Below are 46422 nucleotides of genomic sequence, written 5' to 3'. Positions count from 1 at the left end.
TCGCGCAGCGCGGCGGCGTCCCAGTCGGTGCCCAGGTACTGGAAGTTGAAGGCCTGGTGCAGCTCGTCGGGGCGGACGTAGTTGGCGGTGCGCTGGACGGTGGGGGTCCAGGCCTCGGCGACGCCGATCCGCTGTCCCGGGTACTCGTCGAGGATCTTGCGCCAGCTGCGGTAGATCTCGTGCACGCCGTCCTGGTCGAAGAACGGCATGACGTCGTTGCCGAGCAGCTTGAGCTGGTCGGCGCCGCCGAGGTCGGGCAGGCCGGGGGCCTTGACCAGGCCGTGGGCGACGTCGATGCGGAAGCCGTCCACGCCCATGTCGAGCCAGAACCGCAGGATCGAGCGGAACTCGTCGGCGACGGCCGGGTTCTCCCAGTTGAAGTCGGGCTGCTGCGGGGCGAACAGGTGCAGGTACCAGTCGCCGGGGGTTCCGTCCGGGTTCTGGGTGCGGGTCCAGGCCGGGCCGCCGAAGATGGACTCCCAGTCGTTGGGCGGCAGTTCGCCCTGCGCGCCCTTGCCGGGGCGGAAGTGGTAGCGCTCGCGCAGCGGCGAGCCGGGGCCCTCGCGCAGCGCGCGCTGGAACCACTCGTGCTGGTCCGAGGAGTGGTTGGGCACGAGGTCGACGATGATCCGCAGGCCCAGGCCGTGGGCGTCGCGGATCAGCGCGTCCGCGTCCAGCAGGGTGCCGAACATCGGGTCCACCGCGCGGTAGTCGGCGACGTCGTAGCCGGCGTCCGCCTGCGGCGAGGCGTAGAACGGCGAGAGCCAGACCGCGTCCACGCCGAGGTCGCGCAGGTAGGGCAGACGGCTGCGGATACCGGGCAGGTCACCCATGCCGTCGCCGTTGGAGTCGGCGAAACTGCGCGGGTACACCTGGTAGATGACCGCGTCCCGCCACCAGCCTCTGGACGCGCTGACGTTCGCCTCGTGAGCGGTGTCGGCGGCAGGCCGGGAGGTGTCGGCCAGGTTCTGGGTCATGGACGGTATCCCTTGGGGACTAGAGGAGAGCGGAAGGCGCCGGGACGTGGAGGCGCGGGACGACGTGGTGGCGCGCTGCGCCGCGGCGGCGCGCCACGACTTGGAGGCGCTACGACTTGGAGGCACCGGCGGTCAGGCCGGTGACCAGGTGGCGCTGCACCAGGTAGAAGAAGGCCGCGGACGGGATCGCGATCAGTACGGCGGTCGCGGCCATCAGGTTCCACTGGGCGTCGTGCTCGCTGACGAAGGTCTGGAGTCCTACGGCCAACGTGTACTTGTCGGAGCTGAGCATGAAGGTGGAGGCGAACGGCACCTCGGCCCAGTAGGTGAGGAAGGAGTAGAAGGCGGCCACCGCCAGGCCCGGGCGGGCGAGCGGCAGCACCAGCCGCCAGAAGGTGCCGAACGGGGAGAGCCCGTCGACCCGGCCGGCCTCGTCGATCTCCACCGGGATGGTGTCGAAGTAGCCCTTCAGCAGCCAGGCGCAGTACGGCACCGTGGTGGTCGAGTAGACCAGGATCAGGCCGGTGTAGCTGTCCAGCAGGCCGAGTTCGGAGAGCATCGTGTACATCGGCACGATCAGCACCGCGATCGGGAACATCTGGGTGACCAGCAGCGACCACATCAGCGGCTTGTGCCCGGGGAACTTCATCCGGGAGACGGCGTAGCCGGTGGTGGCGGCGACCAGCACGCCGAACACGGTGGTGACGCCGGAGACCAGCACGGCGTTGCCGAACCAGGTGAAGAAGTCGGTGTCGGACAGCACGTGCTGGTAGTTCGACAGCGTGAGCTTGTCGAGGATCTGCCCGGGGTGGAGGTAGTCGGTCTTGTCCGGGCCGAGCGAGACGAACAGGATCCACGCGACCGGGAACAGCGCGATCAGGCCGGCCAGGATCAGGGTGCCGTGGGACAGCGCCCGGGCCAGCGGGCTGCGCTCGCCGCGGCGGCGGACCCCGGCGGGCCGGGCGGCCGGGGCCGGCGCCGTCGCACGGGCCGGGAGTTCGGTGGTGGTGCTCATCGGGGTTACCTGCCTTCGTGGGTCAACTGGGTCCGGGGCCTCAGCCGTTGGCCTGCTCGTTGCGGGCGAGCCAGCGCCGGTAGAAGGCGGTGAAGACGATCAGGATGGACAGCAGGATCACGCCGTAGGCGGCGGACTGCGCGTAGTCCCGGGGGATCTGGCCGAAGCCGAGCCGGTACGCCCAGGTGACCAGCAGCTGGGCGTCGGGGGCGCCGGTGCCGAACAGCAGGAAGATCACGTTGAACTGGTTGAACGTCCAGATCACGCCGAGCAGCACGACGGTGGAGGAGACGGAGCGCAGCCCGGGCAGGGTGACGAACCGGAAGCGCTGCCAGGCGGAGGCGCCGTCCATCTCGGCGGCCTCGTACAGCTCGGCCGGGATCGACTGGAGGCCGCCGAGCAGCGAGATCATCATGAACGGCACGCCGGCCCAGGTGTTCACCATGATCGCGGCCGCCTTCTGCGCCCACGGCTCGGTGAGCCAGCCCGGCTCGGGCAGGTGCAGGAAGGAGAGGACGCTGTTGACGACGCCGCCGTCGGCGAGCATCAGGCGCCAGGAGAACACGGTGACGAAGGTCGGTACGGCCCACGGCAGGATGAGCAGCATCCGGTAGGCGGCGCGGCCGCGGAGCTTCTGGTTGAGCAGCAGGGCGAGGCCGAGGCCGAGGGTGTAGTGCAGGAAGACGCAGACGGCCGTCCAGACGATGGTCCAGACGAAGTGCGACCAGAAGCGGTCGTACGAGCCGGGGCCCCACAGGATGTCGGCGTAGTTGTGGAAGCCGACGAACTCGTAGCTCGCCGGGATCTCGTTGACGCCGATCTTGCGGGCCACGTTGAGGCTGTTGGCGTCGGTGAGGGTGAGCCAGACGCCCTCGACGAGCGGGTAGATCACCAGCGCGCCGAGCACCAGCACGACCGGGGCGATCATGGCGTAGGCGTACCAGTGCTTGGCGTAGGAGCGCTTGACGCGTTCCAGCAGGCCCGGACGCTGCTCGCGCTCCCGGCTGCCCTTGCCGGTGGCGCCATGCACGGCGACTGACATCGTTCACACCTTCTCGGGGGGAATTCTCGGGGGGAGCCGACGGCCCGGCCCGCCGGGGGACAGGTGACAGGTGGCGACGGGCAGCGCTGCTGCTCGTCCGCCGTCATCCGTCGGTCGGCGGGCCGGACACAGGGACTACTTGGCGAAGCCCGGCAGGAGCTTGGCGTAGTCGGTGGAGACGGTGTTCAGCGCGTCCTGGGTGCTCGTGCCCTGGACGGCCTTGCCCAGGTTGGTGCCGAGCGAGGCGAACAGCGAGCTGTACTCGGGCAGTTCGGGGCGCGGCTTGGCGCTGCTCAGCACGGTCTGGAAGCCGGCGATGCCCGGGTCGGCCTTGACGTCGGCGGTGAAGGCGTCGGAGCGGGTGGGCAGGGTGGAGTTCTTCTGCGCGATGAACGCCTGGCTCTCGGCCGAGGTCATGAAGGCGGCGAACTTCTCGGCGGCGGCCTTGTGGGCCTTGTCCGCGCCGGCGTAGACCGAGATGTTGTGGCCGCCGGTGGGGGCGCCGCCCTTGCCGGCGGAGCCGCTCGGGACGGCCGCGATGCCGAGGTTGTTCTTGTCGGCGAAGGCGGAGCCCTTGTAGATGTTGGTGATCTCCCAGGGGCCCTGGATGATCGCCGCGACCTTGCCGCTGTTGAAGGCGTCCATCATGTGCGCGTAGGCGTCGGTGGTGACGTCGGCCTTGGCGGTGCCGGGCGCGGTGAACATCGACTTGTAGGTCTCGACGGCCTTGACGGCCTCCGGCGAGGCGACGGTGATCTTCTTGCCGGCGGCGTCGACGGTGTCGGTGCCCTCGCCGAACAGGAACGGCATCGCGTAGTAGCCGTCCGCGGCCTTCAGCCAGAAGCCGTCCACGCCGGCCTTCTCCTTGACGGCGGCGGCGTCGGCCTTCAGCTCGTCCCAGGTCTTCGGCGCCTCGGTGATGCCGGCCTTGGTGAACAGCTCCTTGTTGTAGAGCAGGCCGAGGGTGTCGGTCACCAGCGGCACGCCGTACAGCTTGCCCTCGTACTTGGCCTGCTGGATCAGGCTCGGCTGGAAGGCGGAGGTGTCGGCGACGGCCGGGGTGCCGTCCAGCGGCTCCAGGTAGCCGGCCTTGGCGAAGGCGGCGGTCCAGCCGACCTCGGAGCGGAACACGTCCGGAGCGCCCTTGGCCCCCATGGCGGTCTGGAGCTTGTTCTGCGCCTGGTCGAACGGCACGTTGACGAAGTCGACCTTGACGTTCGGGTTGGCGGCCTCGAACTTCTTGACGAGCTCCTGGTAGTTCGGCGCCTCGTTGGTGGCGTTCGACGTGTCCCAGTACGTGAGGGTGACCGGCCCGTCGGCCTTGCCGTCGGAGCTGGAGCCGCTGCTGCTACAGGCAGCCATCGAGACCGCGAGGGCCACAACGAGGGCAGAGGCCGCGATGCCACGCCGCATGAGAACTCCTTGGGAGGGTGGGGGTGCCCGAGATGTTCGGAGACAGGCGCATAATGGCTGCCTCGTGCCGACCGCACCGTTGCTGCCGTCGGGCTCGGGAAGGAAGTTAACAGCGGCGCAAGAGGGACGGAAAGTCCTTGCAGAAAGTTTCTGCAAGAAACAGCGATCGTTACGCCCGCGTGTCCTGGACGTTGCCGCACGGTAGTTGACAGCGACACCGATTGCCCCGCTTCGCCCGATTCCCCCCTCCACCAGCCGGCCGACGGAACCACCGTGCGTGGCCGGAAGCGGTCTGCAGCAGACTGGACGCATGCGAATCAGAGCCGTCACCAGGGACGAACTTCCACTGCTCGCCGAGCTGGAGCGGGCCGCCGGCGCGCCCTTCGCCGCGATCGGCATGCCGGAGATCGCCGAGGACGAGCCCCCGGCCCCGGAAGAGCTGGCGCACTACCTGGAGCGGGGCGTCGCCCTGCTCGCCGAGGCCCCCGACGGAAGCGTCGCCGCCTACCTGCTGGCAGAGCCGGTGGACGGCGCGCTGCACATCGAGCAGGTCTCCGTGCACCCCGACCACGCCCGCCAGGGCATCGGCCGGGCGCTGATCGAGCACCTCGCCGACGCCACCGACGCCCCCGCGCTCACCCTCACCACCTTCGCCGAGGTCCCCTGGAACGCCCCCTACTACGCCCGCTGCGGCTTCCGCCCGCTGGCCCGGGAGGAACTCACCCCCGGCCTGCGCGAGATCCGCCGCAAGGAGGCCGAGCACGGCCTGGACCGCTGGCCCCGGCTCTGCATGCGCCGGGACCTGGACAAGGTGTAGGGCTAGTTGGTCCCCAGCCGGAGCACCGTCGTCGAGCGGAACTCCTCCCCCGGACGCAGCTCCGTGCTGGGGAACGCCGGGTGGTGCGGGGAGTCCGGGAAGTGCTGGGTCTCCAGCGCGATCCCGGCGAACGGCCCGTACGGGACGCCGCTCGCACCGGTGACCGCGCCCTGGAACTTGTTCGCCGTGTAGACCTGGATGCCCGGCTCGGTGGTCAGCACCTCCAGGGTGCGGCCGCTGACCGGGTCCTCCAGCAGCGCGGCCCGCGCCGGGCCGCCGTCCGCCGGCCGGGCCCGCAGCACCCAGTTGTGGTCGTAGCCGCCGGGCCCGGTCAGCTGGGGGTGCTCGTCGTGCACCGACTTGCCGATCGGGGTGGCCACCGTGAAGTCGAACGGCGTGCCGCCCACCGGCTCGGTCCGGCCGTACGGGATCTGCCGCTCGTCGGCCGGCGTGTACTCGTCGGCGTCCAGGGTGAGCAGGTGGCCGAGGACGTCACCGCTGCCCTCACCCGCGAGGTTGAAGTACGCGTGGTTGGTCAGGTTGACGACGGTCGGCCTGCTGGTGACGGCGCGGTAGGCGATCACCAGCTCGCCCGAGGCGTCCAGGGTGTAGGTGACGGTGACGTCCAGCGCGCCCGGGAAGCCCTGGTCCCCGTCCGGACTGTGCAGCGCCAGCCGCACCCCGCCCTCGACCGGCTCGGCCGCCCACATCCGGTGCGCGAAGCCGTCCGGGCCGCCGTGGATGGTCATGCCGCCGCCGGTCGGGGCGAGCTGGTGCTCCTCGCCGTCGAGGGTGACCGACGAGCGGTCGATCCGGTTGGCGTACCGGCCCACCACCGTGCCGTAGTGCCGGGCCGGGCCGAGGATCTCGGACAACCGGTCGGTGGCGAGCAGCAGTTGGGCGGAGCGGCCGGAGCGGTCCGGTGCGCTCAGGGTGTGCAGGGTCGCGCCGAGGGTGAGCACGCTCGCCTCGTACGGACCGGCCGTGAGCGTCCAGCGCCCGATCGCGGCACCGGCGCCCGAGGGCTCCAGGGGTTCCTGCCGCACGCTGGTGGCCTCGCTCGCCATTGGCCTGCTCCTCACTGGCGGCCGCGTCGCACCGCGGGCGCCCGGTTCCGGGTCCGTCGAGGGGGCGCCGCGGCGGCCCCGTGTTCGTCAGCCTAGCGACGGCGGCGGCAGCAGGGGCGCTTCCGCGAACCTGCGCGCCGCCCTCCTCCCCCGGGCGCCCTTCACGACCGCCGAGCGCCCGAGGCCGCACCCGGCGCCCGGCCCTGCACGCCGACGTCTGCCGATGTGCCCGGCATCCGACGCTGCGCCCGGCGACGACAGGCCCAGGAGCCAGGCCTAGTCGTCCAGGTCCTCCGGCGGGCCCGCGTCCTCCCGCTGTTGCTGCTGCGGCAGCCCGAGCGCCGAGGCCAGGCCGTCCGGGCCGCTGCCCGCCTTGCGGTAGACCGCCGCCAGCCGGCGGTTGACCAGGCCGATCGGCACTCCGAGCTCGTCGGCGATCCGCTGCGGCGGCACGCCCTGCACGGCCCGCTTGGCGACCTCCCACTCCGCGCTGCTGAGCGTGTCGATGGTCTCCCCGAAGTCGCGCAGTCCCAGCCGGTTGGGCCGCAGGCCGTAGTTGGCCAGCTCCCGCCGGGCCCGGTCGACCAGCCCCTCCGCGGAACAGTGCTGGGCCAGCTCGATGCCCTGGTACAGGTACTCCTGGGCGTCGTCCAGGCGTCCGACCCGGCGCAGCGCGGCGCCGAGGTCGACCAGTGCGACGGCGTGCTCGTAACCGGCCGGCGACTGCCCGAGGTACGCCACGGCGTCCTCCAGCAGTTCGACCGCCGCCTGGCCGTCCTCGATCCGGGCCTGCAGGCGCAGCGCGCTGCCGATCGCCGAGGCGGTGCCGAAGGCGCGGGCGTCCCGGACCGCCTGCTGGGCGTAGTCGCGGGCGCGCTCGGGCTCGTCGCTCGCGATCGCGATGCCGAGGTGGCCGGCCCAGGGCGCCCAGACGGTGTTGTGCCAGCCCCGCGCCCCCAGTTGGGCGCCGGCCTCGGTGAGCGCGGCGGCCGCGCCCGCGTACTTGTCCTTGGCGACCAGCAGCTTGCCGTACAGCGAGGCCGCGTCCGGCAGCACCATGGCCGTCGAGTGGTACGGCGGGTGGAAGCCGAAGTCGTTGGCCAGGTCCCAGGCCTCGTCGACCCGGCCGCGGGCGATCAGGGTGTCGACCAGCACGCCGATCGCGTCCCAGGCCAGCGGCAGCTTGTCCCCGATCCGCTGGGAGATGCGGTACGCCCGGCGCAGGAAGTCCTCGGCCTCGGCCAGCAGGCCGCGGCGGAACCGGGCCAGGCCCATCAGGAAGTAGGCGAAGCCCCGGTGGGCGCCGCTCCAACCGGCGATCTCGAACTGGATGATGGCGTCCGCGGCCAGCCGTTCGGCCTGGGCGATGCGGTCGTTGTAGATGTACGTCAGGCCGAGCATCGAGGGCAGTTCGAAGCCCCAGGTGGTGTCGGTCCAGCCGAGGCCCTTGGGCAGTCGGCCGCCGTCCAGGACCTCGTCGGCGAGCGCGAGCGCGTCGGCGGAGGGGGCCCCGCGCAGGGTGAGGTCCCAGGCGCGCATGGCGAGCACGGCCCGGTCGGCCGCCTCCCGCCCGCGCAGGCTCCGGCACATCTCGCCGAGCCGGGCGGAGCGGCCGGGGCCGTCCTCCTCGGACTTGCGGAAGGCGTGCCACATGAACGAGGCCGCCTGGAGCCGCTGGCGCCCGGCCGGGTCGGCCGTCTCCCGGGCCGCTTTCTCGCAGACCAGGGCGGCCTGGCCCAGTTCTCCGCTGTGGGCGAGCACCTCGGAGAGCCGGAAGGTGGCGTCCACGCGCAGTTCGGGGCGCAGCGGCACCTCGTCGGGGTCGAGGGCCAGCTTGAGCTGGTTGACGGTGGCCACCGGGTCGGTGAGCAGGGCGGAGCAGCCGAGTTCGTACAGCACCTCGGCCTTGACCTCGTCGGCGGGCGGTTCGTTGAGCGCGCGGTGCAGACAGCGCTGGGCGGCTTCGGGGGCGCCGATCAGCTGGTGTTCGACGGCGGCGCGGCGCAGCTTCTTGACGATCCGGTCGTCGCCCTCGCCGGAGTGGGTCTCGACCAGGTGGCGCGAGGCGGCGAGCAGGCCGAGTCCGGCGTTCTCGATCTCGGCCGCGGCGATGCCGTGCATGCCGAGGCGGGTGGCGTCCGGCATGGTGTTGTAGATGGAGCTGGCGATCAGCGGGTGGACGAACTCCAGGTTCCCGTTGGGGCTCTGGGTCAGCACGCGCTGCTTGCGCAGCTGCTTGATGGAGTCGCGGGCGCCCTCGGTGCTCTGGGTGGAGATCCGGGTGGCGAGGTCGACCCGGATGTCGGTGCCCAGCATCGCGCAGGCCCAGGCGAAGCGCAGGGTGCTGGCGCCGAGCCGGTCCAGCCAGCTCTTGAGGGTCATCCCGGTGGCGTCGACGGCGAGTTCGCGCAGCTGCCGGGAGTTCTCCTCGACCGGTTCGAGCTCCTGGTCGCGGACCTGGTCGAGCAGGGCGTTGGCCTCGAACGGGTTGCCGTTGACGACGTTCCAGAACTCGTAGCAGAAGGCGTCCTCGGCCTTGTCGCCGAGTTCGGCGCGGATCATGTCGGTGACGGAGCTGAGGGTGAGCCGGTTGAGTTCGTGCTTGCGGCCCTTGAGGAGGAGGACGTCCCGGCGGAATTCGTGGGTCTCGGTGGGCCAGTCGTTCTCGTCCTCGCGGAAGGCGAAGACGAGCAGGACGGGAAGTTCACTCGATCGGATGGCGAACTTGGTCAGCCAGGAGAGTGACTCCCCGTCCGCCCAGTGCAGGTCGTCGACGATCATCACCATCGGCGCGCGGCGGGGTGCGAGCTGGGTGATGACGTAGTCGAGGCCGTCGCGCACGCCCTGCGGGTCGAGGCGGCGGGCTCCGGCCTTGGGCTGCTTGAGGCCCATGGCCGGTCCGACGACCTCCTCCCAGGTACCCATGACCTGGCTGAACACCTCGGGCCGGAGGTCGCTCAGTACGGGCTGGAGCAGCTGGCGCAGGACGTGGTACGGCTCCTTGAACTGCCGTTCACCGCCTCGGGCGAACAGCACGGTGGCGCCGTCGCGGAGCTTGGCGAGCCGCCGGACCTCGTGGAGCAGGCTGGTCTTGCCGATGCCGGGGCGACCGGAGAAGGTGAGCAGGTCACCGATCTCGGTGCCGCCGGCGGCGAATCCGCGGCAGAGCCGGTCGACGGCGGCCTCCACCGAGCGCAGTTCGGCGTCGCGATCGCGCAGCCGGACCCGGGGCGCGGTGCCGTCGCCGTCCCGGACGGAACCAGAACCCGCCCGAATTGCGTTCTCCTGCTCGGTCACCGTCGCGCCTCCGCCTCGCCCACTCGCGTCACAGCTCCATCACTGCGTGGAGCCGAGGGTAGCGCCGCTCGGGCCTCCCCGTGGGGCATTCGTGCAGGCTGGGGCGGACGGTGAGGGTTTGGAGGGCCTGCCACGGGCAATTGCCTTACATCCCTAACGTCCGATCATTACATCAGATACCCTACGGCCTTCGAGGCGCAGATGATCTTGCGAAAACCACCGCCCCCGTTCGCGTCTCGCCGCGTCAACTCCCCCCACCGACAGTGCTCGAACAAAAAGCGCCCCCACCCTCCGCTGCACCGGGAGTCCGATGTCTGACGACACCTCACTTCAGATTCCGTTCCCGCACCGCCGCAGTCCGCACGGACCGCGCGCCACCGCACTGCACAGAGACTGGCTGATCCGCCACCCGCTGCTGCCCGACGCCGACCACCCCGGCTACGCGCACTGGGAGGTGGTGGACCTCGCCGCGCTCGGCTACCCGGACGCCGGCCCGGACGAACTCGCCCTGGCCGCCGACCTGATGGGGTTCTACTTCCTCTTCGACGACCAGTTCGACGGCCCGCTCGGCCGCTGCCCCACCGAGGTCGCTCCGATCTGCGAACGCCTGATCGCCGTCCTGCACGGCGCCCGCCCCGACCAGGGATCCGCGGTCGAGACCGCGTTCGCCGACCTGTGGAACCGCAGCGTGCAGGGCATGCCGGCCCGCTGGCAGGCCCGCGCCGCCTACAACTGGGAGTACTACCTGGCCAGTCACCCGGCCGAGGCGGCCGGGCGGATCTCCACCCGGCCGCCGGACCGGGACGGCTACCTGGAGCTCCGTCGGGGCACCGCGGCGATGGAGACCATCTTCGACATGGTCGAACGCCTGGGCCAGTTCGAGGTCCCGGCCGCCGTGCTGCACCACCCGGTGCTGCGCCAACTCCGCCAGCTGGCCGCCGACATACCGTCACTCAGCAACGACGTGCGCTCCTACCCGCTGGAGGCACCGCGCGGGGACGTGAACAACCTGGTCATGATCGTCCAGCGGGAGCGGCGCTGCTCGGCCGAGGAGGCCTGCGCGGCGGTCATCGCCGAGGCCCAGCTGATGGTCGACCGGTGCGCCGAGCTGCGCGACCGACTCCCGGACGTCCACCGCGAGTTGGGCCTCTCCCGGATCGAACGGACGATCGCCGAGCGGTACGCGGACGGGCTGCTCACCTGGCTGGCCGGCTACCTCAGCTGGGAAGCCCGCACCGGCCGCTACCACGCGGTCTGACCGGAGCGCGCCCGGATCCGCGCGCCCGGGCGCGCGGTGGCGCGCCCGGAGAGTGCTGCCCCGGCCACGCGGCGGCGTGCGGCGGCACGCCGCCGGGCGGATCCGGCCGACGCACGTCAGCGTGCGGCGGCACGCCGCGGGAACGCGGCGGGAACGCGCGCCCCGCAGGGATCCGGTCCGGGGCACCCGCGGTAGTCGACCGGGACACCCGCGGCGGTCCGCTCCGGGCGTCCGGCGGCGCGCCCCCGAGACGGCGGGAAAGGCACCCTCCGTACGAGGACGGCGTACGGACCGTAGCCGCGCCCGGCGCCCGACGGCTATCGTGCTCGGCGGCGGGCGCCCCCACGGGCGCCGGTCCGATTGCGTGTCCGACCCCTCCCGCCGGCCCACCCCCTGACCGGGCGGTCCGGCGCGCCGCCCGTGGCCCCGGCCGTACCGGGTGGCGCCCGACGCAGCGAGGAGACACCGAGCATGACGGTCTACCAGCCCCCCGGCACCCCCGGCAGCATCGTCGCCTACCGCTCCCGGTACGAGCACTGGATCGGCGGCGGATGGACGCCCCCGGTGCGCGGCGAGTACTTCGGCAACCCGACCCCGGTCACCGGCGAGGTGTTCACCGAGGTCGCCCGCGGCACCGCCGAGGACATCGAGGCCGCCCTGGACGCGGCCCACGCCGCCGCCCCCGCCTGGGGCCGCACCTCCGCCGCCGAGCGGGCGCAGGTCCTGCTGCGGATCGCCGACCGGATCGAGGCCAACCTGGAGCAACTGGCCGTCGCGGAGAGCTGGGAGAACGGCAAGCCGGTGCGCGAGACGCTGGCCGCCGACCTCCCGCTCGCCGTCGACCACCTGCGCTACTTCGCCGGTGCGCTGCGCGCCCAGGAGGGCGGCATCTCCCAGCTGGACGAGGACACCGTGGCGTACCACTTCCACGAGCCGCTGGGCGTGGTCGGCCAGATCATCCCGTGGAACTTCCCGATCCTGATGGCGGTCTGGAAGCTCGCCCCGGCGCTCGCGGCCGGCAACGCGGTGGTGCTCAAGCCCGCCGAGCAGACCCCGGCCTCGGTGCTGCTGCTCGCCGAGCTGACCGCCGACCTGCTGCCGCCCGGCGTGGTCAACATCGTCACCGGCTTCGGCGAGGAGGCCGGCGCCCCGCTCGCCGCCAGCCCCCGGGTCCGCAAGCTCTCCTTCACCGGCGAGACCACCACCGGCCGGCTGATCGCCCGCGCGGCGGCCGACAACCTGATCCCGGTCACCCTGGAGCTCGGCGGCAAGAGCCCCAACCTGTTCTTCGCGGACGTCGCCGCCGCCCCGGACGCCTTCTACGACAAGGCCGTCGAGGGCTTCGCGATGTTCGCCCTCAACCAGGGCGAGGTCTGCACCTGCCCCAGCCGCGCGCTGATCGACTCCGCGGTCTACGAGCGGCTGCTCGCCGACGGCCTGGAGCGGGTGCGGGCGATGCGCCAGGGCGACCCGCTGGACACCGAGACCCAGATCGGCGCCCAGGCCAGTGTCGAGCAGCTGAAGAAGATCCTCTCCTACTTCGAGATCGGCCGGGACGAGGGCGCCAAGGTCCTGGTGGGCGGCGAGCGGGCCGACCTCGGCGGCGCGCTGGCCGGCGGGTACTACGTGACGCCGACGGTCTTCGAGGGCGACAACTCGATGCGGGTCTTCCAGGAGGAGATCTTCGGCCCGGTCGTCTCGGTCACCCGCTTCGACGGCTTCGACCAGGCCGTCGCCCTCGCCAACGACACCCAGTACGGGCTCGGCGCGGGCGTCTGGACCCGGGACCTGAACACCGCCCACCGGGCCGGACGCGCCATCCAGGCCGGCCGGGTCTGGACGAACTGCTACCACGCCTATCCGGCACACGCGGCCTTCGGCGGCTACAAGAACTCCGGCATCGGGCGGGAGAACCACAAGTCGCTGCTGGAGCACTACCAGCAGACCAAGAACCTGCTGGTCAGCTACTCGCCCGACGCGGTCGGCTTCTTCTAGGCCCGGCTCCGGGCGGCTGCTCCGGGCCCCGGCTGCGGGCGGCTGCCCCGGGCTCCGACTCCAGGCCCGGCTCCGGGCCTGCTCCAGGCGCTGAAAGCGGAGCGGGAGGCCCACCCGGACCTCCCGCTCCTCGCCACTCCCCGTGGCGGGCTCCGGGGCGATTCGCCTGTTCCAGGGATCAAAGCACATGAATGCGGCCAATTCGCCGACGCGCCGCCGACATGCCCGGACGGCCCGCGCGAAAGCCGTAGACAGGACTCCCCGACCCTCACCTCATCCGGGAGTCCCGCGTGACCATCGCCCCCGCGAAACTCAGCGACCCGACCGTCCGCACCTTCGTCACCGCGATCAACGCGGGCGACCGCGAGGCCTTTTTCGCGCTGCTCACCCCGGACGCGACGATGTCCGACGACGGTTCCGAGCGCGACCTGGCGGACTGGGTCGACCGGGAGATCTTCGGCCCGAACGGCCGGATCGCCGTCCAGACCGAGTCGAACGGCGGCCACGGGCTGGTCGCCGAGTTCACCAACGACACCTGGGGCACGATGCGCACCACCTGGCGCTTCACCGTCGACGGCGGGAGGATCAGCCGCTTCGAGACCGGCCAGGCCTGAACTGTTCGAGACCGGCCGGGCCCGAGCTACCGGTCCAGGCCCAGGCACCCCCGCACCGCGCGGATCAGGTTCCGCGAGCGGATGTCCCCGGTGACGCCCGGCTGCATGCCGTTGGTGACGTAGCCGAAGCCCAGCCCGAGATCGGGGTCGGCGAAGCCCAGCGAACCGCCCCGGCCCGGGTGGCCGAAGCTCGCCGGGGACGCCATCGGCGCGGTCGGGCCGTGCCGCCAGAAGCCCAGGCCGAAGGTGGAGTTGACGATCAGCACCCGGTCCGGCCCGCTCACCGCCGGCTCGACCGCGCGCGCCAGCACCTCGGGGCCGAGCAGCGGCGGCAGCAGCGCGCCGGAGCCGTCCGGGCGGTCGGCCGCGCCGATCAGCGCCGCGTAGAACCGGGCCAGCGACCTGGCGGTGCCGATGCCACCGCCACCGGGGATCTCGGAGGCCTGCACCGCCGGGTCGTTGAGGTCCACACTGGGGCGCACCGAGGCGAAGGACCGGGCGGTCAGCGAGGCCGGGTCCTGGTAGGCGTCCCGGACGGCCTGCTTGGGTCGCAGCCGCAGCCCGTTCGGGCCGGTCCTGGCGGCCTCCGGGGCCGGCAGGTCGACCAGCTTGCCGACCCGGGACGCCGCGCCGGCTGGCAGCCCGATCCAGAGGTCCAGCCCGAGCGGCCGGGCGACCTCCTCGGCGAAGTACTGGCCTATCGTCCGGTCGCTCACCCGCCGCACCACCTCACCGACCAACCAGCCGAAGGTGTACGGGTGGTAGCCGTGCCCGGTGCCGGGTTCCCAGGCCGGCGCCTGGGCCGCGACGGCGGCCGCCGCCCGCTCCCAGGTGAGCACGTCCTCCAGCCGCAGCGGCACGTCCAGCGCGGGCACCCCGGCCTGGTGCGACAGCAGCCAGCTCACCGGCATCCGGCCCTTGCCGGCCGCCGCGAACTCCGGCCAGTAGGAGGCCGCCGGGGCGTCCAGGTCGAGCAGGCCGCGTTCGGCCAGCAGCAGCGCGGTGGTCGCGGTCAGGCCCTTGGTGACCGAGCGCAGCACCTGCGCGGTGTCCGCCGTCCACGGCACCGCGGGCGCCGGCCGGCCGCCGACCTCCGGCCGGGCGTCGCCGCCCCAGAGGTCGACCACCTTGCGGCCGCGCACGTACAGGGCGAAGGCCGCGCCGAGTTCGCCGTAGTCGGTGAAGTTCCGTGCGAAGGCCGCCCGCACGGGCTCGAACCCTTGGGCCGTCTCGCCCCAGATCTCCACCACTGCGCGCCGTCCTCGACCAGTTCCGCTTCGTCTCGTGCCACTCGTGTTCGCCATCGATCTTCTTCGATCGAATCCGTTCGAACCAAGCCCCGAAACCCTAACCTGTCCCCCATGACCAACCCTGCCGAGGAACTGCTGGACATCGTCGACGAGCACGACCGCGTGGTCGGGACCGCCCTGCGCGGCGAGGTGTACCGGCGCGGACTCACCCACCGCTGCGTCTTCATCCTGGTCCGCGACCCGGCCGGGCGGATCTTCGTCCACCGCCGCACCGACACCAAGCTGTTCGCCCCCGGCGCGTACGACATGTTCGTCGGCGGCGTGGTCGGCTCGGGCGAGACCTATCCCGAGGCCGCCGTCCGCGAGGCCGAGGAGGAGCTCGGCGTCCACGGCATCGCCCCGCGCCCCCTGTTCAAGTTCCTCTTCGAGCAGGACCGGCTCTCCTGGTGGTGCGACCTGTACGAGGCCGAGTGGGACGGCCCGGTCTCCCCCCAGGAGTCCGAGGTCGCCTGGCACGCCTGGCTCACCCCCGCCGAACTCGCCGACCGCCTCACCCGCGACACCTTCGTCCCCGACGGCCTCGAGGCCTACCGCCGTTACCTGGCCCTCCGGTCCGGGTAGGCCCCTCCCCCGCCGATCACTCCGGGGTCCGCGACCTCGGGCTTCGCGGCCCGCCGCGGCCCGGGCCGCGGCGGGCCCCTGGCTCCACCGGAGGGCCCCCGACGAACTAGGGTGGCGCGCATGGCCTCCCGTACGCCGCCTTCGACGGCCGACCGCGCAGCACGGACCCCCGCATCCGCCCGGGCGGCGGGCGAGAAGCCGCGGCGGCGGCTGAGCGTGGACGAGCGGCGGGAGCAACTGATCGCCGTGGCGCTGGAGCTGTTCAGCCGGCGGCCGCCGGAGGAGGTGTCGATCGACGACATCGCCGCCGCCGCGGGCGCCTCCCGGCCGCTGGTGTACCACTACTTCCCCGGCAAGCAGGCGCTGTACGAGGAATCGCTGCGGCGGGCCGGGCAGGAGCTGTCGGCCCGGTTCGAGGAGCCCCTGGAGGGGCCGCTCTCGGAGCGGATGCACCGGGTGATGGGCCGCTACCTGGACTTCGTGCAGAGCCACGGGCCGGGCTTCGCCGCGCTGCTGCGCGGCGGCTCGGTGGCGGCCAGCGCGGACACCACGGCGGTGATCGACGAGGTACGTCGGGCCGCCCAGGAGCAGATCCTGACCCACCTGGCGATCCCCGCGCCGAGCATCGGGCTGCGGCTGACCGTCCGGGCCTGGATCGCCAACGCCGAGATCACCTCGCTGGAGTGGCTGGCCGACCGCTCGGTACCGCTGGAGGAGCTCCAGCTGCACCTGGTGCAGGAGTTCGTCGCGGCGCTCACCCTCACCGCCGCCCGTGAGCCGGCCCTCGCCACCGAACTGGCCTCCTTCCTGGCCGACGAGCACCCGGACGGCCCGACCGGACGCCTGGTGCGGGACTTCGCGGGGCTGTTCGCCGTACCGGGGATCGTCGAGGCGGTCACCGCGCTCGCCGCCGGCGAGCCTTCCGGCGGGTCCGCGCAGGCCGCCGGGGCCGCCGGGGCCGCTGCCGAGTGACCAGGGCGGTCGACGGGGCGGTCACCGAGCGGTCGTCCGAGCGCCGCCGAAGTCATCGCCGTGGCAGGCGTCCGAGTGATCATCGGGTGATCCTGCGGTTCGGCCAGGACGGTGGGCTCTGATAGGAATGAGCCGGGATCTGACGGTACGCCGCCGCGGCCGGGCCGGTCCCACCCGAACCACCGACGGCAGACGGAGCAGAGCGGGGGGCTCACCAGGTGACCCAGGACGTCCAGTTCAGCGTGGAGGCCAACCCCTTCGCGGCAGCGGAGCAGGTCTGCGCGACCCTCGGCACCCTCACCGACGCCCTCTTCGACGAGCACACCTCGCGGCACCCGGCGGCCTCGCTGAGCGCCCTGCGGGCGGTCGAACACCCCGCCGCCGAGGAGCTGTTCAGCCTGCCGCTGGCCCCCAACGGCCCGGTGCACACCGCGCTCGACCGGCTCGGCACGGTGACCACCGCGGGCACCGCCCGACCGGGCACCGGCGCGCGGCTCACCGACCGGGTGGTCGCCGCGCTCCAGGCCCGGTACGGCGGCGGCGCGGTGCGCGGTGCCATCGCCGACCGGGGCACCACGTCGGCCGCGCTGTTCCAGCTCCCGGTCACCGGCGAGTTCGCCGACGCCAAGCTGCGTCCGCCGTTCGCCCCCGCGCTGGCCGCGCTGGCGGCCGGGCAACAGACCCGGCAGCCGGTCGAACTGCCCACCGGCGCGGGCGCCGAGGTCCGGCTGGTCGTGCCGCCCGGGTTCCACGCGCTGACCTCCCCGGGCGGTCCGCCCGGCGTCTCCGCCCGTGCCGTGCCCCCGCTGCCCGAGGGCGCGGGGCAGGGCGACGGCGCCGCCCCGGCGACCGTGGCGGCCGCCGAGGAGCTGTCCCGGCACCTGGCCGAGGTCGCCGAGGAACTGTTCAGCGCCACCGGCCCGGAGCCGCGGCGCGACTTCGCGGTGGTCTCCGCCACCCTGTCCGACCTGATCCGCGACGCGGGCGTCGTGTACGCCGGGGTCTGCGCCCTGGAACAGGACGACCGCGCCTCGGACGCCGCCCTCGTCGTCTCGCTCGCCCGGCACCCGCTGCCGATCACCGCGCTCGCCACCGAACTGGCCACCGTCCGGCGGCACGCCGAGGTGTGGACCGTCCTGCTGCCGGCCGGGCCGGCCGCCGTCCTGGTCGAGGGCCGGACCGTCCCGGTGCCCGGGCCGCTGGCCGCCGACGGGCAGCGGCGCTGGGTGGTCACCTCGGCCGTCCAGGCCTTCGTACCGCTGCCGGACGGCGGGACGGTGCTGTGCGCCCAGCTCTGCACGGCGCGGCCGGAGGACTGGGAGCTGTACACCGAGGCGTTCGCGGAGCTGCTGAAGAGCATCCAGTTCGGCTGGGACGGCGTGCCGGCCCCGGGCACCGCCGCGACCGCCGTTCCGGTCGCCCCGCCGAGCACCGTCCCGGCCCAGGCCCCCGCTCCGGCCCCGACTCCGCCTCCCGCGCCGACGCAGGCTCCGGCCGCCGTCGAGGAGGACCCGGAGGAGGTGCCGGTGCACCTGCGCGGCACTCCGGTACGGATACCGCCCGCCGACTTCAACCCCTTCGCCCCGGTCGCCGAGGTCCCCGCCGCCGAGGTGCCCGCCGCCGGTGGGGACGACACGGTGCCGGACGCCGCGGACGGCCCCAAGGGCACCCCGGTGATGGTCCCGCCGCCGGACTTCAACCCCTTCTCCATGGAGGGCATCCCGGACGTACCGGGCGACGTGCCCGCGGCCCAGCCCGCCGCGGCCGCTCCGGTCGCCGACCCGTTCGGCACCACGGTCGCGGCCGAGCAGAAGGCCGACCCGTTCGGCACCACCCTGCCCGCGCAGGGCCCGGCCGTCCCGCCGCCGCCCTCGACCCCGCCCGCCATCCCGGCCCAGGCCCCGGCCCCGGCCCCGGCCGTCGCAGCGGAAGCGGCGGCGCAGGGTTCGGAGCAGCAGGGGGACGCGCAGGAGCCGGCCCCGGTCAAGGGCACGCCGGTGATGGTCCCGCCGCCGGACTTCAACCCCTTCTCCATGGAGGGCATCCCGGACCTGCCGGCGGACGAGCCGGAGTCGGCGGACGAAGCGGAGGCCGAGCCGGCGACCCGCCCGTTCGGCTGAGCCGGAGTCGGGGAGCAGCTGACGTACCGAGGCGGCGGCGAACATATGACAGATGACAGCTGACAGATTTCAGCGAACGAAATCTGAAATCTGTTACCTGTCATCTGTTATCTGTTCGCTGTCAGCTGTCAGCCGTCAGCCGTTCCCTGCCACTTCTTCGCCGCGCCCCGCCGCCCCACCGCCCCGCTGCTCGATCAACAGCCCGATCCCGTCCAGCATCCGCGCCATCCCGAACTCGAACAGCGCCTCCAGACCCAGGTCGATCTCCGGCCCCCGGTTCAGCGCGTCGAACATCGGGAAGCGCTCCGGATCCGCCATCAGCCGCTCGTGGTCCTCGTCCTCCACCCGGTCCATCCACTCCTCCGCGGACAGCCCGCTGTCCTGCTCGGCCTGCGCCTCCCGCTCGAAGTGGACGGCCAGCCCGCACACGAACGCCGCCAGGGCGACGGACGCCTGGGCCATCTCCTCCCAGCTCAGCCCCCGCCCCGCCAGGACGGCGATCGACCGCTCGGTGTGCGCCGCGGCGTCCGGGGCCAGCACCGGCCGGGTGAAGGACATCGTGGAGGCCAGCCACGGGTGCCGCCGGTAGATCCGCCACTGCACGCGCGCGACCGTTTCCAGCCCCTCCCGCCAGTCCGACGGCGGCGGCTCGGGCAGCGGCTGCTCGCCGAACGCCACGTCCATCATGAGCCGCAACAGCTCGTCCTTGCCGGGCACATGACGGTAGAGCGACATCGTCGCGACGCCGAGGTCGGTCGCGACCCGGCGCATCGACAGCGCCGCCAGCCCCTCCTGGTCGGCCACCCGGACGGCCGTCGCCACGATCCGCTCCCGGGTGAGGTCGGGCTCACCGCCCGCCCGGACCCGCCGCGCCACGGTCGGCTCCGACGCCCGCGGCGGCACCCGCTGGGCTTCCCGGGACCGGGCGGCCGCCGGAGCCGGATTCCCGGCCACCACCGTGCCCACCCCGGGGACGGCCCGCACCAGCCCCTCCTCCCGGAGCCGGTTCAGCACCTTGGTCGCGGTGGCCATCGCGACGCCCCACTCCTGGGTGATCCGCCGGGTGGACGGTACCCGCGCCCCCGGGGCCAACTCCCCTGCCGCGATGCGCCGTCGGAGCTCGGCCGCGATCCGCTCCGAGGGACTCCCGCTCCCAGTCACCAACCCCACCGCCCACTTACCGCTCAACTACCCCAGCGCCGACGGAAGTTGAGACCAATCCAGCCAACGACCGCCCACCGCCGCCGGGTTCGACCGCGATCCGGTCGAACCCGACCCGATCCGGGTCCGCCCTCAGCCCGCCCGCCGGGCCAGGTGCACCACGTCCGGCACCCCCCGGGCCACCGGGACCTCGTGGGTCACCACGTCCGAGAACCCCACCGCCCGCAGCGCCTCCTCGAAGGCCGGCGACGGCTGCGCACTCCACACCGCCAGTACACCGCCCGACCGCAACCGGTGCCACAGCACCGCGAGCCCGTCCGCGCCGTACAGCCCGTCGTTGGACTCGGTGACGGTCCAGTCCGGCCCGTTGTCGATGTCCAGGCACAGCGCGTCGTAGCGCTCGCCGTCCGCCGCCGCGAGGTACTCCAGCAGGTCGGTGTGGAGCACGTCGACCCGCTCGTCGTCCAGCGCACCGCCGGAGAAGGCGCCGAGCGGGCCGGTCCGGTGCCAGTCGATGATCGCGGTCTCCCGCTCGACGACGGCGATCCGCCCCCAGCGCGGCTCGGCCGCCGCGTACGCCAGCGAGAAGCCGACCCCCAGGCCGCCGATCAGCACCGACGGCCGCTCGGCCGGGCCGGCCCCGCCGCCCCGGCCGCCCGTACGGTCCAGCTCGTCCAGCGCCGCCTGGATCAGCAGCCGCTCCGAGCGCCCGTCGGCGGTGTCCATCAGGAAGCAGCCGTTGGCGATGATCTCGAAGTCCTGACCGCGTTGCCGGAGCACCACCTCGCCGTACGGGCCTTCCCGTCGGTCCAGCGTGACGACGGCCTCCTGGCCGTCGCGTTCGGGCAGTGCGGTGATCATCCGTCCTCCATGGCGGACTCGGGCGAACTCGGGCGAACTCGGCTGTGCGGCCACCCCCGTATGGGCGGGCACCCCCGTACGGCCGGGCACCCGCCCGACAATAGCCGAGTCCGCCATCCGGTCCGTCAGGTCGTGACCAGCACCCCCGCGTAGGAGACGCCCGCGACGACCACCCAGGATCCGAGCCCGAGCAGGGCGATCCGCCCGCCGGTACGGGCCATGGTCGGCAGGTGCACCGCACTGCCGAGGCCGAACAGCGCCGCGGCCAGCAACAGTCCCTGGGCGTCCGCGGCCAGGGAGAGCGCCCGCTCGGGCAGCACCCCGGTGGTCCGCACGACGATCATCGCGAGGAACCCCGCCACGAACAGCGGCACGATCGGCGGACGGCTGCCGGTCTTCACCGGCTTCCCGCCCGGCACCGCACCCGCCCCCGCACCCGCACCCGCGGCCCCCGCCGGAACCCCCACCGGTACCTCCGCCGAAGCCTCCAGCCGAGCCGCCCGCAGGTTCCGCCGCACCGCCACCGCCACCCCCGCGACCAGCGGCGCCAGCAGCACCACGCGCATCAGCTTGACCAGCACCGCCTCCCGCAGCGCCCCGGCCCCGCCGGTCTGCGCGGTGGCGACCACCTGCCCGACGTCGTGCACGCTCGCCCCGACCCAGCGCCCGAACTCCAGCTCGCCGAGCCCCAGCGGCTGCTGGAGCAGCGGCAGCACGGCGATCGCCAGCGTCCCGCACAGGGTGACCAGCGCCACCGAGGCCGCGACGTCCTCCTCCTCGCTGCCCGCCGCCTGGCTGACCGCGCCGATCGCCGAGGCCCCGCAGATCGAGTAGCCGGTGGCGACCAGCAGCGGCTGGTCCCCGGGCAGGCCGAGCCGCCGCCCCAGCCAGAGCGTGCCCGCGAAGGTGGCCGCGACCACCGCGAGCACCATGGCGACGGTGGCCCAGCCGAGGCCGAGCACGTCGTCCAGGCTGAGCTTGAGCCCGAGCAGGACGATCCCGAGCCGCATCAGCCGCTTCCCGGCCGTGGACAGCCCCGGCCGGGCGATCCCGCGGACCACCGGGCGCAGCCCGGGCAGGTGGGCCGCCACCATGCCGAGCACGACGGCGGCCGTGAGCTCGGGCACGGCCGGCACCAGAGCGTGGACGCCGAACGCGGCGGCCACCCCGAGGGCCGCGAGCAGCAGCCCGGGGGCGTCCCCGGGCATCGGGGGCAGGGAGCGGGTACGGGCGGCGCGGTGCCGGAGGGTCAGTGCCACGCCGCGCTCACTGCTGCCGGTCGGCGGGCAGCCGGTAGACCCGCCGGATGCTGGTGCCGAGCCGCGAGACGTCCGCGCCGTAGACGTGGATGGAGATCGCCGTGCTGCTACAGGAGTTGCGCACCAGGTGGATGTCGCCGGGCGGGGCGAAGGCGGCGACGGTGCCGGCCGGGCCGACCACGTGCTCGGTCTCGACCAGCCGGGCGGTGGGGCCGTCGGAGACCAGCCGGTAGCGGGTCTCGCTCTCCTGCCCCTGGTGGACGCCGGCCACGCACCACGAGACGTGGTCGTGGATCGGGGTCTGCTGCCCGGGCAGCCAGACCAGGGCGACGACGGAGAAGCTGCCGTCCTCCTCGGCGTGCAGGACGTGCTGGCGGTAGCGCTGGGGGTCGCCCTCGCGATGGACGGGGGCGAGCAGCGCGTCGGGCCCGTCCTGGTCCGCGTGCAGGTACGGGGCGAGGCGCTCGCCGACCAGGTAGGCGGTGAGCTCCGGCGGGAGCCCGCGGTCCACGACGGCGCGGATCTCACTGATCAGCGCGGTCATCCGCTCGGTGAGCCGGTCGCTGCCGACCGTGGCTGAGAGTGTCATTCCATCAGGTTCGGACCTACCGACCTATCAGGTCCAAGGAGGGTTCGTAAGCAACCTCCCCACTAACGCTTATAGGTCAGCGCCAGAGGCCGGCCCTCATCGGTCAGCGGTCAGCGGTCAGCGGTCGACGGTCAGCGGTCGTCGGTCAGCACCCGACCCGGCTCGCCGCCGCCTGCCGCAGGTGGTCCAGCACCAGCCCGGTGGCCGGGATCCGGCGGTGCTCGCTCAGCACGTACGCGCTCACCTGCCGCCGCAGGTGCGGTTCGGCGGCCCGCCCGGTGACCTTGCGGTGGCACATGAAGGAGAGCACCAGCGCCGGCATCAGCGCGATCCCGACCCCGGCGGCGACCAGCGACTGCACCGCGAGGTTGTCGTCCGTGGAGAACACGATGTCCGGCGCGAAGCCCTCCTCCGCGCAGACGTGCAGCAGGTTGGCCCGGCAGCGCGGACAGCCCGCGATCCAGCGTTCGCCGCCGAGGTCGGCCAGCCGGACGGCGTGCCGCCGGCCGAGCGGGTGCCCGACCGGCAGCAGCACCGTGAGCAGGTCCTCCATCAGCGGGATCTCGTCCAGGCCCTCCGGCACCTCGGTGGTCCCGCCCGGGTAGCGGAAGGCCAGCGCGATGTCGCACTCCCCGCGCAGCAACCGCTGGACGGAGTCCGGCGGCTCGGCCTCCAGCAGCTCGACCCGCACGCCGGGGTGCTCGGCCAGCAACCGGGCCATCGCCTGGGGGATCAGGGTGGCGTTGGCGCTGGGGAAGGCGCAGACCCGCACCCGTCCGGCGCGCAGCCGGGCGAGCGCGGCGAGCTGCTGCTGGGCGGCGGACATGCTGCCGAGGATCAGCTCGGCGTGCCGGGAGAGCGCCTCACCGGCCTCGGTGAGGCGCAGTCCGCGCCCCGCCCGGGTGAAGAGCGGGACGCCGACGGTGCGTTCGAGCGCCTTCATCTGCTGGGTGATGGCGGGCTGGGTGTAGCCGAGCTCGCGGGCGGCGGCCGAGTAGGAGCCGGCCCGGACCACCTCGTGGAACGTCCTGATGTGCCGCGAATCGAACACCGGTTCCATGATCCCTCCCGTCGGCACACCCTCGACAGCCCGGCGCCGACTCCGCGTCGGCCCCGCCCGGGCGCCCGAGAATCATAAGAGGAATTTGGAGGTACCGACCCCGACCCCACCCGCACCTATGGTTCAGCCTCGAACCGTCCTTCTCATCCCTGCGCCGACGGCGGCAGTCCCATCGACACCCCGGCCTCGGCCACCGGCGCCCCGCCGCGCACGCTCGGGCTGCGCCGGCTGCGCCACTCCACGAAGCGGGCGAGCCAGGAGAGCAGCAGACACATGCCGATGTAGATCGGCGCGATCACGATCACCACCGGGATGAACGGCAGGTCGTAGTCCAGGTTGGTGGCGATCAGCTTGCCCGCGTGCAGGAACTCCTCGTAGGTGATCAGGAAGCCCAGCGAGGTGTCCTTGAGCGCGACCACCAGCTGGCTGATGATGGCCGGCAGCATCGCCCGGACGGCCTGCGGCACCAGGACGTACGTCATCACCTGGGTCTTGCGCATGCCCAGCGCGTACGCCGCCTCCCGCTGCCCCTTGGGCACCGCGAGCACGCCGGCCCGGAACACCTCGGCCAGCACCGAGCCGTTGTAGAACACCAGCCCGGCCACCAGCGCCCAGAGCGGCTGCACCTTGAGCGCGACGAAGATGAAGAAGATCATCACCAGCAGCGGCATGGCCCGGAAGAACTCCACCACCAGCGTGGCGAGCCAGCGCACCACCCGGTGGTCGGAGAGCCGCCCGGCCGCGAACAGCGCGCCGAAGGGCAGCGCGAACAGCACCGCCCAGCCGAAGGCCTTCAGCGTGTTGCCGAGCCCGCGCAGCAGCAGGTCCTGCACGCCCCGGTACTCGAAGGGCTGCCACTTGGCGTACGTGAACTGGTGGGTGTGGAACAGCATGTAGATCACCCAGCCGATCAGCGCCGCGATCAGCAGCAGCGCGATCCCGCCGTACAGCCGGTGCCGGGAGAGCGCCTTCGGGCCGGGGATGTCGTACAGCGCCGAGGATTCAACGGTCATCGGGACACCGCCACTCGTCGTTCCAGCAGGTTGAAGACGGCGCTGAGGGCCAGGGTGATGATCAGGTAGCCGACGGCGATCCAGACGAAGGTCCAGATGATGCTGTAGCCGAGTTCGTTGATGGTCCGGTAGGTGCCCAGCAGCTCGGTGACGCTGAACGACCCGGCGATCGCGGTGTTCTTCGCCAGCGCGATCATCACACTGCCGAGCGGCGCCACCACCGAGCGGTACGCCTGCGGCAGCACCACCAGGCTCATCGTCTGCCCGAAGCTCATGCCGAGGCTGCGGGCCGCCTCGCCCTGCCCGGTCGGCACCGTGTTGATGCCCGAGCGCATCGACTCGCAGACGAAGGCCGAGGTGTAGCAGCCGAGCGCGAGCACGGCGAAGGTGTAGAAGGGCAGCGTGATGTCGAACCGGGGCAGGCCCAGCACCACGATGAAGAACAGCAGGGTCAGCGGCGTGTTGCGCAGCACCGTCACCCAGAGGGTGCCGAACACCCGCAGCGGCTTCACCGGCGAGACCCGGAAGCCCGCGATCAGCACGCCCAGCACCAGCGACAGCACGGCGCTCACCGCGAACAGCGAGAGCGTGCCGAGGAAGCCGTCCCAGTAGGTCGACCAGTTGTCGGTCAGCGTTTTCACGGCGCGGCCCTCTCAGTACCGGTCGATCTGCGGCGGGGTCGGCGCCGGCTCCCCGGAGAGGCCGAGGGTCGCCTCGAAGGCCTTCTGCCAGTCGCCGTTCCGGATGTGGTGCTCCAGTGCGTCGTTGATCGCACCGCGCAGCACGGTGTCGTTCTTCGGCACCCCGATCCCGTACGGCTCGGTCGAGAACAGCGGGCCGACCACCTTGAGCTCGTCCGGCGCCTTGGCCGCGAAGCCGAGCAGGATCGCGTTGTCCGTGGTCACCGCGTCGACCTGGCCGGTGATCAGGTTGTCCACGCAGGCCGAGTAGGTGTCGTAGCCGATCAACTTGGCCTTCGGGTACTTCGACTGGATGCGCTGGTACGGCGTCGATCCGGCCGCCGAGCAGACCTTCTTGCCGTCCAGGTCCCCCGGGCCGTGGATGGTGGTGTTGTTCTTGCGCACCAGCAGCGACTGCCCGGCGACGAAGTACGGGCCGGCGAAGCCGACCAGCTTCTTCCGGTTGTCGTTGATGGTGTAGGTGCCGACGTAGTAGTCCACCTGGCCGTTCTGCAGGGCGGTCTCGCGGTTGGCCGAGGCGATGGTCTTGAACTGGATCCGGTCCGGCGGGAAGCCCAGCGAGGCGCCCACCATCCTGGCGATCTCGATGTCGAAGCCGGAGTACTCGCCGGTGGCCGGGTTCTTCTGGCCCAGGTACGGCTGGTCCTCCTTGGCGCCGACCACCAGGTGGCCCCGGCTGCGGGCGGCGTCCAGGGTCGGCGAGCCGGTGATCGCGGCGGCGTCCTGCACCTGGTAGGCGGGCAGGGCGCTGGGCTGCGGGCCCTTGGGCGGCGGCGTGCCGGGCTTGCCGCAGCCCGCCGCCAGCGCGGTGAGCAGCAGGGCGGTGGCGAGCAGTCGCCTCCCCGCCCGCACGACCGTCCGCGCCCCGGGCCGCGCCCCGGTCTTCGTCACGGGTACCGGCCCGGGCCTCGCCAGGGACGTCGTCGTCTCAGGGTTCACGGCGCCGCCTCAGTGCTTCAGGATCTTGGACAGGAAGTCCTTGGCGCGATCGCTCTCGGGGGCGCTGAAGAAGTCCTCCGGAGCGCGGTCCTCGACGATCCGGCCGTCGGCCATGAACACCACCCGGTTCGCGGAGGCCCGGGCGAAGCCCATCTCGTGGGTGACCACGACCATCGTCATGCCCTCGCTCGCGAGCTGGCGCATGACGTCCAGCACCTCGTTGATCATCTCCGGGTCGAGCGCCGAGGTGGGCTCGTCGAACAGCAGCGCCTTGGGCTCCATCGCCAGCGCGCGGGCGATCGCGACCCGCTGCTGCTGACCGCCGGAGAGCTGCGCCGGGTACTTGGCGGCCTGGTCGGCCAGGCCCACCCGCTCCAGCAGGGCGCGGGACTTGGCGTCCGCCTCCGCCCTGGGCCGGCCGCGCACCTTGATCTGCGCCAGCGAGACGTTCTGCAGCACGGTCTTGTGCGCGAACAGGTTGAAGGACTGGAACACCATGCCGACCTCGGCGCGAAGCCTGGCCAGGCCCTTGCCCTCCGCCGGCAGCGGCTGGCCGTCGATCAGGATGCTGCCGTTCTCGATCGGCTCCAGCCGGTTGATCGCCCGGCACAGGGTGGACTTGCCGGAGCCGGACGGGCCGATGACCACGACGACCTCACCGCGCCCCACCGTCAGCTCGATGTCCCGCAGCACGTGCAGGTCCCCGAAGTGCTTGTTGACCCCGCGCACCTCGATCAGCGGGGTGAAGGGCGAGGCGCCGGTCGGCGCCGGCCCGGGGGCGGTGGTCACCTGTCGCGCCGTCCCTTCAGCAGCCAGCCCAGGACGGCGCCCGCGATCAGCGTGGCCAGCAGCGCGATCCAGAGCGGCGCGGTGACGGTGAAGACCCAGAACTGGATCTTGACCTTGTCGAGGTTGGCGAACAGGAACCACACGGCGAGGACGACGATGGCGCCGATCCCGATGTAGCGCGTGGGAATCCCGCCGATCTCACCGCGCGAGGAGCGGGACGAACCGTCTGAAATCTTGGTCACCGGAGCAGTCTGCGGGCCGAAAGGCCGTTTTGCCCGGTTACGCGCCCTTCCGGGCCAGGGAGTAACCCGTACGGGGTAATCGGCCCCCGTACGGGTTTGAGACCTCCGCGGCGCGGGCGGTCCACTACCCCTCGTCCCGCCAGGACCGCCAGAGCGCCGCGTACGGGCCGCCCGCCGCGACCAGGTCCGGGTGGCTGCCGTACTCGCTGATCCGCCCGCCCTCGACCACCGCGATCACGTCCGCGTCGTGCGCGGTGTGCAGCCGGTGGGCGATGGCGATGACCGTCCGGCCCTCCAGCACCCGGGACAGCGAGCGCTCCAGGTGGCGGGCGGCCCGCGGGTCCAGCAGCGAGGTGGCCTCGTCCAGCACCAGGGTGTGCGGGTCGGCCAGCACCAGCCGGGCCAGCGCCAGCTGCTGGGCCTGCGGCGGCGTCAGCGAGGTGCCGCCGGAGCCGACCTCGGTGTCCAGGCCCTCCGACAGGGCGTCCACCCAGCCCCCGGCGTCCACCGCGTCCAGCGCGGCCCGCAGCTCGGTGTCGTCCGCGCCGGGCGCGGCCAGCCTCAGGTTGTCCCGCAGCGTGCCGACGAAGACGTGGTGCTCCTGGTTCACCAGGGCGACCTCCGCGCGCACCCGCTCGGCCGGCATCCGCGCCAGCGCCGCCCCGCCGAGGGTCACGCTGCCGCGGCCGGGGGTGTAGATCCCGGCCAGCAGCCGGCCGAGGGTGGACTTGCCCGCGCCGGACGGACCGACCAGCGCGACCCGGCTGCCCGGGGCGACGTCCAGGCTGATCCCGTGCAGCACGTCGGCGCCCTCGCGGTAGCCGAACCGGACGTCCTTCGCCTCCACCCGACGGCCGTCCGGCCGGGCGGACTCGTCGCCCTCGTGCTCGGGCACCTCGCGCACGCCGACCAGCCGGGCCAGCGAGGCCTGGCCGATCTGCAGCTCGTCGTACCAGCGCAGGATCAGGTCCACCGGGCCGGTCAGCATCTGCGCGTAGAGCACGCCGGTGGTCAACTGGCCCACGGTGATCCAGCCCTGGACGGTGAACAGCCCGCCGAGCACCATGGTGGCGAGCACCGCCGCGGTGTAGACCGCGTCGATGGTCGGGAACCAGACCGAGCGCAGCCACAGTGTGTACCGCTCCCAGGCCAGCCACTCGCGCAGCTTGCGGTCGGTCAGCCGGACCCGCTGGTCGCCCAGCCGCAGCGCCTCGACCGTCCGCCCGGCGTCCACCGTCTCGGCCAGCGCGTTGCTCACCGCCGCGTACCCGGCCGACTCGCTGCGGTAGGACTGCGGCGCGCGCCGGAAGTACCAGCGGGAGCTGACCAGCAGCAGCGGCAGCCCGACCAGCGAGGTCAGCGCGAGCAGCGGCGAGGTGACCAGCAGCGCACCGAGCACCAGCAGCAACGACACCACGGCGACGGCGAGTTCGGGGACCGCCTCGCGCACCGACTTGTCCAGCCGGTCGACGTCGGTGGTGCCCCGGGAGACCAGGTCCCCGGTGCCGGCCCGCTCCAGCACACCGGTCGGCAGGGCCACCGAGCGGACCAGGAAGTCCTCGCGCAGGTCGGCCAGCACCCGCTCGCCGAGCACCGCGCCGCGCATCCGCGACCAGCCGGTGAACGCCGCCTGCGCCACCAGTGCCAGCAGGTACCAGGCGACCGCCACCGCGATGGTGGACCCGGCGGTGCCGGTGGCCAGCGACTCGACCAGGCGGCCGAGCACCCAGGGGCCGACCAGCCCGGCCACCGTGGCCGTCGAGTGCAGTGACACCACCTCGGAGAACCCGGCGCGGTGCCGCCGCGCGAGCAGCAGCAGGTACTCGCGCACGGCGGCCGGGGAGCCGACCGGCAGGGTGGCGGCCGGTTCCCGTTCCTCCTGGACCGGAGGCCTCATGACGTACTCCTCGCGTGCGTGGCAGGGAAGTTGACGGCGGTCCTCATACGGCCTCACCCACCGGACGGGCCGCTTCCCCGTCGCGGGTCACCACGGCCCGGTAGGCCGGCTCGGTCCGCATCAGTTCGCGGTGCCGCCCGGCGGCGGCCACCCGGCCCTCCTGCAGCAGCACCACCCGGTCCGCCCGGTCGAGCAGCAGCGGGCTGGTCGCGAACACCACGGTGGTGCGGCCCGCCCGGACGTCCCGCAGCCCGGAGGCGATCCTCGACTCGGTGTGGGCGTCCACCGCGCTGGTGGGCTCGTCCAGGACCAGCACCGGCGGGTCCGCCAGCAGGGCCCGCGCCAGGGCGAGCCGCTGGCGCTGCCCGCCGGAGAGCGAGCGTCCGCGCTCGGTGATCCGGGCGCGCATCGGGTCTCCCCCGCACTCCGGCGACCCGTCCACCAGGGCCTCCAGCACGTCCTCGGACCGGGCCGCCGCCAGCGCCTCGGCGGCCGGGACCCGCCCCGAGGAGGGGATGTCGAACAGCTCGGCCAGCGTGCCGGAGAGCAGCACCGGCTCCTTGTCGTGGACCAGCACCGCCGCCCTGGCCTCGGCCAGCGCAACCGCGTCCAGCTCCGTGCCGCCGAGCCGCACCGAGGCCTGCGCCCGTTCGCCGTCGGCCAGCGGGACGTGGCCGCCGAGCCGCTCGGCCAGCGCTCCGGCGAAGTCCGGGTCCCCGCAGACCACCGCGGTCAGCTCGCCGGCCCGCGCGGTCAGCCCGCTCGCCGGGTCGTGCAGGTCCGCCTTGTCCGGCCTGGTCAGCGAGGCCTCGGCCGCGCCGACGGTCCGGGTGAGCGAGAGCACCCGCACGGCCCGCCCGGCGGAGACCCGGGCCACGCTCCAGGCGTGCGCCGCCTCGCCCAGGATGCGCAGCGGAGCGGCCAGGAAGGCCGTCGCGCCGTACACCGCGATCAGGGTGCCGACGGCGAGCTCGCCGGAGGCCACCAGCCGGGCGCCGTACCAGGTCACCCCGACCACGAACAGGCCGGGCAGCAGCACCTGCTGCGCCTGCATCAGCGACCAGATCCGGGCCGAGCGGACGGCCGCCGCCCGGACCTTCTGGGAGGCCGCGCGGTACCGCTCCAGGAACAGTTCCTCACCGCCGATGCCGCGCAGCACGCGCAGCCCGGCGACCGTGTCGGCCGCCAGTTCGGTGGCCTTGCCGCCCAGGGTGCGCTGCTGCTCGTAGCGCCGCTCGAACGGCCCGATCAGCGGCCAGACCGAGGCGGCCAGCACCGGGACGCCGAGCAGCACCCCGGTCCCGAGCACCGGATCGACCAGCAGCACCGCCAGGCTGACCGCCAGCCAGACGACCACCGCGGACCGGACCCGGGCGACCAGTTCGACGTACCAGCCGATCCGTTCGACGTCCCCGCTGCCGACCGCGACGACCTCGCCGGTGGCGATCCGGCGGGACAGGCCGGCCCCGAGGTGCGAGGCCTGCCGGGCCACCAACTGCCGCACGTGGGTGGCCGCGTGGATCCAGTTCCAGACGGCCTGACGGTGCGCCAGCACGGTGCCGAGCGCGGCGCCCGCGCCCAGCAGGACCAGGAGCCCGCCGGCCCGCCAGATCCCGCCGGCATCACCGTCCACGGCGGCCTGCACGCCGAAGCCGAGCGGCACCGGCAGGGCGGCCTGGCACCCCATCTCGATCAGCGTCCAGACGGTGGCGAGCAGCTGCCCGCGCCGCTGGCTGCGCTGGAGCCAGCGCAGGAAGGCCAGGGGTGAGGAGAGGTCGGGACTGCCGGGATCGGCCAGCGGCAGGGGGGTGAGCAGCATGACACTCCGATACGGGCGGTGCGCGGGTGCGGGAGGGCGGGCGCACAGGGGTACGGGGGAGCTACGGGAGTACGGGGGAACAGGGCGCACGGAACGCCTCGACGACGTGCGCACAGCACGGGCGGAAGCCGAACGGCGGGACGGCGGCGGGACGGCCCGAGCCGACGGGCGAAGGACGCGCGGCGCGTCAGCACGGCGGCGGCGCGGCTTCGGTGACGCGTCCGGAGAGATACCGGACGGGGATGGGACGGGCACGAATGGCCCGGGAGTCAGGAGGTCATGGCCGCGAGCCTGCCAACCTCCACGTGATCCACGCAACAGGTTTTTCGCCGCGGCCCGCCCCGCGACCGGTCCGCCGGATCCGCACGCCCCCGTACGCCCCCCGCACGCCGGATCCGCACGCCCCCTGCGTACCGGACCCCCACGCTCCGCGCACATCCCGCCGCACGTCCCTCACCAGGGCGGTCTCCGGCCCGCCGGCCCGCCGGCCGCCGCCGACCGGGCAAACCCCCGCAAAGCTTCACCCAGGATTCGCCCGTTCGGCGGGAACAATCACACCGGGACACCAGTTGCCCCCACTGGAACCACAGGACAATCAGGAGGGCACCCCTTCCCGTGAGCACCATCCCCACCGTCACCCTCAACGACGGCGCGCAGATCCCGCAGCTCGGCTTCGGCGTATGGCAGGTCCCGGACGCCGAGGCCACCCCGGCCGTCCGCGCCGCGATCGAGGCGGGCTACCGCTCCATCGACACCGCGGCCGTCTACGAGAACGAGGCCGGCACCGGTGCGGCGATCGCCGAGGCGCTGGCCGGCGGCGTGGCCCGTGCGGACCTCTACGTCACCACCAAGCTGTGGAACTCGGGCACCCGCGACTGGTCCGGCGCGCAGGGCCGCGACGCGGTGCTGCGCGAGTTCGACGCCTCGCTGGCCAAGCTCGGCCTCGACCAGCTCGACCTGTACCTGATCCACTGGCCGCGCCCGATGCACGGCGACAGCTACCTGAACATCTGGAAGGCCTTCGAGCAGCTGAAGGCGGACGGCCGGGTCAAGTCGATCGGCGTCTCCAACTTCGGCACCGAGCAGCTGACCCGCCTACTGGACGAGGCCTCCGTCGCCCCGGTCCTGAACCAGGTCGAGCTGCACCCGTACTTCCCCCAGACGGAGCTGCGCGCCTTCCACGCCGAGCAGGGCATCGCCACCGAGGCGTGGAGCCCGCTGGGCCAGGGCAAGGAACTGCTCGCCGAGCCCGCGCTGGTGAAGATCGCCGAGAAGCACGGCCGCACGGTCGCCCAGGTGGTGCTGCGCTGGCACCTCCAGAACGGCGTGATCGCGATCCCGAAGTCGGTCACCCCGTCCCGGATCCGCGAGAACCTGGACGTCGCCGGCTTCGAGCTGGACGCCGAGGACCTCGCGGCGATCGCCGCCGTGGCCACCGGCAAGCGGATCGGCCCGGACCCGCAGGAGTTCGACTGGAACTGAGGCCCGGTTCGGGGGCTCGGCCCCCGAACCCCCGAACCGCCTGACGGCCGGTCACACGAAGACCGCCCGCACCCCAGGGGAGCGGGCGGCCTTCGGCATACCCTGATCCGCCAAAGCCCATGGCCAGGGACCCTCAGCGTTTTGGCGAATCGTTTTGGCTACTGCGGCGAAGAATTGACCTAGAGTCTGGCCGCCTTCGCGATGAGGGCGAGTCCGGCCTCGTGCTCGCTCTCGTCCAGCGGGGCCAGCAGCAGCCGCTGGACCTCGGCCACCCCAGCGGCCGAGCGGTGCAGCAGGTCCTGTCCCGCCGGTGAGAGCGAGAGCAGGTTGCGCCGTCCGTCCGAGGGGTCGCGCCGGCGCTGCACCAGACCGCGGCGCACCAGCCGGCTGACCATCTCGGCCATCGTGGCCTTGTCCAGCGAGGCCAGCTCGCCGACCGTGCGCTGGTCGGCGCCCGGTTCCAGCTCCAGCGCGTCCAGCACCGCGTACTGCGGAGCCGTCAGCTCGGCGCCCACGTGCTCCGACCAGAGCTTGGTGTGCACCTGCTGGCTCACCCTGATCAGGTAGCCGATCGCCCGCTGGGCGTCCAGTATCGGCCGCGCGTCGGCGATGACGGCGACCGCCGCGGGCTCCAGCCTGGCTATCTTGGCCATCACCCGGACGATCTCGACCTGTTCCTCCGCCGAGAGCGGCTCGAACAGGACGCGCTGCACGCGGACCACACCGCCGGTGGCCTCGCGCACCGCCTGGGCACCGCTCTGCGAGAGCGCCAGCAGCTTGCGCCGGCCGTCGGCCGGGTCGCGCCTGCGCAGCACCAGGCCGCGGCGGACCAGCCGCGCGACCATCTCCGCCATCGTGGCCTTGTCGAGCGAGGCCCGCTCGCCGACAGTCCGCTGGTCCGCACCCGGTTCAAGGGCCAGGACCAACAGCACGGCGAACTGCGGAGCCGTGAGATCGGCTCCGACGTGTTCGGACCACAAGCGGGTGTGGACCTGCTGTGCCACGCGAATGAGGTGTCCGGGCGACTGCTGCAGTCGCGCAGACACGCGGGTTGTCGGGATCTCCCCCAGCACCATGTATCCGTCCCGATGTCACACCCGGTGTGTGTGGGACACCCGGGTGGGGCAGTAACGGCGAGTGGGCGTCCAGCTATGAGGGAGGGCGCTCCAGCCGTGCAGCCGGTGGCTGCTGGCGGACACTATACAAACGGCGGGCCCTTGCTGGCAGGCAGGGGCGGATAGTAGACGCAGGTTCGGCAACATTGGCATATTTACGCGCTGCGAAGCACTTGCAGTAACGCGTTCTCAGCAGAAAGCCGACCGGTCGGTCCTTACCCACCGTCACCTGGTGTCTCACCACCCTGGCCGCCCTCCCTACCCGCCGGTAGGGTGTGGCCACCCTCGCCGGGGGCTCTCCCCGGGAGGCAACCCAGAGAGAGACGAGAGCGCGCATGACCGAGCAGAGCACCGCCCCCCGGGTCGCCGTCGTCACCGGTGCCGCCCGCGGCCTGGGCGCCGCCACCGCCGTCCGGCTGGCCGCCGACGGCTACGCGGTCGCCGTCCTTGACCTGGACGAGGCGGCCGGCAAGGAGACGGTCGACCGGATCACCGCCGCCGGCGGCACGGCACTGGCCGTCGGCGCCGACGTCTCGGACGCCGAGCAGGTCCGGGCCGCCGTCGACCGGGTGGCCGCCGAGCTCGGCGCCCCGGTGGTCCTGGTGAACAACGCGGGCGTACTCCGCGACAACCTGCTCTTCAAGATGTCCGAGTCCGACTGGGACACGGTCATGAACGTTCACCTCCGCGGCGCCTTCCTGATGACCCGCGCCGTACAGAAGCACATGGTCGACGCCGGCTTCGGCCGCATCGTCAACCTGTCCTCGTCCTCGGCCCAGGGCAACCGCGGCCAGGCCAACTACTCGACCGCCAAGGCCGGACTCCAGGGCTTCACCAAGACTTTGGCCATCGAGCTGGGCAAGTTCGGCATCACGGCCAACGCGGTCGCCCCCGGCTTTATCGCCACGGACATGACAGCCTCCACCGCCGCCCGGGTGGGCATGGACTTCGAAGACTTCAAGCGGGCCGCGGCCTCTCAGATCCCGGTCCAGCGGGTCGGTCAGCCCGAGGACGTCGCCCACACCATCTCCTTCCTCGCGAGCGAGGGCGCCGGCTTCGTCTCCGGCCAGGTGATCTACGTCGCGGGCGGCCCCCTCGACTGAGCACCGAACCTACACAGGGTTACCACGGAGTGGGAAGCCGGGAGCACCGGCCTCCCACTCCGTTTGCTTTACCGAGCCTTTTGCAGAATCATTCGACGGCCACACTGGCTTTCGATCCCGGAATCGCCGAAATCACCCCACGGACCGCCCCTCATCGACCCAATTGTCGATTTCACGGGAAAATGACAATTACCACCGGAATAGCCCTGTCCGGCTGGGTAAGGTCACTCCGTGCAATCCAGAAGTACCCCCGCTCCCTTTCCGCGCCAGGGGCCGGAGCGCCGCACCGCCGACACCGGCCGCCGGGAACGCGCCGCCGCCTCCGGGCACGCCCTCACCCCGATCGTCCGCGAGCCCCGCGAGCCCGGCTGGCCGCCGATGGGCCGACGACAGGCCGCCCTGCTCGCCGTCACCCTCGCCGGCTACCTGCTGGTACTGGCCGGGGTCCTGCTCAACACCGCGCTGGTCGACCTCGACTGGTCGGTCCGGCTGCTGCGCCCCTACGAGCGGTGGCCCCGGCTGGAGCCGCTGCTCGACACCTGGGTGGTCGCCGGCCAGCGCGGTCCCTCCGCGATCGCCGCCTTCCTCTGGCTCGGCTGGCGGGCCCACCGCCTCGGCCGGGTGCGTCCGCTGCTGGTCATGGGCATCGCGCTGCTGTTGCTCAACGTCACCGTCGGCACGGTCAAGATCGTCACCGGCCGGCTCGGCCCGCACTACGCCCAGTACGTCGGCTCACCCGAGCTCTTCTCCGGCGGCACCATCTTCCCCTCCGGCCACACCGCCAACGCGGTGGTCACCTGGGGCGTGCTCGCCTACCTCGCCGTCCGCTGGCGGCGCACCGGCGCGCTGATCGCCGCCGCCACCGCCTGCTCGATCGGCCTGACCACGGTCTACCTGGGCACCCACTGGGTCACCGACGTCCTGGCCGGCTGGGCCGCCGGACTCCTCGTCCTGCTCTGCCTGCCGCTGCTGGAACCCCTGATCGCCACCGCCGAACAGCGACTCCACCGGCGCTTCGCCCGCCGGCACCTGCCCTGCTGAACCCCGGCCGCAACGAGCCCGAGTCCCCCGGCCCGGACCCACGAGCCCGATCCCGTCGGACCCGAGCCCGTCACGCCCGAGCCGCACCGGGCCGCCGGACCTACCCCTCCCAGCTGCGCTCGACCACACCGTCGCGCACCGCGAGGTTGAGCCGCCCCTGCCGGTACTCCATGGTCATCAGGTCCCCCGGCTCCAGCACCCGGACGGTCACCCAGCCGTGCCGCCGGGCCAGCTCCCGGGCCCGCTCGATCCGCAGCCCCGCGTACCCCTCGCCGTCCTGGCCCGCCGCACCCGAACCCGCCCCCACCTCGTCCGAACCCGACATCGTGCCTCCCCGGCTCGCCTCCTCGGACGTACGCTGGAATCGTAGCCCGACCCGCGCGGTCCGGAGGTGAACGGCATGCCCACCACCACACCGCGGCGGTGGCGCAGCGGCACCGAGCCGGCCACCGCCCGCAGCGCCCTCAAGCTCCGCTACCTGCTGTCGCTCACCTTCACTCCGCTGTTCGCGCTGGCGACGGTGGGCTTCGCCGTCTGGGCGGCCGTCTCCCCCGTCTACGGCGCACCCGGCCGGGGCACCCTCACCGGCTTCGCCGTGGCCTGCGGCCTGCTCACCCTGTTCGCCGCCGTCGACCTCGTGGTGGTGGTCCGGCGTCGCCGGACCGAGCTCTGAGGCGGTGTCTCCCACGGAGTGGGAAGTCGGCCGGGCCGACTTCCCACTCCGCGCCGCTCACGGCCCCGGCCTCAGCGGCCGCCGACCGCCTGCTTGACCAGCGTCCGCCCGAAGTCCCACATCAGTCCGCTCCCCCGGTGCGCCTCGTCCATGATCTCGGTGAAGGCGTCCACGAACCGGTCCACATCGCGCTCGGTGATGATCAGCGGCGGGATCAGCTTGATCACTTCCAGGTGGTCCCCGGACACCTGGGTCAGGATGCGGTGCCGCTGCAACAGCGGCACGACCACCATCTGCGCGAACAGCCCCTTGCGCGCCGCCTGGAGCGCGGTCCAACCGGTGCGCAGCTTGAGCGACTTGGGCCGGCCGAACTCGATCCCGATCATCAGCCCGCGCCCGCGCACCTCGGCGAGCAGCTCGTACCTGTCGACCAGGGCGGCCAGCCGCTCGCGGAAGTGGTCGCCCACCTTGCGGGCGTTCTCCACCACCTGCTCGTCGCGCATCACCTCCAGGGTCGCCAGGCCCGCCGCCATGGCCTGGGCGTTGGACCCGAAGCTGGCCGAGTGCACCAGCACCCGGTCCATCGAGGAGTACACCTTCTCGAAGATCCAGCTCTTGCCGAGCGTCGCCCCGACCGGCACGTACCCGCCGGACAGCGCCTTCGCCGCGCAGACCAGGTCGGGCAGCACCCCGTCCTCGTGCTGGTAGGCGAAGAACTCGCCGGTGCGGCCGACGCCGGTCTGCACCTCGTCGCAGATCAGCAGCGCCCGGTGCTCGTGCAGCAGCGCCTGGGCGGCCCGCAGCCAGCCGGGCGGCGGCGCCTGGACGCCCTTGCCCTGGATCGGCTCGACGATCAGCGCCGCGACGTCGCCGCGCTTCAACTCCTTGGCCAGCGCGCCGAGATCGCCGAGCGGGATGGCGGTGTCCGGCAGCAGCGGGTCGAAGCCCTTGCGGAATCCGCTCTCCCCGTTGACGGAGAGGGAGCCGGTGGTCAGCCCGTGGAAGGCGTGGTCGGCGTAGAGGATCCGTCGGCGTCCGGTGGCGTACCGGGCGAACTTCAGCGCGGTCTCCACCGCCTCGGTGCCGCTGTTGCCGAAGAACACCCGGTCCAGTCCTGGCGCGTGGGACAGCAACCGCTCGGCCAGCAGCCCGGGCAGCGGCGAGCAGTCGAAGCGGACCAGGTCCGGCAGGTCGAGGTCCATCACCTGCCGGATCGCCGAGCGAACCACCGGATGGTGGCGGCCGAGCGCGAAGATGCCGAAGCCGGCCAGCATGTCGAGGTACTCGTTGCCCTCGGCGTCGTAGAAGTACTGGCCCCGAGCCCGCTCGTAGTATTTGTCGAAGCCGATGGTGTGCAGCATCCGCGGCAGCTGCGGGTTGAGGTAGCGGCTGTGCAACTCGTAACGCTCGCCGCCTCGTTCGGCGATCAGTGCGGCGAGGTCGAAGGCGGGGCGGTCTGGTTCAGCCGGCATGGCGCGGGTTCGCTCCTCGGGTCGGTAGCAGGTTCTTGGCGAAGACGGCGGTCTGGGCGGCCACGCCGGTCCCGGTCAGCCCGGCCTCCTCCAGGATCTCCCCGCGCGAGGCGTGGCCGAGGAACTCCTGGGGCAGGCCGAGCACCCGCACCGGCACCTCCACGTCGGCGTCGCGCAGCGCCTGGGCGACGGCCCAACCCACGCCCCCGGTACGGCCGTTGTCCTCGACGGTGACCACCATCCGGTGGGCGGCGGCCAGTTCGGACAGCGCCGGGTCGACCGGCTTGACCCAGCGCGGGTCGACCACGGTCGCGGTGAAGCCCTCGGCGAGCAGCAGCCGGGCCGCGTCCAGGCAGGCGGACGCGGTGGTGCCTACCGCGACCAGCAGGATCTCCGGCGCCCGCCCGGTGCGCAGCAGCACGTCCACCCCGCCGATCCGCTCGACGGCCGGCACCGCGGGCCCGACGTTGCCCTTCGGGAAGCGCACGACGGTCGGGGCGTCCCCGACCTCGACGGCCTCGCGCAGCTGGGCGCGCAGTTGTTCGGCGTCGCGCGGCGCGGCGAGCCGCAGCCCGGGGACGACCTGGAGGATCGACATGTCCCACATGCCGTTGTGCGAGGCGCCGTCCGGCCCGGTCACCCCGGCGCGGTCGAGCACGAAGGTGACGCCCAGCCGGTGCAGGGCGACGTCCATCAGGACCTGGTCGAAGGCCCGGTTGAGGAAGGTCGCGTACACCGCCACCACCGGGTGCAGCCCGCCGGTGGCCAGCCCCGCCGCGCTGGTGACGGCGTGCTGCTCGGCGATCCCGACGTCGAAGGTCCGCTCCGGATAGGCCTTGGCGAACGGGGCCAGGCCCACCGGCTGGAGCATGGCGGCGGTGATCGCCACCAGGTCCGGCCGTTCGGCCCCGAGGGTGACCAGCTCGTCCCCGAACACCGAGGTCCAGGACACGCCGCCGCTGGGCGAGACCGGCAGGCAGGTGTACGGGTCGATCGGGTTGACGGCGTGGAAGCGGTCGGCCTCGTCCTGCTCGGCCGGCCGGTAGCCGCGCCCCTTGACGGTCAGGCAGTGCACGATCACCGGACCGCCGAAGTTGCGGGCCTGGCGCAGCGCCTGTTCGACCGCGCCCAGGTCGTGGCCGTCGATCGGCCCGAGGTACTTGAGGCCGAGGTCCTCGAACATGCCCTGCGGGGCGAAGGCGTCCTTGAACCCCTTCTTGGCGCCGTGCAGCGCGTCGAAGATCGGCTGGCCGACCAGCGGGGTGCGCTGGAGGGCCTCCTTGCCGAGGGCGAGGAAGCGCTCGTAGCCCTGGGTGGTGCGCAGGGTGGCCAGGTGGTTGGCGAGGCCGCCGATGGTCCTGGCGTAGGAGCGCTCGTTGTCGTTGACGACGATGACCAGCGGCCGGTCGCGTGCCTCGGCGATGTTGTTGAGCGCCTCCCAGGCGAGCCCGCCGGTGAGCGCGCCGTCGCCGATCACCGCGACGGTGTGCCGGTCGTGCTGGCCGAGCAGCCGGGCCGCCTTGGCCAGGCCGTCGGCGTAGGACAGCGCGGTGGAGGCGTGCGAGTTCTCGACGAGGTCGTGCTCGGACTCACCGCGCGAGGGGTACCCGGAGAGGCCGCCGCGCATCCGCAGCCGGCTGAAGTCCTGGCGGCCGGTGAGCAGTTTGTGGACGTAGCTCTGGTGACCGGTGTCGAAGACGATCCGGTCGTACGGCGAGTCGAAGACCCGGTGCAGCGCGATGGTCAGTTCCACCACGCCGAGGTTGGGTCCGAGGTGGCCGCCGGTGCGGGTGACGGCGTCGATCAGGAAGTCGCGGATCTCGTCGGCGAGCAGAGGGAGTTCGACCGCCGGGAGCTTGCGCAGCTCGGCCGGGGACGTGACGCGGGAGAGCAGTGACATGGGTACACCTCACGACTCGGAGCGGTGCGGTGGTGCCTCCGCCCCGGCCGGACACGGGGCCCGGCCTGGAACCGAGGGCGGAGCCGGCCCGGGCGCGGGGCCCGGGCCGGGGTGCCGACCCGGAGGTCGACTCCCGTGTCAGCGGCCCTTGTTGCCGTTGACGGTCTCGGTGATGGCGCGCAGCGACTGCTGGAGCGAGCCCATCGTCGCGAGGACGGCGGTCGGCTCGTAGCCGCAGTGCGCCATGCAGTTCTCGCAGCGTGGGTCCCGGCCGCGGCCGTACTTGCTCCAGTCGGTCTTCTCGACCAGCTCGCGGTAGGTCGGCACGTAGCCGTCGGCCATCAGGTAGCAGGGCCGCTGCCAGCCGAACAGCGAGTAGTTGGGGATGCCCCATGGGGTGCACTCGAAGTCGGCCTTGCCCTCCAGGAAGTCCAGGAAGAGCGGGCTGTGGTTGAGCCGCCAGCGCCGGCGGTTGCCGCCGGCGAAGGCCTTGCGGAAGAGCTCCCTGGTCTGCTCGACGCCGAGGAAGTGCTCCTGGTCGGGGGCCTTCTCGTAGGCGTAGGCGGGCGAGATCATCATCTCGTCCACCTTGAGCTCGTCGTTGAGGTAGTCCAGCACCTCGATGACGGTCTGCGGGGTGTCGGTGTTGAAGAAGGTGCTGTTGGTGGTGACCCGGAAGCCGCGCCGCTTGGCCTCCTTGATCGCGGCCACCGCCTCGTCGAAGGTGCCCTCCTTGGCCACCGACTCGTCGTGCCGCTCGCGCATGCCGTCGATGTGCACGGCGAAGGTGAAGTACGGCGAGGGCCTGAACTTGTCCATCTTCTTGCGCAGCAGCAGCGCGTTGGTGCAGAGGAAGACGTACTTGCGGCGCTCGACCAGCTGCCGGACGATCTCGTCGATCTGCGGGTGCATCAGCGGCTCGCCGCCGGCGATCGAGACCATCGGGGCACCCGACTCCAGGACCGCGCCGACCGCCTGGGCGACGGGCATCCGCTGCTTCAGGACGCCCGCCGGGTGCTGGATCTTGCCGCAGCCCTCACAGGCGAGGTTGCAGGCGAAGAGTGGTTCCAGTTCCACGATCAGTGGGAACTTGTCCCGGCGCTTGAGCAGCTTCTGCTGCATGAGGTAGGTGCCGACCCGCACGGTCTGGCGCAACGGCATGGCCATGGCTAGCTCGCCTCCTGGGGGAGCGTCGAGGATGTGGGGTGGTTCAGGTCTGCGGAGCCGGGCGCGCGCTCCTGCCGGTACCAGTCGAGCAGGGCGGGTACCGTCGCCCGCAGGGTCCGCCAGGCGCGCACCCCGGCCGGGAGGGTGCCGAACCGCAGCAGCTCGTGCTCGGGCGTGTCCACCACCACCCGCAGGACGGCCGCCGGCAGCGCGGGCCGCGTCTCGCGCAGCGCGGCCAGGACGGCGGCGGCCTCCATGTCGACGGCGAGCGCGCCCTGGACGTGCAGCGCCCGCCGTTCGATGCCGCGCACCACGTGGTCGGCGGTGTGGTGCACCCCGGTGTGCACGGTCAGGCCGCGCTCCTTCAGCGCCCGGGCGAGTTCCGCCCCGGAGTCGAGCGGGTACAGGTGGCCCTCGGCGTCGCGCACGCCGTCGGCGGCGACCACGTCGCCGGGCAGCACGCCCGGGCCGAGCGCGGCGCCGAAGCCGGCCACCACCACGGCGCCGTAGCCGGTGGGGGCGGAGCCGAGCAGCCGCCGGACGGCCAGCCCGGCGCGCCGTCGGCCGACCCCGGTGCGCACCAGCACCGGGGACCCTCCGGCGGCGCCGCGCCAGTCACCGCCGCGCAGGGCCCAGACCTCGGGGCCCAGGGCGCAGAGCACCAGCAGGGGTGCGGTGGTCACCGCGACGCCCCGATCGCCGGGGTGCCGTCGGCCCGGATCGTGCCCGGGGCGCCGTTGAGGTAGCGGCCGAGCGCGGTGACGGGGAAGACCAGCCGGTAGAGGTGGTAGTTGATGGAGAAGTCCCACGGGAAGCCGGTGCCGGTGAACTGCGGCTCGTCCCAGGTGCCCTCGGGCAGCTGGGTGCGCACCAGCCACTCCGCGCCGCGCTCGACGGCCGGGTTGGCGCGGCCCTGCGGCCCCTCGCCGGCCGCGAGCAGCGCCATCAGCGCCCACGCGGTCTGCGAGGCGGTGGAGTCGCCGCGCCCGGCCCAGCGCGCCGGGTCCTCGTAGGAGCGCATGTCCTCGCCCCAGCCGCCGTCGGCGTTCTGCCGGTCCTCCAGCCAGCGCACCGCCCGGCGGATCGCCGGGTGCTCGTCCGGGACTCCGGCCGCCACCAGCGCGGGCAGCACCGAACCGGTGCCGTAGATGTAGTTGGTGCCCCAGCGGCCGAACCAGGAGCCGTCCGCCTCCTGGTTGCGCAGCAGCCACTCGATGCCGCGCCTGGTCCTGGGGTCGCGGGAGCGGCCGGTCTCGGCGAGCATCTCCACCACGTGCGCGGTGACGTCGGCGGACGGCGGGTCGACCACCTCGCCGAAGTCGCAGAACGGCAGCTTGTTGGGCAGCGTGCTGGTGTTGTCCACGTCGAAGGCGGCCCAGGCGCCGTTCTTGGACTGCATGCCGAGGTTCCACAGCACGCCCCGTTCCACCGCCGCGTCGACCTTGGCCGGGTCGGGGTGGGCGACCCGGCGCAGTGCGAGCACCACCTCGGCGGTGTCGTCGATGTCCGGGTAGGTGTCGTTCTCGAACTCGAAGGCCCAGCCGCCGGGGGCGAGCCCGGGCCGCTGGACGGCCCAGTCGCCGGGCTTGCGGATCTCCTCGCCGAGCATCCAGTCGACGGCGGAGACCAGCGCCGGGTGGTCGGCCGGCACCCCGGCGTCGACCAGCGCGATGGTGGCCAGACAGGTGTCCCAGACCGGGGACTGGCAGGCCTCCAGCCAGCGCTTGCCGTCCTCGGTGTGCACGGTGAACCGGTCGAAGGAGGAGAGCCCGGCCTTCATCACCGGGTGCTCCAGCTCGTAGCCCTCCAGGTGCAGGGCGATCAGCGAGTAGACGGCCGGTGGCTGGATGCCGCCCCAGCAGCCGTCGGCCTCCTGCCGTTCGACGATCCAGCGGCAGGCCTGCGAGACGGCCAGCCGGCGCAGCGGGCGGAAGGCCCGGCGGTGGTAGGCGTGCAGCGCCTTGTCCAGGCGTTCGAAGAGGCCGTCCCAGGTGGTGGCGGGGGCGAGCGGGCGGCGGGGGTACGGGTCGTCCGGGTCGGTGTGCAGCTCGGTGAGCGCGAAGGGGGCCGGGCGGACCGGGCGGTGCGAGGAGACGACGGTCAGCGGAACGATGGTCTGGCGGGCCCAGCAGCCGAAGGCGTAGATGTTCAACGGCAGCCACTTGGGCAGGAAGATGATCTCGGGCGGCATCTCCGGCAGCCGTTCCCAGGGCCACCAGCCGAACAGGGCGAGCCAGATCCGGGTGAACACCCGGGCGGCCGCGATGCCCCCGGCGGAGCGGACGTAGCGCGCGGCGGCCAGCATGTGCGGGGCGTCCGGGTCGTCGCCGGCCAGCTTGAGCGCGACGTACGCCTCCACGGTGGTGGAGAGTTCGGGCGGCCCGCCGTGGAAGGTGGACCACGTGCCGTCCTCGCGCTGCTGGGAGCGGATCCACTCGGCGGTGGCGCGGGTCTGCTCCTCGGTGCGGATCCCGAGGAACTGGCGGAGCAGTAGGTCCTCGGCGTCCATGGTGACGTTGGTCTCCAGGTCGCCCTTCCACCACCCCTCGGACGACTGCAGGGAGAGCAGGTGGGTGGTGGCGCGGGCCAGGGCCTCCCGCGCGTCGGCCGGTCGGAGGTCCGTCCCACCGGCCGGCCGGAGCTGGTCGGTGTCCTCGGGCTGCCACCGCCCCGGGCCCAGCAGGGCCGGGGGGCGGTCGCCCACCGCGACCGGCTCGGGATCGTACTCAGGGTCGAGCCGGCCGTCCGCGGTTGCTGTCAACGTAACGTCACCTCTCTCGTACCACCACGAATTCGGCGAGTGCGACGAAGTGCTCGCGCACCTCGTCGGTCATGGGCACCTCGTCCAGGGCGGCGAGGGCAGTCGTGTGCTGGCGGCGGGCCTCCTCCTGGGTCCAGGCGCGGCCGCCGGCCTCCTCGATCAGCGCGGCGCGGGCGGCGAGCTCGGGCTCGCTCTCCTCCCCGCGTCCCTTCGGGTCGGCCAGCTGCCCGGCGAGCCGGCGCGAGGCCGCTCCGCCCTCGGCCAGTGCGGCGGCCACCGGCAGGGACTTCTTGCGCTGGCGCAGGTCACCCCAGTGCGGCTTGCCGGTGACCTCGGTGGCACCCCAGATGCCGAGCAGGTCGTCCACCGCCTGGAAGGCCAGGCCCAGGTGGTAGCCGTAGCGCTCGAGCGCGCCGGAGACCTTGTCGTCGGCGCCGGCCAGGACGGCGCCGATCGCCGAGGCGGCGGCCAGCAGGGCCGCGGTCTTGCCGCCCTCCATCTCCAGGCACTCCGCGACCGTGACGCTGTCGCGCTGTTCGAAGGCGACGTCCATGGCCTGGCCGTCGATCAGCCGGCGGGTCGCCGTGGTGAGCAGCCGGACGGCACGCGCCGCGTCGGTGGCGCTCGCGCCGCCGGTCACCGCGGCGTCGAGCAGTACCTCCGTGCCGAGCGTCGCCAGGGCGTCGCCGACCAGGATCGCCTGGGCCGGCCCGAAGACCGTCCAGGCGGTGGCCCGGTGCCGTCGGGTCTCGTCACCGTCCATCAGATCATCATGGAGGAGGGAGAAGTTGTGCACCAGTTCAACCGCGACCCCGCCGGGCACCCCCGCCTCGGCCGCCGCGCCGGTGGCCTGGGCGGACAGCAGTGCCAGCGCCGGGCGCACGGCCTTGCCGCCGTCCCCCGCCACCGGGGTGCCGTCCCGGTCGATCCAGCCGAAGTGGTAGGCGGCGACGGTGTCCATGGGTGCGGCCAAACGGGCGACGGCGGCCCGTAGTGGCGGGGTGCAGAGCGTACGGCTGCGGGCGAGCAGCTCCGGCACCGAGACCGGTTCGGCGTGCGCCGTGCCTCCGACGGCGAAGCCGGTGCGTGACTCCACGTGCGTTCCCTCTCCCTCGTGGTGCCGGACCGCACGGGGCGGCCGGGTGATGTCGGTGCGGCTGGTGTCGAATCCAGTGCCGATGGTGCCGGTGCCGGTGCGGCCGACCGGGCCGCTCGCGGTGGTTGCGCCGGTGCGCTCGACGGTACGCCCGTCGGCTCTGGCGGGCTCTCCGGCGGCGGGGCCCGCCGTCACCTGGGCCACCTCCCGTCGCCGCGGTCCACCGGCACCCGGGTGCCGGCCGCGGCGAGCGCGGCGTCGGCCGCGGCGTGGCCGCTGCGCACGGCCCCCTCCATGGTCGCGGGCCAGCCGGTGGCGGTCCACGAGCCGGCCAGCAGCAGGCCGGGGACGTCGGTGCGGGCCGACGGGCGCAGCGCCCCGTTGCCCGGGGCCGGGTCGAAGGTCGCGGTGCGCTCCCGGGTGACGAAGAAGTCCAGCACCGCGGCCCGGGCCGCGGCCGGCAGCAGCCGGCCCAGTTCGGGCAGGTAGCGGCCGCGCAGCTCGGCGACCGGCAGGTCGATCTCGTCCTGCGCGGCGGACTGCGACAGCGCCAGGTACTGGGCGCGCGGGTGGGACCGGCCCATCGGGGTGGCGGCCAGGCCGGAGTGCGCGGTGCGGTCGAAGACCCACTGGACCGGGGAGCCGAGCGCGGCGAAGAACGGCCGGCGCAGCACCTTGCGGTCGTAGATCACGTGGACGTTGAGGATCGGCGCGGTGCCGAAGCCGGCCAGCCGCTCCTGCCCGGGGACCGCGTTCGGCGGCAGCAGCGCGGCCGCGCTGTCCTGGGCGCCGGCCAGTACGACGGTGTCGGCGGTGAGCAACTCCCCGTTCCCCGGTTGGCCGCCCTCCAGCCGGACGGCGTGCTGCGGCGCGGCCGGCTTCAGCTCGGCCACCCGGGCCCGCAGCAGCACCCGGACGCCGGCCCGCTCCAGCTCGGCCATCGCCCGGTCGTGGTGGATCGTGCCGAGCGGGACGGCGGAGATGCCGATGTCCGAGGCGCCCGGGTCGGAGAGCAGGCCGGTCTTGAACACCATCCCGGCGAGCGCCATCGACACCTGGTCGGCCCGGCCGTTCAGGGTGGCGACGCCGACCAGGTCCCACAGGGCGGCCCGGGTGGCGGCGTTCTGCCCGTTGCGGTGCAGCCACTCGCCGAAGGAGATCCGGTCCAGCGCCGGGTCGGCGAGGTCCAGGCCCCGCAGGGCGAGCGCGCCGCGGACCACCCGGGCGCGGTCGGCCGCGGACAGGTGCGGGTAGCGGGCCAGGCTGCCGGCCAGGTGCAGCGGGACGGGCAGGCCGGCCCGGCGCAGTCGGCCGAGGGTGCGCACCGGGGCGGCCTCGGGCCCGGTGACGGAGAGCACCGGGATGTCGAGGCGGTCCTGGAGGTGGACCAGCCGGGTGGCGCCGAGGCGCTCCAGCAGGCCGCGGTAGGCGGTGCAGCAGCGCAGGTAGACGTGCTGGCCGTTGTCGACGGTCAGCTCGCCGCGCTGGAAGGAGAAGGCCAGGCCGCCGAGCCGGGGCCGTCCCTCGGCGAGGGTGACCCGGTGGCCCGCCTCGGCGAGGCGCAGTGCGGCGGTGATCCCGGCCAGGCCGCCGCCGACCACGACGGCGGCCGGGCGCGCGGCATCGGCTCGCCCGGTCATCGGCCCTTCCCCTCGCAGTCGGTGGACCGCCCGCAGGCGGTCGCGGAAGCCGGAACTCGTTCGGTCGACACGGAACCATCCGCACGTGATTCCGCGCTGACACAGCGTGACAGAACTGTCGCGAGAATCAAGAACGCCCCCCGGCGAGCCCGGAAAGCGCCACGTACGCCTTCTCCCAGCCCGG

General features: G+C 73.0%; 40 protein-coding genes (1 of these 40 running past the window's edge). 11 read left to right on the top strand and 29 right to left on the bottom strand.

What is annotated here, in order from left to right; all coding sequences use genetic code 11:
• The 4 genes from ACZ7RU_RS23880 to ACZ7RU_RS23865 all read right to left on the bottom strand — a co-directional run.
• Positions 1-977 (bottom strand): alpha-amylase family glycosyl hydrolase (locus ACZ7RU_RS23880; RefSeq protein WP_470342960.1); only part of this gene is annotated, 977 nt, incomplete at its 3' end.
• 109 nt (positions 978-1086) lie between these two features.
• Positions 1087-1992, bottom strand: a complete 906-nt coding sequence (locus ACZ7RU_RS23875) for a sugar ABC transporter permease (protein WP_470342959.1) — start codon at positions 1990-1992, stop codon at positions 1087-1089.
• 40 nt (positions 1993-2032) lie between these two features.
• Complete coding sequence (locus ACZ7RU_RS23870) at positions 2033-3034, bottom strand: carbohydrate ABC transporter permease (RefSeq protein ID WP_470342958.1); 1002 nt, start codon at positions 3032-3034, stop codon at positions 2033-2035.
• Positions 3035-3169: 135 nt separating this feature from the next.
• Positions 3170-4447 carry an extracellular solute-binding protein gene (locus ACZ7RU_RS23865; protein WP_470342957.1) on the bottom strand — a complete coding sequence of 426 codons (1278 nt, stop codon included), beginning with the start codon at positions 4445-4447 and terminating at the stop codon, positions 3170-3172.
• Positions 4448-4757: 310 nt separating this feature from the next.
• Here ACZ7RU_RS23865 and ACZ7RU_RS23860 point away from each other — a divergent pair, with 310 nt between their 5' ends.
• Positions 4758-5264: a GNAT family N-acetyltransferase gene (locus ACZ7RU_RS23860; protein WP_470342956.1), complete on the top strand. Its 507-nt coding sequence runs from the start codon at positions 4758-4760 to the stop codon at positions 5262-5264.
• A gap of 2 nt (positions 5265-5266) precedes the next feature.
• Here the strand turns inward: ACZ7RU_RS23860 and ACZ7RU_RS23855 are convergent, their stop codons facing one another.
• Complete coding sequence (locus ACZ7RU_RS23855) at positions 5267-6331, bottom strand: aldose epimerase family protein (RefSeq protein WP_470342955.1); 1065 nt, start codon at positions 6329-6331, stop codon at positions 5267-5269.
• Between the two features lie 276 nt (positions 6332-6607).
• Positions 6608-9628, bottom strand: a complete 3021-nt coding sequence (locus ACZ7RU_RS23850; RefSeq protein WP_470342954.1) for an ATP-binding protein — start codon at positions 9626-9628, stop codon at positions 6608-6610.
• Between the two features lie 310 nt (positions 9629-9938).
• Between ACZ7RU_RS23850 and ACZ7RU_RS23845 the strand changes: the two genes are divergently transcribed.
• From ACZ7RU_RS23845 to ACZ7RU_RS23835, 3 genes are all read left to right on the top strand, one after another.
• A complete protein-coding gene (locus tag ACZ7RU_RS23845; RefSeq protein ID WP_470342953.1) occupies positions 9939-10886 on the top strand; it encodes a terpene synthase family protein in 948 nt (315 codons plus the stop codon).
• A gap of 471 nt (positions 10887-11357) precedes the next feature.
• A complete protein-coding gene (gene exaC / locus ACZ7RU_RS23840; RefSeq protein ID WP_470342952.1) occupies positions 11358-12881 on the top strand; it encodes an acetaldehyde dehydrogenase ExaC in 1524 nt (507 codons plus the stop codon).
• A 290-nt stretch (positions 12882-13171) separates the two neighbouring features.
• A complete protein-coding gene (locus ACZ7RU_RS23835) occupies positions 13172-13495 on the top strand; it encodes a nuclear transport factor 2-like protein (RefSeq protein ID WP_470342951.1) in 324 nt (107 codons plus the stop codon).
• A gap of 26 nt (positions 13496-13521) precedes the next feature.
• On the opposite strand, the gene ACZ7RU_RS23830 is transcribed toward ACZ7RU_RS23835, so the two are convergent.
• A complete protein-coding gene (locus ACZ7RU_RS23830; protein ID WP_470342950.1) occupies positions 13522-14745 on the bottom strand; it encodes a serine hydrolase domain-containing protein in 1224 nt (407 codons plus the stop codon).
• A gap of 111 nt (positions 14746-14856) precedes the next feature.
• Between ACZ7RU_RS23830 and ACZ7RU_RS23825 the strand changes: the two genes are divergently transcribed.
• From ACZ7RU_RS23825 to ACZ7RU_RS23815, 3 genes are all read left to right on the top strand, one after another.
• Positions 14857-15366, top strand: coding sequence for an NUDIX hydrolase (locus tag ACZ7RU_RS23825; RefSeq protein ID WP_470342949.1), 510 nt, complete (start codon positions 14857-14859; stop codon positions 15364-15366).
• 120 nt (positions 15367-15486) lie between these two features.
• Positions 15487-16338: a TetR/AcrR family transcriptional regulator gene (locus tag ACZ7RU_RS23820; protein ID WP_470342948.1), complete on the top strand. Its 852-nt coding sequence runs from the start codon at positions 15487-15489 to the stop codon at positions 16336-16338.
• A 218-nt stretch (positions 16339-16556) separates the two neighbouring features.
• Positions 16557-18458, top strand: a complete 1902-nt coding sequence (locus ACZ7RU_RS23815; RefSeq protein ID WP_470342947.1) for a hypothetical protein — start codon at positions 16557-16559, stop codon at positions 18456-18458.
• A 135-nt stretch (positions 18459-18593) separates the two neighbouring features.
• Here ACZ7RU_RS23815 and ACZ7RU_RS23810 read toward each other — a convergent pair whose 3' ends face one another.
• From ACZ7RU_RS23810 to ACZ7RU_RS23755, 12 genes are all read right to left on the bottom strand, one after another.
• Positions 18594-19619 carry a TetR/AcrR family transcriptional regulator C-terminal domain-containing protein gene (locus ACZ7RU_RS23810; RefSeq protein WP_470342946.1) on the bottom strand — a complete coding sequence of 342 codons (1026 nt, stop codon included), beginning with the start codon at positions 19617-19619 and terminating at the stop codon, positions 18594-18596.
• Between the two features lie 132 nt (positions 19620-19751).
• A complete protein-coding gene (locus tag ACZ7RU_RS23805) occupies positions 19752-20480 on the bottom strand; it encodes a spermidine synthase family protein (RefSeq protein WP_470342945.1) in 729 nt (242 codons plus the stop codon).
• Positions 20481-20605: 125 nt separating this feature from the next.
• Positions 20606-21688 (bottom strand): YeiH family protein, encoded by a 1083-nt coding sequence (locus ACZ7RU_RS23800; protein WP_470342984.1) that lies wholly within the window; start codon positions 21686-21688, stop codon positions 20606-20608.
• 58 nt (positions 21689-21746) lie between these two features.
• A complete protein-coding gene (locus ACZ7RU_RS23795) occupies positions 21747-22328 on the bottom strand; it encodes a cysteine dioxygenase family protein (protein ID WP_470342944.1) in 582 nt (193 codons plus the stop codon).
• 145 nt (positions 22329-22473) lie between these two features.
• A complete protein-coding gene (locus tag ACZ7RU_RS23790; RefSeq protein WP_470342943.1) occupies positions 22474-23379 on the bottom strand; it encodes a LysR family transcriptional regulator in 906 nt (301 codons plus the stop codon).
• A 152-nt stretch (positions 23380-23531) separates the two neighbouring features.
• The gene (locus ACZ7RU_RS23785) at positions 23532-24401 is read right to left on the bottom strand and encodes an amino acid ABC transporter permease (RefSeq protein ID WP_470342942.1); all 870 of its coding nucleotides are present in this window, start codon (positions 24399-24401) and stop codon (positions 23532-23534) included.
• Complete coding sequence (locus tag ACZ7RU_RS23780; RefSeq protein WP_470342941.1) at positions 24398-25042, bottom strand: amino acid ABC transporter permease; 645 nt, start codon at positions 25040-25042, stop codon at positions 24398-24400. Before ACZ7RU_RS23780 ends, ACZ7RU_RS23785 begins: the two co-directional genes overlap by 4 nt.
• A 12-nt stretch (positions 25043-25054) precedes the next feature.
• Complete coding sequence (locus ACZ7RU_RS23775) at positions 25055-25954, bottom strand: glutamate ABC transporter substrate-binding protein (RefSeq protein WP_470342983.1); 900 nt, start codon at positions 25952-25954, stop codon at positions 25055-25057.
• A 96-nt stretch (positions 25955-26050) separates the two neighbouring features.
• On the bottom strand, positions 26051-26779 hold the full coding sequence (locus ACZ7RU_RS23770) for an amino acid ABC transporter ATP-binding protein (protein ID WP_470342982.1): 729 nt from the start codon (positions 26777-26779) through the stop codon (positions 26051-26053).
• A gap of 47 nt (positions 26780-26826) precedes the next feature.
• The gene (locus tag ACZ7RU_RS23765; RefSeq protein ID WP_470342940.1) at positions 26827-27072 is read right to left on the bottom strand and encodes a lipopolysaccharide assembly protein LapA domain-containing protein; all 246 of its coding nucleotides are present in this window, start codon (positions 27070-27072) and stop codon (positions 26827-26829) included.
• A gap of 124 nt (positions 27073-27196) precedes the next feature.
• Complete coding sequence (locus ACZ7RU_RS23760) at positions 27197-28969, bottom strand: ABC transporter ATP-binding protein (protein WP_470342939.1); 1773 nt, start codon at positions 28967-28969, stop codon at positions 27197-27199.
• Positions 28970-29012: 43 nt separating this feature from the next.
• Positions 29013-30788: an ABC transporter transmembrane domain-containing protein gene (locus ACZ7RU_RS23755; protein WP_470342938.1), complete on the bottom strand. Its 1776-nt coding sequence runs from the start codon at positions 30786-30788 to the stop codon at positions 29013-29015.
• Positions 30789-31403: 615 nt separating this feature from the next.
• On the opposite strand from ACZ7RU_RS23755, the gene ACZ7RU_RS23750 reads away from it, so the two are divergent.
• Complete coding sequence (locus ACZ7RU_RS23750) at positions 31404-32270, top strand: aldo/keto reductase (RefSeq protein ID WP_470342937.1); 867 nt, start codon at positions 31404-31406, stop codon at positions 32268-32270.
• Positions 32271-32449: 179 nt separating this feature from the next.
• Here ACZ7RU_RS23750 and ACZ7RU_RS23745 read toward each other — a convergent pair whose 3' ends face one another.
• Entirely contained in the window at positions 32450-33274 is an 825-nt protein-coding gene (locus tag ACZ7RU_RS23745) for a MarR family winged helix-turn-helix transcriptional regulator (RefSeq protein WP_470342936.1), read from the bottom strand.
• Between the two features lie 446 nt (positions 33275-33720).
• Here ACZ7RU_RS23745 and fabG point away from each other — a divergent pair, with 446 nt between their 5' ends.
• Positions 33721-34488, top strand: coding sequence for a 3-oxoacyl-ACP reductase FabG (fabG, locus tag ACZ7RU_RS23740; protein ID WP_470342935.1), 768 nt, complete (start codon positions 33721-33723; stop codon positions 34486-34488).
• 231 nt (positions 34489-34719) lie between these two features.
• Complete coding sequence (locus tag ACZ7RU_RS23735) at positions 34720-35529, top strand: phosphatase PAP2 family protein (protein WP_470342934.1); 810 nt, start codon at positions 34720-34722, stop codon at positions 35527-35529.
• Between the two features lie 100 nt (positions 35530-35629).
• On the opposite strand, the gene ACZ7RU_RS23730 is transcribed toward ACZ7RU_RS23735, so the two are convergent.
• Entirely contained in the window at positions 35630-35854 is a 225-nt protein-coding gene (locus ACZ7RU_RS23730; protein ID WP_470342933.1) for an I78 family peptidase inhibitor, read from the bottom strand.
• A gap of 75 nt (positions 35855-35929) precedes the next feature.
• Between ACZ7RU_RS23730 and ACZ7RU_RS23725 the strand changes: the two genes are divergently transcribed.
• Entirely contained in the window at positions 35930-36202 is a 273-nt protein-coding gene (locus tag ACZ7RU_RS23725; RefSeq protein WP_470342932.1) for a DUF6343 family protein, read from the top strand.
• A gap of 71 nt (positions 36203-36273) precedes the next feature.
• Here the strand turns inward: ACZ7RU_RS23725 and ACZ7RU_RS23720 are convergent, their stop codons facing one another.
• From ACZ7RU_RS23720 to hpnD, 8 genes are all read right to left on the bottom strand, one after another.
• Positions 36274-37674, bottom strand: a complete 1401-nt coding sequence (locus tag ACZ7RU_RS23720; protein WP_470342931.1) for an aspartate aminotransferase family protein — start codon at positions 37672-37674, stop codon at positions 36274-36276.
• Positions 37664-39574 (bottom strand): 1-deoxy-D-xylulose-5-phosphate synthase, encoded by a 1911-nt coding sequence (gene dxs / locus ACZ7RU_RS23715; protein ID WP_470342930.1) that lies wholly within the window; start codon positions 39572-39574, stop codon positions 37664-37666. The genes ACZ7RU_RS23720 and dxs overlap by 11 nt, the downstream gene beginning before the upstream one ends.
• Positions 39575-39712: 138 nt before the next feature.
• Complete coding sequence (gene hpnH, locus ACZ7RU_RS23710; protein WP_387756659.1) at positions 39713-40741, bottom strand: adenosyl-hopene transferase HpnH; 1029 nt, start codon at positions 40739-40741, stop codon at positions 39713-39715.
• Positions 40742-40743: 2 nt separating this feature from the next.
• On the bottom strand, positions 40744-41424 hold the full coding sequence (locus tag ACZ7RU_RS23705) for a 5'-methylthioadenosine/S-adenosylhomocysteine nucleosidase family protein (RefSeq protein ID WP_470342929.1): 681 nt from the start codon (positions 41422-41424) through the stop codon (positions 40744-40746).
• Positions 41421-43445, bottom strand: a complete 2025-nt coding sequence (gene shc / locus ACZ7RU_RS23700; RefSeq protein WP_470342981.1) for a squalene--hopene cyclase — start codon at positions 43443-43445, stop codon at positions 41421-41423. Before shc ends, ACZ7RU_RS23705 begins: the two co-directional genes overlap by 4 nt.
• A gap of 64 nt (positions 43446-43509) precedes the next feature.
• Positions 43510-44598 carry a polyprenyl synthetase family protein gene (locus ACZ7RU_RS23695; protein WP_470342980.1) on the bottom strand — a complete coding sequence of 363 codons (1089 nt, stop codon included), beginning with the start codon at positions 44596-44598 and terminating at the stop codon, positions 43510-43512.
• Between the two features lie 191 nt (positions 44599-44789).
• Positions 44790-46238, bottom strand: a complete 1449-nt coding sequence (hpnE, locus tag ACZ7RU_RS23690; protein ID WP_470342928.1) for a hydroxysqualene dehydroxylase HpnE — start codon at positions 46236-46238, stop codon at positions 44790-44792.
• 127 nt (positions 46239-46365) lie between these two features.
• Positions 46366-46422, bottom strand: the 3' portion of a protein-coding gene (hpnD, locus tag ACZ7RU_RS23685; RefSeq protein ID WP_470342979.1) for a presqualene diphosphate synthase HpnD. 801 nt of this gene lie beyond the right edge of the window; 57 of the gene's 858 nt are visible here — the last part of the coding sequence; the start codon falls outside the window, past its right edge; it ends in the stop codon at positions 46366-46368.

The organism is Kitasatospora sp. NPDC114501 (assembly GCF_055633695.1).
This window is presented reverse-complemented; position numbering and strand designations above follow the sequence as displayed.

Coding starts and splice junctions, on each gene's coding strand:
- ACZ7RU_RS23875 (WP_470342959.1), bottom strand. CDS start 1,992: ATGAGCACCACCACCGAACTCCCGGCCCGTGCGACGGCGCCGGCCCCG.
- ACZ7RU_RS23870 (WP_470342958.1), bottom strand. CDS start 3,034: ATGTCAGTCGCCGTGCATGGCGCCACCGGCAAGGGCAGCCGGGAGCGC.
- ACZ7RU_RS23865 (WP_470342957.1), bottom strand. CDS start 4,447: ATGCGGCGTGGCATCGCGGCCTCTGCCCTCGTTGTGGCCCTCGCGGTC.
- ACZ7RU_RS23860 (WP_470342956.1), top strand. CDS start 4,758: ATGCGAATCAGAGCCGTCACCAGGGACGAACTTCCACTGCTCGCCGAG.
- ACZ7RU_RS23855 (WP_470342955.1), bottom strand. CDS start 6,331: ATGGCGAGCGAGGCCACCAGCGTGCGGCAGGAACCCCTGGAGCCCTCG.
- ACZ7RU_RS23845 (WP_470342953.1), top strand. CDS start 9,939: ATGTCTGACGACACCTCACTTCAGATTCCGTTCCCGCACCGCCGCAGT.
- exaC (WP_470342952.1), top strand. CDS start 11,358: ATGACGGTCTACCAGCCCCCCGGCACCCCCGGCAGCATCGTCGCCTAC.
- ACZ7RU_RS23825 (WP_470342949.1), top strand. CDS start 14,857: ATGACCAACCCTGCCGAGGAACTGCTGGACATCGTCGACGAGCACGAC.
- ACZ7RU_RS23820 (WP_470342948.1), top strand. CDS start 15,487: ATGGCCTCCCGTACGCCGCCTTCGACGGCCGACCGCGCAGCACGGACC.
- ACZ7RU_RS23805 (WP_470342945.1), bottom strand. CDS start 20,480: ATGATCACCGCACTGCCCGAACGCGACGGCCAGGAGGCCGTCGTCACG.
- ACZ7RU_RS23800 (WP_470342984.1), bottom strand. CDS start 21,688: ATGCCCGGGGACGCCCCCGGGCTGCTGCTCGCGGCCCTCGGGGTGGCC.
- ACZ7RU_RS23795 (WP_470342944.1), bottom strand. CDS start 22,328: ATGACACTCTCAGCCACGGTCGGCAGCGACCGGCTCACCGAGCGGATG.
- ACZ7RU_RS23785 (WP_470342942.1), bottom strand. CDS start 24,401: ATGACCGTTGAATCCTCGGCGCTGTACGACATCCCCGGCCCGAAGGCG.
- ACZ7RU_RS23760 (WP_470342939.1), bottom strand. CDS start 28,969: ATGAGGCCTCCGGTCCAGGAGGAACGGGAACCGGCCGCCACCCTGCCG.
- ACZ7RU_RS23755 (WP_470342938.1), bottom strand. CDS start 30,788: ATGCTGCTCACCCCCCTGCCGCTGGCCGATCCCGGCAGTCCCGACCTC.
- fabG (WP_470342935.1), top strand. CDS start 33,721: ATGACCGAGCAGAGCACCGCCCCCCGGGTCGCCGTCGTCACCGGTGCC.
- ACZ7RU_RS23730 (WP_470342933.1), bottom strand. CDS start 35,854: ATGTCGGGTTCGGACGAGGTGGGGGCGGGTTCGGGTGCGGCGGGCCAG.
- ACZ7RU_RS23725 (WP_470342932.1), top strand. CDS start 35,930: ATGCCCACCACCACACCGCGGCGGTGGCGCAGCGGCACCGAGCCGGCC.
- ACZ7RU_RS23720 (WP_470342931.1), bottom strand. CDS start 37,674: ATGCCGGCTGAACCAGACCGCCCCGCCTTCGACCTCGCCGCACTGATC.
- dxs (WP_470342930.1), bottom strand. CDS start 39,574: ATGTCACTGCTCTCCCGCGTCACGTCCCCGGCCGAGCTGCGCAAGCTC.
- hpnH (WP_387756659.1), bottom strand. CDS start 40,741: ATGGCCATGCCGTTGCGCCAGACCGTGCGGGTCGGCACCTACCTCATG.
- hpnE (WP_470342928.1), bottom strand. CDS start 46,238: ATGACCGGGCGAGCCGATGCCGCGCGCCCGGCCGCCGTCGTGGTCGGC.